A 54,788-nucleotide genomic window follows, 5' to 3' on the forward strand; every position below is an offset into this window, starting at 1 on the left:
GGCGCCGTCACTCCGTACGGCGACCGGCCGCAACCCCCTCGCAACCTTCCCCGTGCTGCACTCGCTGACCATGCCCGAAGAATCCGCACTCCCCGCATACGACGAGGCTTCCCGCGTCGAACTCACCCCCGCGGCGGCCGACCTGCTGCGCCGGCTGCGCGAGACGCACGGTCCGCTGATGTTCCACCAGTCCGGCGGCTGCTGCGACGGCAGCGCCCCCATGTGCTTCCCGGCCGGCGAGTTCCGCACCGGCGGCTCGGACGTACTGCTCGCGGAGCTGGACGTGGCCGGGGTCGAGGAGCCGGTGACGTTCTGGATGTCGCGGAGCCAGTACGAGGCGTGGCGCCACACTCGGCTGATCGTGGACGTCGTCGAGGGCCGGGGCAGCGGGTTCTCGCTGGAGGCGCCCGAGGGGGTGCGTTTCCTCACCCGTTCGCGGGTCGTCGGCGCATAGCAACCCGTGCGGCCGTCTTCGTCTGGTGCGCTGCCCTTGAATCCTTGGACGAGCGTGGGACCGGCGATCGCGAAGGGTCACCGAACGGGCCGCTCCGTGCAGCACGGCCATCCACGAGGTGACGACCACCCCTCCGGCGGCGCGGAACGGCCCGTTCCGAACGGGATCGGGATCTTCGCGACCCCGTGCCGTTCACGGTCTGAGGGTGGCGAAGATGTCCGCCGTCGCCATCAGGCCACTGTTGATGCTGGGGGCGATGTTCGTGCCGGCCAGACAGAAGCCGAGCAGCAGGCACACCAGCGCGTGAGGGAACTTCAGAGCGCCACTCCGCAGGAAGATCACCGCCAGGATCGCAAAGAGCAGCACCAAAGAGATGGAAATCGCCATCGTCAGCCTCCTCCACCACACCGCCATGTCCGGTTCACGACGTTCGGCCGCAAGTGTGGCGTAGCGGAGGCTCCGTCCGGGCAGCTGACCTGTCCCCCGAACGTGTGACATCTGTATTTACCGGTGGGCGTCCAGATTTACCGGTGGGCGTCCAGGAAGGCTTCCAGCCCGGCGAGGTCGTCGGTGTTGAGGTAGTCGACGTCGGCGGCGAGCAGTTCGGCCCACAGCGCGTCCCGGGCGGGGCCGGCCACGTCCGGGGTGGCCCAGAACCGGACCCTCTGCCCGCGCGCGTGCGCCGTCCGCACGATGGACCGCAGCTTCTGCCGTTCGGCGTCCGGGAAGGCGCCGACGCCCGGCCAGGTGAAGTTGAGCGTCCAGTTGTCGCTGATCAGCGGGACGAAGGAGGCGGGCGCCGAGGTGCCGAGGTCGGCGAGCCGGCCGTCGTAGAAGGCGCGCCGGACTGTCTGCGCCTCCATGGGCGTACGGGCGGCACGGTCGCCGGAGACAACGGCGGTGACCGGGCCGGGCCGGACGCGGCCGTGGACGTACCTCGTGAAGAGGTGCTTGTAGCGGCTCAGATGCCGGTCGAGTTCGAGGTACGTCGAGGAGCCCTCGGTCTTGATGTCGATGAGCAGTTGCAGGGGCCGCCGGTAGCCCCTGTACACAGAACCGTGGTTGGCCCTGATGCGGGCGGCGAGGGGGTCGAGGTAGAGGGATTCGAGGGTGCGGGCCGGGTCGAGGTCGACCGGGTCGTGGGCGACGAGGAGTTGGTCGCCGACGAGGTAGATGTCGGCCTCGACGCTGCCGAAACGGTGGTCGAGGGCGTCGAGGAGGGGATGCGGGTGCTCGTAGTCGTTGTGGGCATGGGCGCGCCACAACGGCCGTGGGCCGTGCTTCTGTTCGCCGGCCAGCGCGCTGGTGGCGGGCAGGGCGACCGTGCCCGCGAGGGCGGCGCCGAGGGTGGTGAGGGCTCTGCGGCGGGTGGTGAGGGGCATGCTCTGCCTCCCTGGTAGGCCTTACGGGACCGCAGAGAGTATGCGTTCCGAGAGGGCCCAAGGAGCAGAGCTGGAACAGGAGTTGGCCGGACTGCCGCTGTTCGTTCACTTCGTCGCGGCGGGGCACACCAAGAAGCCCGCCCCAGGTGGGGCGGGCTTCTCGTCGGCTTCTTCCGGTGAACGTCAGGGAGCCTGGAGGGCGACGAGTTCGGCCACCGCCTCCCGGTGCGCGCCCGCGGTCCCGTACGCGATCGAGTCGGCCTTCGAGCGCTTCAGGTACAGGTGGGCCGGGTGCTCCCAGGTCATCCCGATACCGCCGTGCAACTGGACGGCTTCCTCCGCCGCGCGCACGGCGACGGAGGCCGCGTACGCCTGCGCGACGGCGACCGCCACGTCCGCGTCCTCGCCAGTCGCGAGCGCGTCCGCCGCGTTGCGTGCGGCGGCACGCAGGTTGACGACCTCCAGCCACAGCTGGGCGAGCCGGTGCTTGAGTGCCTGGAACCCACCAACGGGCCGGTTGAACTGCTTGCGGTCCTTGAGATAGCGGACCGTCTCGGTCAACGACCACTCCGCGAGCCCGAGTTGTTCGGAGGCGAGCAGCCCGGCTCCGGCCCGCAGGGCCCGTCGCAGGGCGGGTTCGGCGTCCCCGATGCGACGGGCGGAAGCCCCGTCGAGGGTGACGGTCGCGAGCGGCCGGGTCAGGTCCAGCGACACCTGCGGGGTGATGGTCACGGCATCCGCGTCGACCGCGTACAGCCCGCCGTCCTCGGCGGGGACCAGCAGCACATCGGCCGCCGCCGCGTCCGCGATGCCGGTCAACTCCCCGTGCAGGGTCCCGTCTTCCAGCCGTACGGTCTTGAAGGCGCCGCCCGGAGCCACGTTCAGGGCGACGGCGAGGGCGCCGATGCGCCGGCCGGACGCCAGGTCGGCGAGCAGCTCGCCGGCCTCGCAGGCCAGCAGTGCCTCGGTGGCGACGACGGCACTGGTGAGGTAGGGCACGGGGGCGACGGCCCGACCCAACTCCTCCAGAACGACAGCTGTTTCGCGGTGCGTGGCGCCCTGGCCGCCCTGCGCCTCGGGCACCAGGAGCCCGGCCAGGCCCATGCCGTCGGCGAGCGACTTCCACAGCGAGCGGTCGTGCGGCGCGTCGGACTCGGTGCGCGCGATCACGCCCGCCGCGTCGCAGTGGTCCGTGAGCAGGTCGCGGACGGCGGCGCGCAGCGCCTCTTCCTCCTCCGAGTAGAGCAGATCGGTCATCGGGCCAGGTCCTTCCAGGCGACGTCCTTGTCGGTGCGCGGCTCGGTGGGCAGGCCCAGGACGCGCTCGGCGACGATGTTCAGCAGGACCTCGGTGGTCCCGCCCTCGATGCTGTTGCCCTTGGAACGGAGGTAGCGGTAGCCGGCGTCGCGGCCGGTGAAGTCGACCAGTTCCGGCCGGCGCATGGTCCAGTCGTCGTACAACAGGCCCTCCTCGCCGAGGAGTTCGACCTCCAGGCCACTGATCTCCTGGTTGAGGCGGGCGAACGCGAGCTTCATGCCGGAGCCCTCCGGGCCGGGCTGGCCGGCCACGAGCTGCTGGCGCAGCCGCTCGCCGGTGAGGCGGGCGACCTCGGCCTCCACCCACAGCTTGAGCAGACGCTGATGGAGGTCGTGGGTGCGCAGTTCGGGGCGTTCGCGCCAGGTCTTGGCGATCGGGCCGATCATGCCGCCCTCGCGGGGCAGCCGCATGCCGCCGATGGCGACCCGCTCGTTGTTCAGCGTGGTCTGCGCGACCCTCCAGCCGTCACCGACCTCGCCGAGGCGGCGGGAGTCGGGAATGCGGACGTCGGTGAGGAAGACCTCGTTGAACTCGGCCTCGCCGGTGATCTGGCGCAGCGGCCGGACCTCGACGCCCGGGTCGGTCATGTCGCAGATGAAGTAGGTGATGCCCCGGTGCTTGGGCGCGTCCGGGTCGGTGCGGGCGATGAGGATGGCCCAGCGGGCGACGTGGGCACTGGAGGTCCACACCTTCTGCCCGTTGACGACCCAGGTGTCACCTTCCCGGACGGCCCGCGTGCCGAGCGCGGCCAGGTCGGATCCGGCGCCGGGCTCGCTGAACAGCTGGCACCAGACCTCCTCGCCCGTCCACAGCGGCTTCAGGTACCGCAGCTTCTGTTCCTCGGTGCCGAACTGCAGGATCGTCGGCGCGGCCATCCCGAGTCCGATGCCGATGCGCCGCGGGTCGTTGTCGGGGGCGCCCGCCGCCTCCAACTCGGTGTCCACCGCGGCCTGGAGGGAGCGCGGAGCACCGAGGCCGCCGAGGCCCTCGGGGTAGTGCACCCAGGCGAGTCCGGCGTCGAACCGGGCCTTGAGGAACTCGAGGCGGTCGGTGGTGGCGGGTGGGTACGCGTCCAGCAACTGTGCGGTACGGCGCCCGAGTTCGGCTGCTTCGGTCATGCCGCGCCTCCTTCGGTGAGGCCGGGGACGAGGACGACCCGGCCGGTGGTGACACCGTCGGCGACCCGCTGCACGGCCGCCGCTGCCCCGCCCAGCGGCACGCGCTCGCTCACCAGCGGCTTGATCGCGCCCCGGGCGGCCAGCTCGGTGAGCTGTTCGTGGCAGTGCTGGACCAGCTTGGGGTTCTTGGTGTTGTACAGGCCCCAGTGCAGACCGAGTACCGAGTAGTTCTTCACCAGGGCGTGGTTGAGCGACGGGCTGGGAATAGTGCCGCTCGCGAAGCCGACGACGACGATCCGCCCCTCGAAGGCGACGACCTTGGCGGACTGGGTGTAGGCCTCGCCGCCGACCGGGTCGTAGATCACGTCGACGCCCCGGCCGTCGGTAGCCTCCTTCACGGCGGCGACGACGTCCTCGCTCCGCCGGTCGATGACCACGTCGCAGCCCAACTTCCGGGCGACCTCGGTCTTTTCGGCACCGCCGACGACACCGATCACGGTCGCGCCGGCCGCCTTGCCGAGCTGCACGGCCGCGCTGCCGACCCCTCCGGCGGCAGCGTGGACGAGCAGCGTCTCGCCGGCTTCCAGGTGCGCCCGTCGGTGCAGACCGAACCAGCCCGTCTGGTAGCCGATGTGCAGGGCGGCGGCCTCGGCGTCGTCCAGCGAGTCGGGTGCGGGCAGCAGAGCGGCGGCGTCCGCGAGGGCGTACTCGGCGAAACCGCCGTGCGGCAGCGCGGGGTTGGCGATGACCCGCCGCCCGTCCTCGGTCTCGCCGCAGATCTCCACACCCGGCGTGAACGGCAGCGGCGGCCTGACCTGGTAGTGGCCGCGAACCATGAGGACGTCCGGGAAGTTGATGTTCGCGGCACGCACCCTCAGCAGGACCTGGCCGTCACCGGGCGTGGGCGGCGCCACGTCCGTCGGGCGCATCACCTCGCCCGGCTCGCCGTTCTCGTGCACTTGCCATGCCTGCATGCGGGGCCTCCACGGGACTGCGTCTTACCGGAGTCAATGACCGGGGTCCTTCGCATACTAAGCGGTCGCTTGCCGATCAGGGAACAGTCAGATGCGTCACGAAGAGGCGTCACGACCGCTTGGGCCGAGCCCGCACGTGCATCCGCTCACCCTGCGGCCCGAACAGGCTGAGGAACTCGACCGGCCCCTCCCCCGTCGACCCGAACCAGTGCGGCACGCGGGTGTCGAACTCGACGGCCTCCCCCGTGGTCAGCACGATGTCGTGATCGCCCAGCACCATCCTCAGCCGCCCCGACATCACATACAGCCACTCGTAGCCCTCGTGGGTCCGAGGCTCGGGTTCCTCGTTCACTTGCGGCACCAGCACCTTGAAGGCCTGGAGTCCGCCGGGCTGCCGGGTCAGCGGCCAGTACGTGCGCCCGTGCCGCACGATCGGCTCGGCACGCACCCGCGGATCCCGCACCGAGGGGGCGCCCACCAGCTCGTCCAGGACCACCTCGTGGGCCCGCGCGATCGGCAGCAGCAGCTCCAGGCTGGGCTTGCGCAGGCCCGACTCCAGCCGGGAGAGGGTGCTCACCGAGATGCCGGTCGCCTCGGACAGCCCGGCCAGTGTGGCCCCCCGTTCCTTCCGGATCCGCCGCAGCCTCGGCCCGACCTCGGCGAGGACCTCGTCCATGTCGTCGTCGCTCATGACGCCCATTGCAGTTTCGGCAAACACATTTGTCAATGCGGCAGGCGGAGAGCGACTGTCTCGGTGGAGGTGGTCACCAATGACCGAGAACTACGAAGTGGTCGTCATCGGCGGCGGCGCGGCCGGGCTGTCCGCCGCGCTGGTCCTGGGCCGCGCCCGGCGCCACACACTGGTCGTCGACGCGGGCGAGCCGCGCAACGCTCCCGCCGCGCACATGCAGGGCTACCTGTCCCGGGACGGCATGTCCCCGGCCGACTTCCTGGCCGTCGGCCGGGAGGAGATCGCGCGGTACGGCGTCGAGCTGGTCCGGGACCGGGTGGTGGACGTCAGGAAGGGCTTCGCCGTGGACCTGGCCGGCGGGCGCACCGTGCACGCCCGGCGCCTGGTGATCGCGACCGGCCTCAAGGACGAGCTGCCCGAGGTCGCGGGCCTCCCCGAGCGCTTCGGGCGGGATGTGCTGCACTGCCCGTACTGCCACGGCTGGGAGGTGCGCGACCGGGCCTTCGGCGTGCTCGCCACCACCCCGATGAGCGTGCACCAGGCGTTGATCGTGTCCCAGTGGTCGAAGGACGTGACCTTCTTCCTGCACACCGTCGCCGAGGAGGAGTTGTCGGACGACGACCTGCGCAGGCTGGCGGCGGCAGGAGTGAAGGTGGTGCCCGGCGAGGTCGCGGAGGTGATGGTGGACGACGATCGGCTCACCGGTGTCCGCCTCGCGGACGGCACCGCGCACGACCGCGAGGTGCTGTTCGTGGCACCCCGGGCCGTCCCGCAGACCGATCTGCTCCGGCGCCTCGGCGCGGAACTGCGGGAGACCCCGTTCGGCGCGTACCCCGTGGTCGACGAGACGGGCCTGACGACCGTGCCCGGCGTGTGGTCGGCGGGCAACGCGACGGGCTTCGCGGAGCAGGTCGTGAACGCGGCGGCGGGCGGCTACCGAGCGGCCGCCACGATCAACGGCGAGCTGTTGATGACGGACCTGGACGCGGCCGTCGCGGCCGTCCGGGTGTAGAGCGCCCGCGGCCGTCCGGGTGTAGAGCGCCCGCCTCCGGTGCACCATGGCTGCATGCTGCTGACCCGGCTGGTCCAGGTGTCCCAGGAGGTGGCCGCGACCTCCGCGCGCTCCCGGAAGATCGCGCTTCTCGCCGAGCTCTTCCGGGACGCCGAGGCGGCGGACGTGCCGATCGTCATCCCGTATCTGGCGGGACGTCTGCCGCAGGGCCGGCTCGGCGTCGGCTGGAAGGTGCTGAGCCGCCCGGTCGCCCCGGCCGCCGAGCCGACCCTGACCGTGCGCGAGGTGGACGCCCTGCTGAGCGCGCTCGGCAAGGTCTCGGGCGCCGGTTCGCAGGCCGAGCGGGCCCGGCTGGTCGGCGAGCTGATGGGCGCGGCCACGGCGGACGAGCAGCGGTTCCTGCTCGGGCTGATCAGTGGCGAGGTGCGGCAGGGCGCGCTGGACGCGGTGGCGATCGAGGGGCTCGCCGAGGCGACTCAGGCACCGTCGGCGGACGTCCGGCGGGCCGTGATGCTCGCGGGCTCGCTCCAGACGGTGGCCGAGGCCCTGCTCACGGAGGGACCCGCCGCCCTGGACCGCTTCCGGCTGACCGTCGGCCGTCCGGTCCTGCCGATGCTGGCGCACAGCGCCTCCTCGGTGGCCGAGGCGGTCGAGAAGCTGGGCGCCTGCGCGGTCGAGGAGAAGCTGGACGGCATCCGCGTCCAGATCCACCGCGACGGCGACGCCGTACGGCTGTACACCCGCACCCTCGACGACATCACCGACCGTTTGCCTGAACTGACGGCGGCGGCAATGGAATTGAGGGGCGAGCGCTTCATCCTGGACGGCGAGGTCATCGCCTTCGACGCGGACGGCCGCCCCCGCTCCTTCCAGGAGACCGCGGGCCGTGTCGGCTCCCGCGTGGACGTGACGACCGCGGCCGAGGCCGTCCCCGTCTCCCCCGTCTTCTTCGACGCCCTGTCCGTCGGCGATCGCGACCTGCTCGACCTGCCGTTCGCCGAACGGCACACGGAACTGGCCCGGCTGGTACCCGAGCCGATGCGGGTGCGCCGGACGCTGGTGTCGGGCCCCAAGGACGTGCCCGCGGCCGAGGAGTTCCTCGCCGAGACCCTGGAGCGCGGCCACGAGGGTGTCGTCGTGAAGTCCCTCGACGCCCCCTACAGCGCGGGCCGGCGCGGCGCGTCCTGGCTGAAGGTCAAGCCCGTCCACACCCTCGACCTGGTCGTCCTGGCCGCCGAGTGGGGCCACGGCCGCCGCACCGGCAAGCTCTCCAACCTGCACCTCGGCGCCCGTACCGCGGACGGCTCCTTCGCGATGCTCGGCAAGACCTTCAAGGGCATGACCGACGCGATGCTCACCTGGCAGACCGAGCGGCTCCAGGAGCTGGCCGTGGACACCAACGGCCACGTGGTGACCGTACGTCCCGAACTCGTCGTCGAGATCGCCTACGACGGCCTGCAGAAGTCCACCCGCTACCCGGCCGGCGTCACCCTCCGCTTCGCCCGCGTGGTCCGCTACCGCGAGGACAAGCGCCCTCAGGACGCCGACACGGTGGAAACGCTGCTCGCGGCCCATCCGGAGGTGCGGCCGTGAAGCGCAGCGCGGGCCTGCTGCTGTTCCGACACACCGATCACGGGACGGAGGTGTTGCTCGGCCACATGGGCGGCCCCTTCTTCGCGCGGCGCGACGCCGGGGCGTGGACCGTACCGAAGGGCGAGTACGACTCCGACGAGCCCGCCTGGGAGGCGGCCCGCCGTGAGTTCCAGGAGGAGCTGGGGCTGCCCCCGCCCGACGGCGAGGCCGTACCGCTCGGCGAGATCCGGCAGACGGGCGGCAAGGTCGTCACCGCGTGGGCGGTCGAGGCGGACCTCGATCCTGCGGCGGTCACCCCGGGCACCTTCCGGATGGAGTGGCCGCCCAAGTCCGGGCAGATCCAGGAGTTCCCCGAGGTGGACCGCGTGGAGTGGTTCGACCTGGACCGCGCCCGGGCCGTGATCGTCACGGCACAGGCCGCGTTTCTCGACCGGCTGGCGGAGCACTCGGCCTGAGCAGATGCGTACGCGTTGCGGTCCCCACCGCGACGCGGGAAGGTCGAAGCACACCAGCTTTCCAGGAGGTCGGTCATGCCCATCGCAACGGTCAACCCGGCGAACGGCGAGACGCTCAAGACGTACGAGGCCATGGGCGAGGAGGAGATCGAGCGCCGGCTCCAGCTCGCGCAGGCCACGTTCCGCACGTACCGGACGACGTCCTTCGCCGAGCGCGCCCGTCTCCTGCACCGGGCCGCCGACCTCCTCGGCGAGGACCAGCAGGACATCGGCCGCATGATGACCACCGAGATGGGCAAGCCGGTCAAGCAGGCCCGCGCGGAGGCCGCGAAGTGCGCGAAGGCGATGCACTGGTACGCCGACCACGCGGAGGAACTCCTCGCCGACGAGGAGCCCGCCGCCTTGGACGTCAAGGACTCCGGCGCCTCCCGCGCCCTGGTCCGCTACCGGCCGATGGGCCCGGTCCTCGCGGTGATGCCGTGGAACTTCCCGCTGTGGCAGGTGGTCCGCTTCGCGGCCCCGGCCCTGATGGCGGGCAACGTGGGCCTGCTCAAGCACGCCTCCAACGTCCCGCAGACCGCCCTCTACCTCGAAGACCTCTTCCACCGGGCGGGCTTCACCGAGGGCTGCTTCCAGACCCTGCTCATCGGCTCCGCCGCGGTCGACGACATCCTGCGCGACGAACGCGTCAGGGCGGCCACCCTCACCGGCAGCGAGCCCGCGGGACGGGCCGTGGCGTCCACCGCCGGGGAGATGGTCAAGAAGACGGTGCTGGAGCTGGGCGGCAGCGACCCGTACGTCGTGATGCCGTCAGCGGACATCGACCGCGCCGCCCGGATCGCGGTGACCGCGCGCGTGCAGAACAACGGGCAGTCGTGCATCGCCGCGAAGCGGTTCATCGTGCACACGGACGTGTACGACGCGTTCGCCGAGCGGTTCGTCGACGGCATGAAGGCACTGAAGATCGGCGACCCGCTGGAGGAGGAGACGGAGGTCGGGCCGCTGGCGAGTGAGCGGGGTCGGGCCGACCTGGAGGAGCTGGTCGACGACGCGAAGCGCAGCGGCGCGAGCGTGCTGTGCGGCGGACAGCGGCCCGACGGGCCCGGCTGGTACTACCCGCCGACCGTCCTGGCCGGCATCGACCGCGAGATGCGCATCCACCGCGAGGAGGCGTTCGGGCCGGTCGCCACGCTGTACCGGGCCGCCGACCTGGACGAGGCCGTGCTGATCGCCAACGACTCGCCGTTCGGACTGAGTTCCAATGTGTGGACGCGGGACGAGACCGAGGTCGATCGTTTTGTACGGGACCTGGAGGCGGGTGGTGTGTACGTGAACGGGATGACCGCCTCCCACCCGGCGTTCCCGTTCGGCGGGGTCAAGCGGTCCGGCTACGGGCGTGAGCTGTCCGGGCACGGAATCCGGGAGTTCTGCAACATCACGACCGTATGGCACGGAGCGTGACGCTTCCGCGGCTACGATCCCCTTTGTGAACCGCGAAGTGACTCTGCCTCTGATCGTCGACGACCGCGGGACCTTGCAGGTGGCTGCCGCCGATGTCAGCAAGTTGTTGCGGACGGTGGGCGGCCGGTGGCTGCATCTTGTCGAGGCCGGGGAGGACGGGCTCGACGAGGACACGGTGGCGGCGCTGACGATCGAGCTCGCGAAGCTCGCCGACCGGATCGATGTGGCGTGCATCGCGCACAGCAGCGGACAGACCGGATAGCGATCGCCTCCCCGCAACGCCTCGAAGTCGCCGATACGGAGTAACCCCGCGCGAGATCGTCGCCGCCTCGGGTGATCGTGGACTGGACCAGTCTCCGAGGCGAAAGCAGACACGGTTCATGACCGAAGAGACGATCACCGAGACCCTGCCGCCGATCCGGCACTGGCCCGCGCTCGACCTGAGGGGCGTGGACTTCGACCCGGTGCTGACCGAGCTGATGCGCGAGGGCCCGGTCACCCGCATCCAGCTGCCCGACGGCGAGGGTTGGGCCTGGCTGGTCACCCGGTACGAGGACGTCCGCATGGTGACCGACGATCCGCGGTTCAGCCGCGAGGCCGTCATGGACCGCGAGGTCACCCGGCTCGCCCCGCACTTCATCCAGGCCCCGGCCGCGCTCGGCTTCCTGGACCCGCCGGACCACACCCGGCTGCGTCGCTCGGTAGCCGCCGCCTTCACCGCGAAGGGTCTGGAGCGGATCCGCGAGAAGTCCCGCCGAATGCTGTACGAACTGGTCGACGAGCTGCTCCAGGACGGCCCCCCGGCCGACCTCACGGCGACCGTCCTCACTCCCTTCCCCATCGCCGTGATCTGCGAGTTGACGGGCGTCCCGGCGGCCGACCGGCACAGCATGCACACCTGGACCCAGCTGATCCTGTCCTCCTCGCACGGCGCCCAGGCCAGCGAGAAGGCCAGGAACGAGATGGGCGCCTACTTCGGTGACCTCATCGCCCTGCGCGAAGGCAGCACCGGCGAGGACGTCACCTCACTGCTGGGCGCCGCCGTGGGCCGTGGCGAGGTCACCCTGGAGGAGGCGGTCGGGCTCGCGGTGCTGCTCCAGATCGGCGGCGAGGCCATCACCCGCAACAGCGGCCAGCTGTTCTACATCCTGCTGACCCGCCCCGACCTGGCCGAACGACTGCGCTCCGAGCCGGAGATCCGCCCGCAGGCCATCGACGAACTGCTGCGCTACATCCCGCACCGCAACGCGGTCGGGCTGTCCCGGATCGCCACGGAGGACGTGGGGATCAGAGGCGTACGGATCCGGGCGGGCGACGCGATCTACGTGTCGTACCTTGCCGCGAACCGTGATCCGGACGTGTTCCCCTACCCGGAGACGATCGACTTCTCCCGGAGCCCGAACCCGCACGTGTCCTTCGGCTCCGGCCCTCACCACTGCCCCGGCGACCTGCTCGCCCGGCTGGAGTGCGAGCTGCTGGTCGACGCCCTGCTGGACCACGTGCCGGGACTGAAGCTGGCCGTGCCGCCGAACGAAGTCCCCTTCAAGAAAGGCGCGTTGATCCGCGGGCCGGAGGCGCTCCCGGTCACGTGGTGAGCGGCCGATGACGGCGAGCGAGGGCCTGCTGGTGCCGCCGGGTCACGGCCGGGTCGTCCGAGCGACTCACACCTCTCAAACACCGGTGAGCATGCCCACCCAGGGGCGCGGGGCTGTATCAATCCGCGGCTCCGCCGCGTGGGCGCGACCAGCCACAACGCACCCGCAGACCGCACCGCGCGGCACCGCCTACGGCGCTACCGGATCGGCATCCCCGACAGGGTCCGGGCAATCACCAACCGCTGGATCTCGCTCGTCCCCTCGAAGATCGTGTAGATCGCCGCATCCCGATGCATCCGCTCCACCGGGTACTCCCGCGTGTAGCCGTTCCCACCCAGAATCTGCACCGCCTGCGCCGTCACCGTCTTCGCCGTCTCACTCGCGAACAGCTTCGACATCGACCCCTCTGCCGCCGTGAACTGCTTGCCGTTGACCGCCATCCAGGACGCCCGCCAGACCAGCAGCCGCGCCGCGTCGATGGACGTGCGCATGTCCGCGAGCTGGAAGGCAACGCCCTGGTTGTCGATGATGGGCCGGCCGAACTGCTCGCGCGTCTTGGCGTAGTCGAGGGCCACCTCGTACGCGGCACGGGCCGTGCCGACGGCCATCGCACCGACCGCCGGACGCGAGGCCTCGAACGTGGCCATCGCCGCGTTCTTCACGCGCTCCCCGCCGGCCTTGGCGCGCTCCCGGGCGCGGGCCAGCCGCTCGTCCAGCTTCGCCTTGCCGCCCAGGAGGCAGGAGCCGGGCACCCGGGCGTTGTCCAGGACGACCTCGGCGGTGTGCGAGGCGCGGATGCCGTGCTTCTTGAACTTCTGCCCCTGGGAGAGACCGGGCGTGTTCGGCGGGACGATGAAGGAGGCGTGTCCCTTGGAGCCGAGCTCCGGGTCCACGACGGCGACGACCACGTGGACGTTGGCGATGCCGCCGTTGGTCGCCCAGGTCTTCGTGCCGTTGAGCACCCACTCGTCCTTGGCCTCGTCGTACACCGCGCGGGTGCGCATCGAGGCGACGTCGGAGCCGGCGTCGGGCTCGGAGGAGCAGAACGCGGCGACCTTGACATCGTTGGCGTCGCCGTACATCTGGGGGATCCAGGTGCCGATCTGCTCCTCGGTGCCGTTGGCGAGGACGCCGACGGCGGCGAGACCGGTGCCGACGATGGAGAGGGCGATGCCGGCGTCGCCCCAGAACAGCTCCTCCATGGCCATCGGGATGCCGAGGCCGGAGGGGTCGAAGTACTGCTGGGCGTAGAAGTCGAGGGAGTAGATGCCGACCTTGGCGGCCTCCTGGATGACCGGCCAGGGAGTCTCCTCACGCTCGTCCCATTCGGCGGCCGCGGGGCGGATGACCTCGGCGGAAAAGCCGTGCAGCCAGTCCCGGACCTCCTTCTGTTCGTCGTTGAGCTCCATGGTGAACTCGGCCATGTCCCCTCCAGCGGCGACGCACGTGCATGTTACTTGCGGTAACTAGAGTCTGTTACCCGTGGGTAGGAAAAGTCAACTCCCGATGACCGCTCGGCAGCCCGTTCGATGCCCAGGGCATCCTGGGTGTTAGTTTGCGCAGGCGTTACCTAAACAGCACGGGTGGGGAGAGCTCATGGACACCACACAGCGGACCGATCAGCAACGGTCCGCCGACCGCCGCCGACGCGAGTTGCTGGAGGCCGCGGACAGAGTGGTGCTGCGCGACGGCCCACAGGCCTCCATGAACGCCATCGCCGCGGAGGCCGGCATCACCAAGCCGATCCTTTATCGCCACTTCGGCGACAAGGGCGGGCTTTACGCAGCTTTGGCCAAGCGGCACACGGACGCGCTGCTCGATTCGCTCCGTGCGGCGCTGGACGCGCCGGCGGATCGGCGGGAGCGGGTCGAGGCGACGCTGGACACGTATCTGGCGGCCATCGAGGCGCGGCCTCAGGTGTACCGCTTCCTGATGCATCCGGCGGACGGGGGGCAGGTCGGCGACCCGGGGTTCGACGTCGGCAAGCACAGCGTGCCGCTGCTTCGCAGGATGGGCGAGGAGCTGGCGCAGGTCATCGAGGACCGGGTGGATCTCGGGCCGGGCAGTCAGCAGTTGGCCCGGGTGTGGGGGCACGGGATCGTCGGGATGATGCACGCGGCCGGGGACTGGTGGCTGGGGGAACGGCCTTGTTCCCGAGCCGAGTTGGTGCGCAGTCTTGCCGACCTCTTGTGGGGGCGGCTTGCTGCGGTGGGGGACAAGGTCGGCGGTCCGGGGTTCTGACGGTCGTATCTCGTCTGCGGGGCGGTGGGGGCTGGTCGCGCCCACGCGGCGGAGCCGCACCCTGACACAGCCCCGCGCCCCTGAGGCATGTCCACTCACCGGTGCCATGAAGCTCGCCCTGCCTGTCGCATCAGGCGTCTGTGGCGCCAGCCCTTCAAGTGGTCCGCGTAGACGCGGCCGTCCAAGTGGTCGTACTCGTGTTGCAGGCATCTCGCGAAGAAGCCCGTGCCGTGGATGGTGATCGGCTCGCCCTTCACCGTGTACCCCTCGATCACCGTGTGGTCGTAGCGTTCCGTTCCCGCCTCCAGGCCCGGCAGGGACAGGCAGCCCTCGGGGCCGCGGAGGAGCACGCCGTCCTTTTCGACGAGCGTGGGGTTCACGACGTGGCCCAGGTGGCGCACCTCTTCGTCGTCCGGGCAGTCGTAGACGAACACCCGTAGCCGCTCGCCGATCTGGTTGGCGGCCAGGCCGACGCCCTGCGCGGCGTACATGGTCGCGAACAAGTCCTCCACGAGTGCCGCCAGTTCGGGGCCGAAGTCGGTGACTTCCTCGCAGGGGGCGTGCAGGACGTCGTCGCCGAGCAGCATGAGGGGCCGGACGCGCCCGTGGGCGCCCGGGATCGGGCCGTGTCGCATGGCGGCAAGGGTACGGTCCTTCCTGTCACGCGACTGTCGCGCGGGCGCCGCGATTCGGGAGTGCGAATGGATCTCGATAGGCTGAGGTCCACACCACGTGGCCGGAGGCTGAGGCGCGGCGCGTACGCAAGGAGGATCGAGAACTGATGGCAGGCAACTCGGACCCGCTCTCGCCGCGGGCCAAGATCGCCGTAACCGCGGGCAAGGCGGTCGCGGCGGCATCCCGCGCCGCGGGGCGCGGCAGCGGTTCGGTGATCGGCGGCCGCGTGGCACTCAAGCTCGACCCCGACCTTCTCGCCCGGCTCGCCCAGAACCTGGACGTCGTCCTCGTCTCGGCCACCAACGGCAAGACCACGACCACCCGGCTGATCGCGGAGGCGCTGCAGGCCGCGGGCCCGGTCGTCTCCAACGCGCTCGGCGCCAACATGCCGGCCGGCATCACCTCCGCGCTCGCGGGCAGGTCCGAGGCCCGGTACGGCGTCATCGAGGTCGACGAGAAGTACCTCGCGGGCGTCGCCCGGGACACCGACCCGAAGTGCATCGCCCTGCTCAATCTCTCCCGCGACCAGCTCGACCGTGCCGCCGAGACCCGCATGCTCGCCGAGAACTGGCGCGAGGGCCTGGCAGGTTCCAAGGCCGTCATCGTCGCCAACGCGGACGACCCGCTGGTGGTGTGGGCCGCGTCCTCCTCCCCCAACGTGATCTGGGTCGCCGCCGGGCAGATGTGGAAGGACGACGCCTGGTCCTGCCCGTCCTGCGGTGGGGTGATGCAGCGCCCGGGCGACGACTGGTTCTGCGGCGAGTGCGGCTTCCGCCGGCCGACGCCGAGCTGGGCGCTGTCCGGTGACCACGTGCTCGACCCGCACGGCTCCGCCTGGCCGATCCACCTCCAGTTGCCGGGCCGCGCCAACAAGGCCAACGCCGCTTCCTCGGCCGCCGTCGCCGCCGTGTTCGGCGTGCCGCCGCAGGTCGCCCTGGAACGCATGTACCAGGTGCAGGCGGTGGCCGGGCGGTACGACGTCGTGCAGTTCATGCAGCGCGACCTCAGACTCCTGCTCGCGAAGAACCCCGCCGGCTGGCTCGAAACGTTCAGCCTGATCGATCCGCCGCCGACCCCCGTGATCCTCTCGGTGAACGCGCGCGGCGCCGACGGCACCGACACCTCCTGGCTGTGGGACGTCGACTACACGCGGCTGACCGGTCACCCGATCTGCGTCGTGGGCGACCGCAAGCTGGACCTCGCAGTGCGTCTGGAGGTGGCCAACCAGCACTTCCAGGTCTGCGAGGACCTCGACCAGGCCGTGCAGCTCAGCCCGCCGGGCCGCATCGAGGTCATCGCCAACTACACCGCCTTCCAGGACCTGCGCCGCCGCGTCGGCAACTGACACACTCAGGGGATTTTTGTGAGCGACAACAGCCTGCGGATCGTCTGGATCTATCCCGACCTGCTCAGCACGTACGGCGACCAGGGCAACGTCCTCGTCGTGGAGCGCCGGGCCCGGCAGCGCGGGCTCGACGTGGCCCGGCTCGACGTACGCAGCGACCAGCCGATCCCGACGTCCGGCGACATCTACCTGATCGGCGGCGGCGAGGACCGGCCGCAGCGGCTCGCGTCCGAGCGGCTGCGCCGGGACGGCGGTCTGCACCGGGCCGTCGAGAACGGCGCGATCGTCTTCTCGGTGTGCGCGGGCTACCAGATCCTCGGCCACGAGTTCATCAACGACCTCGGCCAGCGCGAGCCCGGCCTCGGTCTGCTCGACGTGGTCTCCACGCGTGGCGAGGGCGACCGGTGCGTCGGTGACGTGCTCGCCGACATCGACCCGCGCCTGGGCATGCCCCCGCTGACCGGCTTCGAGAACCACCAGGGCGTCACCCACCTCGGTCCCACGGCCCGCCCGTTCGCCCAGGTGCGCCTCGGCAACGGAAACGGGACCGGGGACGGCACGGAGGGGGCGTACAACGACACGGTCTTCGGCACGTACATGCACGGTCCCGTGCTCGCGCGCAATCCGCTGATCGCCGACCTGCTGCTGAAGCTGGCGCTCGACGTCAACGCGCTGCCGCCGACCGACGACCGGTGGTACGAGGCGCTCCGCAACGAGCGCATCGCGGCTGCGCAGCAGCCTGCGTGAGCACAGCTGCGCAGCAGCCTGCGTGAGCACAGCTGCGCAGCCACCTGCCTGACATCTGGGCTCCAGCCCGCTGTAACCAGCCCGTCTGACGGCCCTTCCGCACAGGTGAGCGGGGTCGTCCAGCAGGCGGACGCACGGTGCGGCCCCGCCCCCTCCTGCCGCTAGGGTGGCGGGGATCGAGCCGGACGATGTGGTCCGGATCCGGCCCACATCGAGAAGGTATTTCGGGCTATGCGCATTGGTGTCCTCACGTCCGGCGGCGACTGCCCCGGCCTGAACGCCGTCATCCGGTCCGTCGTGCACCGCGCCGTCGTCGACCACGGCGACGAGGTCATCGGTTTCCGGGACGGCTGGAAGGGCCTCCTGGAGTGCGACTACCTCAAGCTCGACCTGGACGCGGTCAGCGGCATCCTGGCCCGCGGCGGCACGATCCTCGGTTCCTCCCGGGTCCAGCCCTCCCATCTGCGTGACGGTGTGGAACGCGCCCGTGGTCACGTCGAGGAGCTCGGCCTGGACGCGATCATCCCCATCGGCGGCGAGGGCACGCTCAAGGCGGCCCGGCTGATGTCGGACAACGGTCTGCCCATCGTGGGCGTGCCGAAGACCATCGACAACGACATCGCGGTCACCGACGTGACGTTCGGCTTCGACACGGCCGTCGGCGTCGCGACGGAGGCGCTGGACCGGCTGAAGACCACCGCCGAGTCCCACCAGCGGGTGCTGGTCGTCGAGGTCATGGGGCGCCACACCGGCTGGATAGCGCTGCACTCCGGCATGGCGGCGGGCGCGCACGCCATCGTCGTACCGGAACGGCCCTTCGACATCGAGGAGTTGACCGCGAAGGTCGGCGGGCGGTTCGAGGCGGGGAAGCGGTTCGCGATCGTGGTGGCGGCGGAGGGTGCCAAGCCGCGGCCCGGCAGCATGAGCTTCGACGAGGGCGCCAAGGACATCTACGGGCATGAGCGGTTCGCCGGGATTGCGCGGCAGCTGTCCATCGAGCTGGAGCAGCGGCTCGGGAAGGAAGCGCGGCCGGTGATACTCGGGCATGTGCAGCGGGGTGGGACACCCACCGCGTACGACCGGGTGCTGGCGACCCGGTTCGGGTGGCATGCGGTGGAGGCCGTGCACCGGGGGGAGTTCGGTCGGATGACCGCGCTTCGAGGGACGGACATCGTGATGGTGTCACTCGCCGACGCTGTGGAGACGTTGAAGACGGTTCCTGCGGAGCGGTACGAAGAGGCTGAGTGCGTGCTCTGATCGAGGGCGGCGCCGTAAGACTGCAGGTCGCATGCCCGGTGCGGGTCGTGTGTGGCTTGTCGCGCCCACGCGGCGGAGCCGCATATCGATACAGCCCCGCGCCTTTGAGGGCGTTGCACTGCCCCCGGTCGCAAAGGCGGCCGGGGGCAGTTCTAGTCTGGGGGCGGACAGACGCGTACAACCCCCACGAATCAGGAGCTGTTGGATGGATCACAGCGGGCACGGCATGATCATGGATCTGCCGCCGTTCACGCTGGGGCGCGGTCTTCAGTGGTCGGCGGACCCGTTCTTCCTGGTGGCCTGTGTGGTGGGGCTCGCGCTGTACGGGTGGGGGGTCGTTCGGCTGCGGCGGCGTGGGGACGCGTGGTCGGTGGGGCGGACGATCGCGTTTGTCGTGGGTGTGCTGTCCATCGGGCTCGTGATGTGCACCAGGCTGAACGACTACGGGATGGTCATGTTCAGCGTGCACATGGTGCAGCACATGATGATCAGCATGCTGTCGCCGATCCTGCTGCTGCTCGGCGCCCCCGTCACGCTGGCGCTGCGTGCGCTGCCGCCCGCGGCCAGGGGCCGCAAGGGGCCGCGCGAGGTACTGCTGATGTTCCTGCACAGCCGGTACATGCGGATCATCACGCACCCGGCGTTCACCATCCCGTTGTTCATCGCGAGCCTCTACGCGCTGTACTTCACGCCGATCTTCGACTTCCTGATGGGCTCCAAGACCGGGCACATCGCGATGATGGTGCACTTCCTCGCCGTCGGTGTGGTGTTCTTCTGGCCCATCATGGGTGTGGATCCGGGCCCCAGCCGGCCGGGCTATCTGATGCGGATGCTGGAGCTGTTCGCGGGCATGCCGTTCCACGCGTTCTTCGGCATCGCGCTGATGATGGCGTCCGAACCCATGGTCGAGACGTTCAAGAACCCGCCCGCCTCGCTCGGCATCGACGCGCTCTCCGACCAGAACGCGGCCGGCGGCATCGCGTGGGCGTTCAGTGAGATCCCGTCCGTGCTGGTGCTGATCGCCCTGCTGTTCCAGTGGTACGGCTCCGAGCAGCGACAGGCCAAGCGCCAGGACCGGGCCGCCGACCGGGACGGCGACAAGGAACTCGAGGCGTACAACGCCTATTTGGCCTCATTGAACACACAAGGGCGTTGAAAGGCTTCTCATTCAGTAGCATGAAGCGCTATGGGGGAACCGCCGGGGGGAGCGGTGATGACACTTCGCGCACTTATGCAAAGGGTCGGGAAAAGGATTGCCTGCGGCCTGGTTTTGATTCTCGCGCTGAGCGGCTGCGACAGTAAGACGCCGCTCACCGTGGTGAAGGCGGTCGCCGCGGGCGTGCCTTCGCTCGCGCCGTTCTTCGACGAAGCCGGCGGGCTCGGCCGGGATGCCCAGGTCCGGTCGCAGGCCGTGCACGGCGGCTTGCGGCAGGGGGACACACCTGGTCTGTACGGGGGCTCGAAGCAGCCGACGATCTGTGACGTCGACCGGCTGGAACAGTTCCTCACCGATCCCGCCAATGACCGGAAGGCTCGAGCGTGGGCACGTGTCCTGAAGATATCGCAGAGCGAGATTCCGGATTATCTGGAACGACTCACACCTGTTCTGTTGCGTCACGACACTCTCGTGAAGAACCACGACTACAAAAAGGGAAAGGCCGTCCCCTACGACTCGCTGCTCCAGGCGGGAATCGCGATTCTCGTGGATCAGCAGGGACAGCCGGCCGTGAAGTGCTCGTGCGGAAATCCACTGCGGCCTTTCGCGGGTGACACGAGCCGGATCTCGGTCGAGTTCGAGGACGGCAACGAGAAGTGGCAGGGATACGAGCGTTCCCAGGTGATGGCCGTGCGGCCCGCGCCCCGGGCGCTGGAGCGGATCGCTCTCGTCGACGTCCAGGAACCCGAGCGGGGCATCAACCGGCCGGTCGGCACGACGGGCGAGGACGACTCCGCCTTCGAGACGCGGAAGCGGCGCGCGGTGCCGAGGCTCGCCGGGAGGACGTTCGGGCAGGCGAGCCGGCAGCTGGCGGACTCCGGGCTGGCCGCCGGGTACGACGGGAAGAGGCTGCCACCGGACGGCGCCAGGGTCACGGCGACCGATCCGCCCGCGGGGAGCAAGCTGCGGTTCGGGGAGTACGTGACGTTGAGCGTGGCCGGGGGCGGGTCCGGGGGAACCCCTGCGGGCACGTCCGGGGGCGCGTCGGACGGCACGCCCGGTGGGTCCACTGTTCCCCCGACACCGCCCGGGTCCTCCGGGTCGTCCAGCACTTCGCCACCGTCGAGCAGCGGGCCCGGGGGATCCCCCTCGGCGCCCACATCCGGTACGTCGTCCGGGTCGAGCCCGCCGTCGAGCTCCGAGCCGCCCTCGTCGAGCCCCCCGAGCAGCGCGGCGGCGGACACCGACACCCCGTCCAGTAGGCCGCCCAGCTCCGCGCCGCCCTCGACGAGCTCGCCGCCACCCCCTTCGCCTCCGCCACCCCCTCCCCCGGACCCTCCGCCCAGTTCGCCGCCGCAGGTGACCAGCTCGTCTTCGACCAGTGAGCCGGTCACCAGCAGCGCGCCGCCACCGAGCAGTGGGCCCGTCACCAGCGAACCGGCGAGCAGCCAACCGGTCACGAGCACCCCGGCGGGCGGCGAATCCGCCGGTGCGACCACGTAGCCGCACAACCGGGAGTCACCGGATGCCTTCAGGATCACCGACGTCGGGAGTGGGCCGGGTCATCGCCGGCCGCTATCTGCTGCTGAACCAGCTGGGCAGCGGTGGCATGGGCCATGTGTGGCTCGCCCACGACCAGAGACTGGCCTGCGAGGTCGCGCTCAAGGAGATCGTGTTCCGCGACCCGGTCGAGGCCGGTCACGACCGGGAGGCACGGGTCGCCCGGGCCCGTGCCGAGGCCCGGCACGCGGCGGGGCTGCGCGGCCATCCGCATGTGGTGACGGTGCACGACGTGCTGGAGCACGAGGGGCTGCCGTGGATCGTCATGGAGTACGTGGCGAGCGCGGTCGACCTGCGTGAGCTGGTCGGGACACGGGGGCCGCTCGCCCCGGCCGAGTGCGCCCGAATCGGCCTTGCCGTGCTGGACGCGCTCACCGCCGGGCACCAGCGGGGAGTCATGCACCGGGACGTGAAACCGGCGAACATCCTGCTCGCGCCGGACCGCTCCGGGGCGCCGTACGGTCGGGTCCTGCTCACCGACTACGGCATCTCCGTGCAGCCGGACGCCGGCGAGACGCGCTACACGCTGGCGTCCGTGCTCGTGGGAACCGCCGGGTATCTGGCGCCGGAGCGTGCCACGGGAGGGGCGCCCACCGCGGCCGCCGATCTGTTCTCGCTGGGCTGCACGCTCTACTACGCCGTCGAGGGCCGGGGTCCCTTCGAGCGGGAGTCGAATCTCGCCGAGGTGACCGCGGTGGTCATGGAGGAACCGCGTCCTGCCGTACGGGCGGGGGCGCTGGAGCCCGTACTGGCCGCGCTGCTCGCGAAGGACCCCGGGCAGCGGCTGTCGGCGGCGGAGGCCGAGGCGGCGCTGTCGCGGATCGTCACGCCGCAGGCGGAGGCGTACTCCCGGACCCAGACCGACCTGGGGTCGCAGCCGCCCTGGGCGGGGGTGCCCGCGCTGCCGACGGTGCCGCACGGCGCCGCGTTCGCACCGACGGCGGATCCCCACGGATTCGCGTCCCCGACCGCTGATCCGCAAGCGTTCGGGCCGCCCTGCGCACCCTCGGCGCCGTCCGCGCCCGGCAGGCGGCGGCGAGAACGGTCGCACGCCCTGCGGGCCCTCCTCGCGTGCGGTCTCGGCATGGTCCTGGCCCTGGGGGGCGTCTGGTACGCCCTCGCGGACCGGACCGCCACCGGCGACGGCGAAGGGAGCGGGCCGCCGTACGGAACGAGCATCGGGCTGGTGAAGCCGCTGCGGGAGGGCGACTGTGTGCTTGCCGACTGGGCGGGTGCGGAGCGATTCCAGGGCACGCCCCGGCTGTCGCTGGATCCGACCTGCGGGGCCAAGGCGCCGGACGGTCAGGTGCTGGCGTTCGTCGCGGCCTCGTCGGCGGACGAGGCGCGGCGGCTGGGGCCGGCCCGGTGCGAGGAGCGGACGCAGGAGGTCCGGGACAGGCTCGCGGACGTGCGCAGCCTCGCCGTCGTGCCGACGCCGGAGGGTTTCGAGGCCGCCGGGCGGCGCACCGCCTGTCTGGTGCTGGGCGCGCACGGGCCGGTGTACGGGCCGATCGGCGGCCACCGCAAGGCGGGCTCGGCCTTCGCGGACACGGCGACCATGCAGAGGCGGGACTGTCTGGACGTCCGCTCCAACCGGGACGCCCGGCTGGTGTCCTGCGAGAGGGCGCACGACGAGGAGGTGCTCGGGTTCACCCGGTTGGACGCGGACGTCACGCCGGCCGAGGCGCGCACGGAATCCGACGTGGCGTGCGGGCGGGCGGTGCCGCCGGCCGACTACGGCTTCGACCCGTCGGTGTACACGGCGGGCTCCTGGACGAGCGAGGGTCCCTGGAAGAACGGCACACATTTCGTCGTATGCACCGTGCGGAGGCAGAACGGGGGCACCATGGAGGGGGACGGACCATGAGGAGGGTGTTGCGATGCCCGGTTCCACGGACGGCTCGACCCGGACGATGGGGGTGCTCACCGTCGGCGGACTCGTCGCGGTGACCGCCTATACGGTGGCGCTCGGCAGTAACGGCTGGCTGTGGTTCGGCTGGGTCGTGCTGGGGCTGATCACCCTCGGGATGGTGGCCACCCGGAGCACATGACACGCACCGCCACATGATCCTCAGCCGCCGGTGAGGCGGCCCGCCGAGTGCACCCCCGGCTGGTACTTCGGCAGCCGGGCGGTGATTTTCATGCCCGCGCCGACGGCCGTCTCGATGACCAGGCCGTAGTCGTCCCCGTAGACCTGGCGGAGCCGGTCGTCGACATTGGACAGCCCGATGCCGCCCGAGGGGCTGACCTCGCCCGCGAGGATGCGGCGCAGCAGGGCGGGGTCCATTCCGGCGCCGTCGTCCTCGATCACCACGAGGGCCTCGGCGCCGGCGTCCTGCGCGGTGATGCTGATGTGACTCTTGCCGGCGGGCACCGCCTTGCCTTCCAGGCCGTGCTTGACGGCGTTCTCGACGAGCGGCTGGAGACAGAGGAAGGGCAGCGCGACCGGCAGGACCTCGGGGGCGATCTGCAGGGTGACGGAGAGGCGGTCGCCGAAGCGTGCCCGCACCAGCGCCAGGTAGTGGTCGATGGCGTGCAGTTCGTCGGCGAGGGTGGTGAAGTCGCCGTGTCTGCGGAACGAGTAGCGGGTGAAGTCGGCGAACTCCAGGAGCAGTTCGCGGGCACGCTCGGGGTCGGTACGGACGAACGAGGCGATCACCGCGAGCGAGTTGAAGATGAAGTGCGGGGAGATCTGGGCGCGCAGGGCCTTGATCTCGGCCTCGATGAGGCGGGTGCGGGACTGGTCGAGGTCGGCGAGTTCGAGTTGTACGGAGACCCAGCGGGCGACCTCTCCGGCCGCGCGGACCAGGACGGCGGACTCACGGGGCGCGCAGGCGACGAGGGCGCCGTGGACGCGGTCGTCGACGGTGAGGGGGGCGACGACGGCCCAGCGGACCGGGCAGTCGGGAGCGTCGCACTTCAGGCGGAAGGCCTCGCCGCGGCCGGTCTCCAGTGGACCGGCGAGGCGTTCCATGATCTCGGTGCGGTGGTGGTCGCCGACGCCGTCCCAGACCAGGACCTGTTCCTGGTCCGTGAGGCACAGCGCGTCCGTGCCGAGCAGGGTGCGCAGTCGGCGGGCCGACTTGCGGGCCGTCTCCTCCGTGAGGCCGGCCCGGAGCGGGGGCGCGGCGAGGGAGGCGGTGTGCAGGGTCTGAAAGGTGGCGTGTTCGACGGGGGTGCCGAGTCCGCCGAGGTTCTGGGGGCGTGCGGTGCGCCTGCCGAGCCAGAATCCGGCGGCCAGGAGGGGCAGGATCGCCACGCACAGCCCGGCGAGGAATCCGCTCACGCCTTCACCTCCTCGCGCAGTTCCTCCCGCAGTTCCTCCGGCAGATGGAAGCGGGCCAGGATCGCCGCCGTCCCCGCGGGTACGCGCCCCGCCGTCGCCAGGGACACCAGCACCATGGTGAGGAAGCCCAGCGGCACCGACCAGAGGGCGGGCCAGGCGAGCAGGGCGTGCAGCGGACCGGTGCCCGGGAAGCCCGCCATGGTCGCGGCCACGGCCACGAAGGCGGAGCCGCCGCCCACCAGCATCCCGGCGGCCGCGCCCGGCGGGGTCAGCCGCCGCCACCAGATGCCGAGGACGAGCAGCGGGCAGAAGGACGACGCCGAGACGGCGAAGGCCAGCCCCACCGCGTCGGCGACCGGCAGTCCGCCGACCAGCATGCTCGCCGCGAGAGGTACGGCCATGGCGAGGGCCGTGCCGAGTCTGAAGTGCCGTACGCCGCGTGAGGGCAGGACGTCCTGGGTGAGCACGCCGGCCACGGCCATGGTCAGTCCCGAGGCCGTGGACAGGAAGGCCGCGAAGGCCCCGCCGGCGAGCAGCGCGCCGAGCAGGTCGCCGCCGAGGCCTCCGATCATGCGGTCGGGCAGCAGCAGGACGGCGGCGTCCGCGTCGCCGGTGATGGTGAGTTCGGGGGCGTAGAGCCGGCCGAGGGCGCCGTACAAGGGCGGCAGCAGGTAGAAGGCGCCGATCAGACCGAGGACGGCCACGGTGGTGCGGCGGGCGGCGACTCCGTGCGGGCTGGTGTAGAAGCGGACGACGACGTGCGGCAGGCCCATGGTGCCGAGGAAGGTGGCGAGGATCAGTCCGTACGTGGAGTACAGCGGGCGTTCCTCGCGGCTCGCGGCCAGGGAGGTCGACATGCCGCCGTTGCTGCCGCGGTCGGCGGCCGGGACGGTGGTGCCCTCGGCGAAGGTCAGCCGGGTGCCCTGTTCGATGCGGTGGGTACCGACGGGCAGTTGGAGTTGCTGGTCCTCGTGCGGGCGGCCGTCGACCGTGCCGCTCACCGTGACGGTCAGGGGCGCGTCCAGCTTGAGGTCGAGGCTCGCGTCGACACGGACGACCCGCTGCTCGCGGAAGGTGGCCGGTTCCTCGAAGGCGTGGCGGGGTGCTCCGTCGCCCTGCCAGGCGAGGACCAGGAAGAGGGCGGGGACGAGCAGGGCGGTGAGCTTGAGCCAGTACTGGAAGGCCTGCACGAAGGTGATGCTGCGCATGCCGCCGGCCGCCACGGTGGCGACCACGACGGCCGCGACGATCACTCCCCCGAGCCAGCCGGGCGCGCCCGTCAGTACTGTCAATGTGAGTCCCGCGCCCTGAAGTTGGGGCAGCAGGTACAGCCAGCCGACCCCGACGACGAAGGCGCCCGCGAGCCGTCGTACGGCCTGGGAGGCGAGCCGGGCCTCGGCGAAGTCGGGAAGTGTGTAGGCGCCGGAGCGGCGCAGCGGGGCGGCGACGAACAGGAGCAGGACCAGATAGCCGGCTGTGTAGCCGACCGGGTACCAGAGCATGTCCGGGCCCTGGACGAGGACCAGGCCGGCGATGCCGAGGAAGGACGCGGCGGACAGGTACTCGCCGCTGATGGCGGCCGCGTTGAGGCGGGGGCCGACGGTGCGGGAGGCGACGTAGAAGTCGGAGGTGGTGCGGGATATGCGCAGGCCGAAGGCACCGACGAGGACGGTCGCCACCACGACCAGGGCGACGGCGGGGACAGCGTAGTTCGAGTTCATGGTCGGCGGTTCAGCGGTCTTCGACGAGGCGCACGAAGTCCCGTTCGTTGCGCTCGGCGCGCCGCACGTACCAGCGGGCGAGCAGGACCAGCGGGACGTAGAGGCCGAAGCCGAGGACCGCCCATTCGAGGCGGCGGGCGTCCGGCAGCGCCGCGAACAGCAGGGGCAGCGGGCCGATGAGCAGGCCGAGGAACGCGAACACGGCGAGGGCGGCGCGCAGTTGGGTGCGCATCAGGGAGCGGACGTAGGTGTGGCCGAGGGTGGTCTGTTCGTCGATCTCGGTGCGGGGGCGGTAGTAGCCGGAGGCGTGGGGGTACCGCCCGCGCGAGCGAAGCCGAGCATGCGGGAGGGTGCGTCGGGGCGGGCCGGTGACGACGACTCGGCGGTCGGCGGGGTCCTGGGGCACGTCACGGCCTCCTCATCAGCAGGTCCCGCAGCTCACGGGCGTGGCGGCGGCTGACCTGGAGTTCCTCGGAACCGACCATGACGCTCACCGTGCCCGCGTCCAGGCGGAGTTCGCCGACATGGCGCAGGGCGACCAGGTGGCGGCGGTGGATCCGGACGAAGCCGCGGGAGCGCCAGCGCTCCTCCAGGGTGGACAGCGGGATCCGTACGAGGTGGCTGCCCTTGTCGGTGTGCAACCGGGCGTAGTCGCCCTGCGCCTCGACGTGCGTGATGTCGTCGACGGCGACGAAGCGGGTCACGCCGCCGAGTTCGACCGGTATCTGGTCGGGGTCGGGTTCGTGCACGGGTATCCGGGCGGCGGAGTCGCTGCGCTCGGCGGCGCGCCGGACGGCCTCAGCGAGGCGTTCCTTGCGGACGGGTTTGAGCACGTAGTCGACGGCCTTGAGGTCGAAGGCCTGCACGGCGAAGTCCTCGTGGGCGGTGACGAACACGACGAGCGGCGGCTTGGCGAAGCCGGTCAGCAGCCTGGCGAGATCCAGCCCGTCGAGGCCGGGCATGTTGATGTCGAGGAAGACGACGTCGATCGCCTCCGGTCCGTCGGGTCCGGACTCCAGGGCGCGGTTGATGCGGCGCAGCGCCTCGGTCGCGTCACCGGCGCCCTCCGCGCTGCCGATGCGGGGATCGGCGTTCAGGAGGTAGAGCAGTTCCTCCAGCGAGGGGCGTTCGTCGTCGACAGCCAGGGCGCGCAGCATGAACCCGGAGTGTAGGAGTTATTCGTACGCGTGCACACGTGGAGTGGCGTCGCGGGGGCGGTCAGGACCTTTCCGCTGGATACAGTGCCCGCATGAACAGCAGGCCCGCGCCGTTCGACGAGCTCGACCGGAAGATCGTCACCGCGTTGATGGCGAACGCCAGGACCAGTTTCGCCGAGATCGGCGCGGCTGTCGGGCTGTCCTCGACGGCGGTCAAGCGGCGCGTGGACCGGATGCGGGACACCGGCGTGATCACCGGGTTCACGGCGACGGTGAAGCCGTCGGCGCTGGGCTGGCGTACGGAGGCGTACGTCGAGGTGTACTGCGAGGGCGCGGCCCCGCCCAGGCGGCTCGCGGAGGTCGTCCGCAACCACCCCGAGATCACCGCGGCGATGACCGTGACCGGCGGCGCGGACGCGCTGCTGCACGTGCGGGCGCGGGATGTCGAGCACTTCGAGGAGGTGCTGGAGCGGATCCGCATCGAGCCGTTCATCCGCAAGACGATCAGTGTGATGGTGCTGTCCCACCTCATTCCGGAGAGCCCGGAGGCCGGGGCCAGCCAGCCCGCACCGGAGGAAACCACAGGGGGCGCAACAGACGTGCGCTGATCCGGTCGAAGACGCAGCATTCCTGCGCCGACACGCAAGTCTGATTCCTTGTCGGCCGTGGCGGTCCCTTCCTACCTTGGTGTCAACCCTCAGTCGACACCGCAGGAAGCGGAGGAACCCCTCTGTGACCGATACCCGTGTGCCGCGCCGGCGGCGCTTCCTCGTCTGCGAACCCAGACACTTCGCCGTGCAGTACGCGATCAACCCCTGGATGCATCCCGACACCCGAGTCGACGTCGATCTGGCCCACGAGCAGTGGCAGGCGCTGATCAGCGCCTACCGCACCCACGGCCACGACGTCGACACCGTGGATCCGGTCCCCGGACTCCCGGACATGGTCTTCGCCGCGAACTCGGCGGTCGTCGTCGACGGCCGCGTCTTCGGCTCCCTCTTCCACGCCCCCCAGCGCCGCCCGGAATCCACGCACTACGACACGTGGTTCAAGGCAGCGGGCTACGACGTCCACCGCCCGGAGTCCGTCTGCGAGGGCGAGGGGGACCTGGTGTGGACCGGCCGGTACGTGCTGGCCGGCACCGGGTTCCGGACCACCCGGGAGGCGCACCGCGAGGTGCAGGAGTTCTTCGGCCATCCGGTGATCAGCCTGACGCTGGTGGACCCGTACTTCTACCACCTGGACACCGCGTTGTTCGTCCTCGACGACGACAACATCGTGTACTACCCGGAGGCGTTCTCGCCGGGCAGCCGCGAGGTGCTGGCCCGCCTGTACCCGGACGCGGTGCTCGCCGGCCGGGACGACGCGATGGCCTTCGGCCTCAACTCCGTGTCCGACGGCCGGCACGTCTTCATCGCGCCACGGGCCGAGGCGCTCGCCTCCCGCCTCTGTGACCACGGCTATGTCCCCGTCGCCGTCGACCTCTCCGAGTTCCAGAAGGCCGGCGGCGGCATCAAGTGCTGCACCCAGGAGATCCGCTCATGACAGCTCCCACCCGTGCCCCTGTCCGTACGCGTACCTCCGCCGACCTGATCCGCGCCGAGGAGCCGGTCCTCGCGCACAACTACCACCCGCTGCCCGTGGTCGTCGCCCGCGCCGAGGGCACCTGGGTGGAGGACGTCGAGGGCCGCCGCTACCTCGACATGCTGGCCGGCTACTCGGCCCTCAACTTCGGCCACCGCCACCCCGCCCTGATCGAGGCGGCTCACACGCAGCTCGACCGCCTCACCCTCACCTCGCGCGCCTTTCACAACGACCGCCTCGCCGAATTCGCCGAGCGCCTCGCGGAGTTGACGGGCCTGGACATGGTGCTGCCGATGAACACGGGCGCGGAGGCGGTCGAGAGCGGCATCAAGGTGGCACGCAAGTGGGCGTACGAGGTGAAGGGCGTCCCGGCCGACCGGGCGACGATCGTGGTCGCCGCGGACAACTTCCACGGCCGTACGACGACGATCGTGTCGTTCTCCACGGACGAGACGGCACGGAAGGGCTTCGGCCCCTTCACACCGGGCTTCCGTGTCGTGCCGTACAACGACCTGGCCGCGCTGGAGGCGGCCGTCGACGAGACGACGGCGGCGGTGCTGATCGAGCCGATCCAGGGCGAGGCGGGGGTCGTCATCCCCGATGAGGGTTATCTGACCGGCGTACGTGAACTCACCCGGCGCACGGGCTGCCTCTTCATCGCCGACGAGATCCAGTCGGGCCTCGGCCGCACGGGGCGGACACTCGCCGTCGAGCACGAGGGGGTCGTCCCGGACCTGCTCCTGCTGGGCAAGGCGCTCGGCGGCGGCATCGTGCCGGTGTCGGCTGTGGTCGGCCGCCGGGACGTCCTCGGAGTACTCCGGCCGGGCGAGCACGGCTCGACGTTCGGCGGCAACCCGCTCGCCGCGGCGGTCGGCACGGCGGTCGTCGAGCTGCTGGAGACGGGTGAGTTCCAGGGCCGGGCGGCCGACCTCGGCACGGTCCTCCGCGACGGACTCGCCGACCTGGTCGGCCAGGGCGTCGTCGGCTTCCGGGCCCGCGGCCTGTGGGCGGGCGTCGACATCGACCCGGCGATCGGCACCGGGCGCGAGGTGAGTCACCGCCTCATGCAGGAGGGTGTCCTCGTCAAGGACACTCACGGCTCGACCATTCGGCTGGCGCCGCCGCTGACGATCACGGAGACGGAACTCGTCTCGGCACTCGGGGCGCTGGGGAGGGTGCTGGGGCGGGACTGAGCCGCGGGGTCGGTGCGGGGCGGGCGGGTGCCCGGCGGGTGGGTATCGCTCGCCGCGCTGCCGGGTGCCGCTGCGCCCGCCCTCCACCCATCGAGCCAGCGGCACGACTGCCGGCAGCTACGGCGCTCCAGCCCGGCCATGCGCCGTCGCGCGGTGCGCTCACGTCGTCGAGGGGCAAGATTGGGTCAAGAGGTGGTAGACCACTCTCAGCGACAGAGAGGTCGGCCGTGGGCGCATCCGAGGAGCACGAGGTTGCCCGCCGTCGGTTCGACGTGGCGGACGCGGCGCCGCTGCTGCTCGATGCGGCGGGGGTGGTGACGAGCTGGAGCGCCGGCGCTGAGCGGCTGCTGGCGTACCCGGCGGCCGAAGTGGTGGGCACGAGCCTGGCCGACCTGGTGACGGCCGAGGACGCCGGGCGGATGCCGCGCCTGATGGAGCAGTGGCGCAGGGACGGCGGCTGGGCGGGGCTGCTGTCGGTGCGCCACGGGGGCGGGCGGCCGGTCAGGGTCATGGTGCGGATCGCCTCCGCCGAGGAGGCCCGGGGGCCCTCGCGGTGGCTGGTGCTGCTGTCGGAGATGACCGGGGCCCCCGGCTGGGACATGCACCGCACCGTGCTGGAGCAGATGGTCGCCCGGTCGCCGGTCGGTATCGCCATCGTCGACACCGACCTGCGGTATGTCTGGTCGAACGCCGCCCTGGCACAGTTCGGCGGCGGACCGCCCGTGCGGCGGCTCGGGCTGCGGCTGGCGGACATACAGCCGGGTCTGGACTCCGATGCCGTCGAGGCGCAGATGCGGCACGTGCTGGCGACCGGGGAGCCGGTCGTCGGATACGAGCTCGTCGGCAGCGTGCGGTCCGCGCCGCTCCGGGAGACCGCGCACATGCTGTCGTTCACCCGGCTGGAGGACGAGCGGGGTCATCCGATGGGCGTGTACTACACCGTCGTCGACATCACCGAGCACCACCGCGCCCGGCAGCGGCTGGCCCTCCTCGACCGGGCCGGCGCGTACATCGGCCGCAGTCTGGACGTCGTCCGGACGGCACAGGAACTGGCCGACGTGGCCGTACCGGCGCTGGCCGACCTGGTCGTCGTAGACCTGCTGGAGTCGGTGCTGCGGGGAGCTGAACCGGCGTCCGGGCCGCTGGAGGGGACGGATCCGGTACGGCTGCGGCGGGCGGGGCGGACGTCGGCCGAAGAGGGCGAGGAGGGTGAGGAGGGTGCCGCGCGCACCACGGCCCGTGCCGACGGCGCCGCCGCCCCCACCGTCGGCATCGGCGACCCCGCCACCTATCCACCCGGATCACCGCCGGTGCGCTGCCTCGTCACCGGCCGGTCCTGGCGGGAGGAGCGGCTCGACCCGCTCGCCCGGGAGTGGGGCACCGACACCCCCGGCGGCCCCGCGGCGACCTTCCATGACCTCGGGCTGCACAGCGCGATGGTCGTGCCGGTCCGGGCCCGGGGCGTCACCCTGGGCGTGACCATGTTCTTCCGGCGGCACCGTCAGGAGCCCTTCGCCGAGGACGACCTGAGCCTGGCCGAGGATCTGGTGTCGCGGGCGGCCGTGTGCGTCGACAACGCCCGGCGCTACACCCGCGAGCGGGACGCGGCGCTGGCGCTGCAGCGCAACCTGCTCCCGCACCGGCTGCCCGACCAGAACGCGGTGGAGGTGGCCGCCTGTTACCGCCCGGCGAACGAGCTGACCGGCCTCGGCGGCGACTGGTACGACCTGATCCCGCTCTCCGGCGCACGGGTGGCCCTCGTCGTGGGCGAGGTGCCCGGGCACGGCATCGACGCCGCGGCGGCCATGGGGCGGCTGCGGACCGCCGTACGGACGCTCGCGGCGCTGGATCTGCCGCCGCACGAGGTCCTGGCCCACCTCGACGACCTGGTCGGGCGCACGGCGCAGGAGGATAGCGCGGCACCGGACGAGGAAGAGGGGGGCGACAGCACGCAGGGCGTGGGCTCCGGGTGTCTGTACGTCGTCCACGACCCGGTCGACGGCCGGTGTTCGATGGCCGCCGCCGGGCATCCCGCGCCCGCGGTCGTCCATCCCGAAGGCACCGTCACGTTCGTCGAGTTGCCGCCGGGACCGCCGCTGGGGGCGGGAGGGCCGCCGTTCGAGTCGGTCGAGCTGGCCCTGCCGGAGGGCAGCACGCTCGCGCTGTACACCGACGGTCTGCTGGCCCATGGCGAGGAGTGGCCCGCGGAGGCGAACCGGGAGCGGCTGCGGCAGGCCCTGGAGCGGTCGGCGCCCTCGCTCGACCAGCGCTGTCGTACCGTCGTGGACGCCCTGGCCCCGGCCCGTCCGCACGACGACGTGGCCCTGCTGATGGCCCGTACCAGACGCCTGGGCGCCGACCAGGTCGCGTCCTGGGAGCTGCCCGCCGACCCGGCCGTCGTCGCCGACGCCCGCAAGGCGGCCAGCCGCCGGCTGTCGGACTGGGGCCTGGACGAGCTGGCCTTCACCACGGAACTCGTCGTCAGTGAACTGGTCACCAACGCCATCCGGCACGCCATCGGCTCCATCCGGCTCCGGCTGATCATGGACCGGACGCTGATCTGCGAGGTCTTCGACGGCGGCGCCACCGCACCCCATCTGCGCCACCCCCGCACCACGGACGAGGGCGGGCGCGGACTGCTGCTGGTCTCCCAGTTCGCCCAGCGGTGGGGGACCCGTTTCCTGCCGGAGGGCAAGGTCATCTGGGCGGAGCAGTCACTGACGTACCCTCCCATATAACCCTGGAACGTCTGATAGGGCATGAGACGGAACATACGTGGGAAACTGGGTGATCCCGGTGGTGAGAGCGAAGCCATGAACGATTCGGCGATCGACTACGCGGCGGCGTTCCAGGCCCTGCCCGGAATGGTGGCGCTGCTCACGCCCGATCTGGTCATCGCGGACGCCAACGAGGAGTTCCTCCGCTCGGCCGGCCGCAAGCGCGAGCAGGTCGTCGGCCGCCGGATGTTCGACGTCTTCCCGGACAACCCCAACGACCCCGGGGCGACGGGCACGCGCAACCTGGAGGCCTCGCTGCGGCGCGTGATGGCCACCGGCGAGCGCGACGCGATGGCCCTGCAGCGGTACGACGTCGAGGACCCCGAGCGGCCCGGGCACTGGCACGAGCGGTACTGGAGCCCGTGCAACGCGCCCGTGTTCGGCCCGGACGGGGACGTGGTGCTGCTGGTGCACCGGGTCGAGGAGGTCACCGAGCTGATCCGGACCCGCGGCGGGCGGAGCACCGGCCGGGCCCAGGTGCTGGAGGCCGAGCTGTACACCCGCGCCCGCGAGCTGCAGGAGCTCAACGAACGGCTGCGGCGGGCGCACGCCCGCGAGCGCGAGGTGGCCCTGGCCCTGCAGGAGGCGATGCTGCCGGCCCGGCAGGCGAGCAACCGCCGGGCGGCCGTCCGCTACCGGCCCGCCGTCGGCGCGCTGAACGTGTGCGGCGACTGGTACGACCTGGTCGACCTGGTGGGCGGTCACCGCCTCGGCGTCTCCGTGGGCGACGTGGTCGGTCACGGACTGGCGGCCGCCGGGGTCATGGGCCAGCTGCGCAGCGCGCTCAGCGCCACCTCCCGGGTCGCCGAGGGACCGGCCCAGGCGCTGGACGCCCTCGGGCGGTACGCCCATGTGGTCGACGGCGCCGAATCGGCCACCGCGGTCACCACGTTCATCGACTTCGACCGGCAGACGATCACCTACAGCAGCGCCGGCCACCCGCCGCCCGTCCTGGTCCACCCCGACGGCCGGGTGGAGTTCCTCGACCGTGCCACCGACACCCCGCTGGACGCCCGCCCCGACCCGATCCCGAGACCCGAGGCCCGCACCGTCTTCACCAGCGGCGCCACTCTCGCCCTGTACACCGACGGCCTGGTGGAGCGCCGCCGCGAGGACATCGACACCGGTCTGGCCCGACTGGCCGACTCCCTGCGCCGCCACCGGGCCGCCGACCCCGAGACCCTCGCCGACGCCGTCCTGATGGAGCTGCTGCCACCCGGCGGCGCCACCGACGACACGGCCCTGATCATCGTCCGGCTGTGAGCACGGCGGTGAGTCGGAGGTGAGTCGGAGGTGAGTACGGCCATGGACACCCCTGTGAATGCCACCGTGACCGCCGCCGCCGACCCGTCGATGATCGGCCAACACCCCACCCGAGCCCGCCCGGTCCGGTTCCGGCAGCCTCGGCCTGCCCCTACACTGGCACCCTCACGACGTGCCGGTTGACCTGCTTTGACGCGGCGGTTGAGCCGACCGCCGGAGTGAGGAGCGCCCCCACTTGTTCTACTACCTGCTCAAATACGTGTTCCTGGGGCCGTTGCTGAGACTTGTCTTCCGCCCACGCATCGAAGGCCTGGAGCACGTTCCGGCGTCCGGCGCGGCCATCATCGCGGGCAACCACCTCTCCTTCTCGGACCACTTCCTGATGCCCGCTGTGCTGAAGCGGCGCATCACCTTCCTCGCGAAGGCCGAGTACTTCACGGGACCCGGCATCAGGGGCCGACTGGTCGCGACCTTCTTCCGCAGCGCCGGACAGATCCCCGTGGACCGCTCCGGCAAGGAGGCCGGCCAGGCCGCGATCCGCGAAGGACTCGGCGTCCTACGCAAGGACGAGCTGCTCGGCATCTACCCGGAGGGCACCCGTTCCCACGACGGCCGGCTCTACAAGGGCAAGGTCGGCGTCGCCGTGATGGCGCTCAGGGCCCAAGTGCCCGTCATCCCCTGCGCGATGATCGGCACCTTCGAGGCGCAGCCGCCGGGCAAGCTCATCCCCAACATCCACCCCGTGGTGATCCGCTTCGGCAAGCCCCTCGACTTCTCCCGGTACGCCGGCATGGAGAACGAGAAGGCGATTCTTCGCGCGATCACCGACGAGATCATGTACGCGATCCTGACGCTGTCCGAGCAGGAGTACGTCGACCAGTACGCGGCCGTCGCCAAGGCCGAGGACGCGGCGGCGCGCTCGGAAAAGGAGCGCAGGTTCCGCCGGATGCCGCTGAGCTGACCTCTGCTGTCGGCAGAGCACCTGCAGCCGCGCCGGGCCGGGGCGTACGGTCGCCGCATGAGACGTGCTGTGGTGGTCGGAGCGACGGGACAGATCGGGCGGGCGGCCGTGGGTGTGCTGGCCCGGGACGGCTGGCAGGTGACGGCCGTCTCGCGCGGCGGCGGACGGGACGAGGGCTGGCCCGACGAGGTACGCGAGATGGGCGCGGACCGGGAGGACGACGCGGCCCTGGCCGCCGCGGTGGGGCCCGACTGCGACGTCCTGGTCGACATGGTGGCCTACGGGCCGCAGCACGCACGGCAGTTGACCGCGCTGGGCGCTCGCGTGGGCTCGGCCGTGGTGGTCTCCAGCGTGTCGGTGTACGAGGACGACAAGGGCCGGGGCTTCGACACCCAGCAGGAGCCGGACGGCTTCCCCGAGTACCCGGTACCGATCACCGAGGCCCAGCGGACCGTCCGGCCGGGCGACACCTCGTACAGCACCCGCAAGGCGGGGCTGGAGCGCGAACTCCTTGCGGCGGGGCAGCGGTTGCCGACCACGCTGCTGCGCGCCGGTGCGATCCACGGGCCGCACTGCCGCACGCCGCGCGAACTGTACTTCGTCAAGCGCAACCTGGACGGCCGGTCACGGCGCGTTCTGCCCTACGGGGGCGAGAGCCGGTTCCATCCGGCGAGCGTCCACAACATCGCGGAGCTGATCCGGCTGGCCGCCGCGCGGCCGGGCACCAGGGTCCTCAACGCCGTGGACCCGGACGCTCCGACGGTCGCGGAAATCGCCCGCGCGATCGACGCCGTCATGGGCGTCGAGAGCGAGAGCGTCCTCGTGGCCGGGCCGCCGCCGGCGCCCACGGTGGGTGACACGCCGTGGTCGGTGCCGGTGCCCGTGGTGTGCGACATGTCCGCGGCGGAACGGGAGTTGGGCTACCGACCGGTCGTGCGGTACGAGCAGACGCTGCCGGACACGGTCGCGTGGATCGAGGGGCACCTCGCCGGGCGGGACTGGCGGGAGGCGTACCCGAAGATGTTCCAGACGTACGGCGACCTCTTCGACTACGCGGCGGAGGACGCGTTTCTCGACACGCTCGACACGCTCGACACGTGAAAGGGGGGCGGCCGTCGGCGACGGCCGCCCCCCTCTCCGCGTACCGGTTACGGCTTCGGCGTCGCGTGCGGTCCGCACGTCGCGTCGGCGGCGTCCAGCTTGCCGGAGAGCAGGTAGGCGTCCACCCGCTCGTTGATGCACGGGTTGACCAGGCTGGTCACGCCGTGCGAGCCCGCGTCCTTCTCGGTGATCAGGCGGGAGCCCTTGAAACGCTGGTGCAGTTCGACGGCGCCCTCGTACGGGGTGGCCGCGTCACGCTCGGACTGCACGATCAGCACGCCCGGCAGTCCCCTGCCGGTCTTCACGTTCACCGGCGTCTGCTGCTTGACCGGCCAGGTCGCGCAGGGCAGGTTCATCCAGGCGTTGGACCAGGTCAGGAACGGGTAGTTCTGGTGGAGCTTCGTGTTGTCCCGGTCCCACTTCTTCCAACTGGTCGGCCACTTGGCGTCGGTGCACTCGACGGCCGTGTAGACGGCGTTGCCGTTCTCCGAGGCGATGTTGCCCGCGGTGTCCGACAGGTCGGGGGCGGCCGCGTCGACGAGCGCCTGCGTGTCGCCGGCGAAGTACTTGCTGAACACGGTGGCGACCGGAATCCACGAGGAGTCGTAGTACGGGGCTCCCGTGAAGAAGCTCAGCAGCTCGGCCGGGCCGACGACCCCGCCGATCGGGCTCTTCTTGGCGGCGGCCCGCAACTGAAGCCACTTGGCCTGGACTTCGGCGCGCGTGGCACCGAGGTGGAAGACGGCGTCGTTGGCGGCGACCCAGTCCTGCCAGTCCTTCCAGCGGCCCTCGAAGGCGATGTCCTGGTCGAGGTTGGCCTCGTACCAGATCTTCTCCCGCGACGGGTTGACGACGCTGTCGACGACCATGCGCCGGACGTGGCCCGGGAACAGGGTGCCGTAGACCGCGCCGAGGTAGGTGCCGTAGGAGACGCCGAGGTAGTTGAGCTTCTTCTCGCCGAGCGCGGCGCGGATGACGTCCAGGTCGCGCGCGGTGTTCGGGGTGGTCATGTGCGGCAGCATCTCGCCGCTGCGCTCGTAGCAACCCTCCGCGTACTCGCGGGCGAGCCCCCGCTGGGCGAGCTTGTCGGCCTCGGAGTCGGGCACCGGGTCCATCTTGGGCGCCTTCACGAACTCCTGCGGGTCGGCGCAGGAGATGGGCGCCGAGTGGCCGACGCCGCGCGGGTCGAAGCCCACGAAGTCGTACGCCTTGGCCGTGTTGGCCCAGACGGGCGCCTTGGTGATGACCCGGCGCGGGAAGCGCAGGCCGGAGCCGCCGGGGCCGCCCGGGTTGTAGATGAGGGCGCCCTGGCGCTCCTCCTTGGTGCCGGTGTTGCCGATGCGGTCGACGGCAAGCTTGATCTGCTTGCCGAACGGCTTGGCGTAGTCGAGCGGCACAGTGACATAGCCGCACTGGATCGGCTTCTCCAGGCCCCAGTCGGCCGGGCAGTCCTGCCAGTCGATCCCGGCCTTCTCGGCCTTGGCTGCGGCGATCGCCGCGCCGCGGGCTTCGCGGTCCTGGCCGTGGCGGCTGTCCGCACTCGCGGTGGGCACCGCGACGGCTCCGGCTATCAGGGTCGCTGTGACGAGCACTCCGGCGGAACCGAACGCGGCCACCCGCCTGGTCGCTCTCTTGTCCCTCAAGTGGGCCCTCCCCGTACGTGGTTGTGATCGGTACGGGGATCCTCGCGGCTGTGAGCTGCCTGAGGACAGGGGTTGTTGACCTTCTTTGCCAATCCGATAACCGGACTGAGACGTTCGCTCGGCGGTTCCCGGCCCGCCGACTCAACCGAGGGACGTCAGCGCCTCGTCCAGGATCCGCCGAAGCTTCAGCGCGTCCGGCGCCACTGCGGTCACCAGCGCGGCGGGCCCGGCGAGCGGAACGACCGCGGCGCCCTCCCCCAGAACCCGTGCCGCCACCGGCTCGTCCGTGAACTCCGGCCGTACGACGACGACCTGGCCGACGGCTCGATGCCCCGCGAGCACGGCGGGCCCGTCCCAGCCGCCCGGCGCCCCGGGTCCGCAGGACAGCTCCTGGTCGAGCACGGTACGCCCCGCGATCCGTACGGCAAGACGACTGCTGAGCCGCCCCGGTTCCTCACCGGCCCGCCCGAGCACCTGCTCCTCGCGCAGCACGAGCCGGGCCGTCGTACCGAGTTCGACGCGCGTCGTGACGTACAGGTCGCTGCCGTGTGCGGAGATCAACTGCTCGGGCAGCCAGCGCAGTTCGCCGCCGTCGGCGACGGTGAGCCGGACGTCGTAGCGGGCCTCGCCCTTGGCCTGGCCCGGCAGGGCGATGGTGGCGGCGGCCGACCCGACGCGCAGCCGGGCTCCGGTCTCCACCCCGGCCTCCACCGTGAAGTGGTCGCCGCCGAGCGGGCCGCTCATCGCGCCGACGAGCATGACGTGCGCCTCGCCGCCGTTGCCCCGGGTCCGCCGCAGCGCCAGCGGTCCGTCACCCTTCAGGACGGGCAGGGACGTACCGCCGCGGCCGTCGTCGCGCGCGAGCATCCGCGCGGTGGCCCGCACCCCTGTCACGGCCGCGGCCCTGCCGTCCACGCGGCGAGCTGCGCCCGCACCCAGGCGGCGACGTCCCGCACGCCGGCCTCGGTCCTGAGTGACTGGAAGACGACCGGCAGCTCGGCCCGCTGCGCCTTGGCGTCGGCCGCCATCCGCGCCAGGTCGGAGCCGACGTACGGGGCGAGGTCGGTCTTGTTGACGACGAGCAGGTCGGCGGTGGTGACGCCCGGGCCGCCCTTGCGCGGAATGTCGTCCCCGCCGGCCACGTCGATCACGAAGACCTGCGCGTCGACGAGCCCCTTGGAGAAGGTGGCTGTCAGGTTGTCCCCGCCGGACTCGACGAGGATCAGGTCCAGCGGCCCGACCTCGTCCTCCAGATCCTCCACCGCCTCCAGATTGGCGGAGATGTCGTCCCGGATCGCGGTGTGCGGGCAGGCCCCCGTCTCCACGGCGGTGATCCGCTCGGGCGGCAGCACGGCCTCCCGCAACAGGAACTCGGCGTCCTCGCGGGTATAGATGTCATTGGTGACGACAGCGAGGGACAACTCGTCACGCAACGCCCGGCAGAGCGCGGCGACAGTGGCGGTCTTCCCGGACCCGACGGGCCCCCCGAGCCCGATCCGAAGAGCACGGTGCGAGCCGTCGGGACGGTGAGCGTCGGCGCTGACGGCGGCGGGGCCGTCGTGGGAGTGGTCGAGGTGCATGGGGCGACTCCTATTACACGTTTACACGTGGGTCAGCGCTATTCGGCCAGCCCGTCCGGCGTTTGAGGACGAGGCCGTTCAGGCCGATACGGGGGTCTGGGGGCGGCGCCCCCAAGGACGGGACGGGAAGGGGCGGCGGGGGCGACCCGACTAGGACGCGAACAACCGGACGGCCCAAGCGGCATGCACCTCCGCGCTGATCTCCAACAACGGAGCCGACGCCGCAGGCAACGCATCGACACCTTCGTCGACGACCTTCCGCGCCGCCTCCACCGCCTGATCCGCGACCCGGTCCAGCTCCGGCGCCAACCGGGCCAGCACCGCCGTGGCGTCGAAGGGGTCCAGGCTCAGCAGCCGCACCGTGGCCGAAGCCGGGCCACTGACACTCTCGTACGCCGCACAGTAGGCGGCATCAAGGGCCCCCAGCCCCGCTGCCCGCCCCGCGACCCCGAGCACCACCGGCTGATGCGCCCCCTTGGGAAACTCCCGCGCCAGGGCGTCGAGTTCCCCGGACGGCCAGGCCGCCCGCGCGGCCCGCATCAACTGACGGCCCAGCTTCCGCGCGGCGACCCGCAGTGCGGGGGACGGGGTGCGCGCGTCGGCGGCCGCGTCCAACTCCACGGGATTCACGCCGAGTACGGCCGCCGCGGCCAGCGAGGCGGAGACCCGCCCGGCCGTGTGCAGCCGCCCCCGGCAGAAGGACTCCAGGCTCTCGCCCCCGGTGACGCGCCCGGCCTTGACGGCCGCCTCGGCGCCGCCGGAGTGCGCGTGCCCTCCGGCCGGGAAGCGGCCGTCGGCGAGGACAAGAAGTGCGGCCCTGGACATCAGAAGAGGAAGTAGCGCTGGGCCATGGGCAGTTCGGCGGCCGGAGTCGCCTCGACGAGCTCCCCGTCGATGTGCACGGCGAAGCTGTCGGGATCGACCTGGACGCGGGGCCGCGCGTCGTTCTCCCGCATGTCGGCCTTGGTGACCTGACGCGTCGACTCGATGGCCACGAACTTCTTGCCGAGCTGGAGCCGCTCCGGGAGGCCGTCCTCGATGGCGAGCGGCGCCACGAAGTTGACGGAGTTCGAGGCGGGCGCCCGCCCGATCGCACCGAACATCGGACGCGGGAGGATCGGCTGCGGGGTCGGGATGGAGGCGTTGGCGTCGCCCATCTGCGCGTACGCGATCTGCCCGCCCTTGACGACGAGGTGCGGCTTGACCCCGAAGAACGCGGGCTCCCACAGCACCAGGTCGGCGAGCTTGCCGGTCTCGACCGAGCCGACCTGGTGGGCGAGGCCCTGCGCGACGGCCGGGTTGATCGTGTACTTGGCGACATAGCGACGTACCCGATGGTTGTCCGCGCGTCCGTCGCCCGGCAGCGCGCCCCGCCGCCGCTTCATCACATGGGCCGTCTGCCAGGTCCGCATGATGACCTCGCCGACCCGGCCCATGGCCTGCGCGTCGGAGGAGATGATCGAGATGGCGCCCAGGTCGTGGAGGATGTCCTCAGCGCCGATCGTGGAGGGCCGGATCCGGGACTCGGCGAAGGCGAGGTCCTCCGGGACGGCCGGGTTGAGGTGGTGGCACACCATCAGCATGTCGAGGTGTTCCTCGGCGGTGTTGACGGTGAAGGGCCGGGTCGGGTTCGTCGAACTCGGCAGTACGTGCGGCTCGGACACCACGGTCATGATGTCCGGCGCGTGCCCGCCGCCCGCACCCTCGGTGTGGTAGGCGTGGATGCCGCGTCCGGCGATCGCCGCGAGGGTGTCGCCGACGAATCCGGCCTCGTTCAGCGTGTCCGTGTGGATGGCGATCTGGATGCCGGTGTGGTCGGCGACGGTCAGCGAGGCGTCGATGACGGCCGGGGTCGAGCCCCAGTCCTCGTGCAGCTTGAGGCCGAGGGCGCCGCCACGGATCTGGGACAGCATCGCCTCGTGGGAGACGGTGTTGCCCTTGCCGAGGAGTCCGAAGTTGACGGGGTACCCCTCCATCGCCTCCAGCATCCGGGCCAGGTGCCAGGGGCCGGGCGTCACGGTCGTCGCCTTCGAGCCCTCCGCCGGGCCGGTGCCACCGCCGATCAGCGTCGTGACGCCCGAGGACAGCGCCTCGTCGGCGATCTGCGGGCAGATGAAGTGGACGTGCGCGTCGATGGCGCCGGCGGTCAGGATCCGCCCGTTGCCGGCGATGATCTCGGTCTCCGGGCCGATCACCAGGTCGGGGTGGACGCCGTCCATGGTGTCGGGGTTGCCGGCCTTGCCGATGCCGGTGATCCGGCCGTCGCGGATGCCGACGTCGGCCTTGACGATCCCCCAGTGGTCGATGATCACGACGCCGGTGATGACCGTGTCCGGGGTGCCGTCTGCGCGCGTGGCACGGGACTGGCCCATGGACTCGCGGATGACCTTGCCGCCGCCGAAGACGGCCTCGTCACCAGCGAGCCCGGGACCGCCGGAACGATCCTCCTCGATCTCGACGAGCAGGTCGGTGTCGGCGAGCCGGATGCGGTCGCCGGTGGTGGGGCCGAACAGGTCGGCGTACGCGGCACGCGAGATCTCAGGCATCGAGGGCACCTCCGGTCTCCCCGCGCAGTCCGGGCACCACACGGGCGCCGGCGAGCGGGACGAGTTCGACGTCGACGGGGATCCCGGGCTCGAAGCGCACGGCCGTTCCGGCGGCGATGTTGAGCCGCTTGCCGCGTGCTGCGGCGCGGTCGAAGTCCAGGCCGGGGTTGGCCTCGGCGAAGTGGTAGTGGGAGCCGACCTGGACGGGCCGGTCGGCGGCGTTGAGGACGGTCAGCGAGGTGACCTCGCGGCCCTCGTTGTAGACGATCGGGTCGTCCGCGAACAGGAACTCGCCGGGAATCATCGAGGCCCCTCAGACGATCGGGTCGTGGACGGTGACGAGCTTGGTGCCGTCCGGGAAGGTCGCCTCGACCTGGACGTCGTGGATCATCTCGGGGATGCCCTCCATGACGTCGTCCCTGGTCAGCAGCGTGCGCCCGGAGGACATGAGCTCGGCGACCGTACGGCCGTCACGCGCGCCCTCGAGGATGTGCGACGTGATGAGCGCGACCGCCTCGGGGTGGTTGAGCTTCAGCCCGCGGGCCCGGCGCTTCTCGGCCACGTCGGCCGCCACGTGGATCAGCAGCCTCTCTTGCTCGTGCGGGGTCAGTTGCACGTCCCACCTCACAGTCCTCGCTCCGGACCGTGCGGGGTCCGGCTGCCGCAGCCCCCGGGCAAAGTCCCTGGTGGCGTGGATCGGCAGGCTAGTTGGACGGGGTTTCAAGCAAGTTAACCGAGCTGTGATCCGTTCAGGCTTCGTTCCGCGGAGCCGACATGCTCATCAACGCGCGTAGCACGCTCCGGCGGCCGAGGGGGGTGCTGATTCGCGGCTGCCTCGAAGGCCTCACGGACTCCTCCGAGCACCTAGCCGACGATCGCTGCGATCGGCTCCCCCTTGCCGCTGAAGCAGCGGTACACCGCTCAGGCCGAGCGGTCGACCTCCTTCAGCACCTCCTGCGTGGACGTGGCGTGGAAGCCGCTGCGGACGAAGCTGAGCGCGGCGGCCAAGAAGGAATGTTCGTTCCACGTTGGCTTCCGCCCACCGCAGGATCGTGGTCGTCGTCCTCGTCCCCCTGCTCGCGGCGCTCGCCCTGTGGACCTTCGCCTGGCCCGTGGCCCGCTCCGCGCCACGCGATCTGCCGCTCGGCGTCGCCGGACCCGTCACCGCGACGGCTCAGCTGGAGAAGCGGCTCGCGCGGGCAGGAAGGCGCCTTCAAGATCCACCCTTACGGCCGACGAGGCCGCCGCCCGGGACGCCGTCGAGGACCGGACCGTATACGGCACGGTCGTGGCCACCTCCCCGGGCACCGAACTGTGCTGACCGCCTCCGCGGCGAGTCCCTTCGTCGCCCAGCTGCTCCAGCAGGCCGTGCCCGAGCGGGCCGCCGCCTCGGGCACGCAGGTCAGGACGGTCGACATGGTGGCCGCCCCCGAGGCGGACCCGCGGGGCGCGGCGCTGAACGCGAGCGTGCTGCCGCTCGCCCTGACCGGCATCGCGGCGGGGTCTGCGGTCGCCCTGCCCGGACTGCGCGGCCTCCGTGCGCCTTTTCGTTCGTCCCGCGACCCCGGGGACGCGCCGTGCCGCTAGGAGGCGCCGTGCCCCCGGTGGTGCGCCGCGATGCCGAAGCGCTGCTGTTCGCGGGGAGCGGACGCGACCTCGCGAACGGTGGAGACCGCGCTGATCACCTGCTCCTCCGCGGGCTCCTGGAGTTCCTCCAGCCGTTCGAGGTCAGCGGCGGAAACCAGGGCGACGAGGGGTTTGCCGTGCCGCGTCACGACCACCCGCTCACCGCCGTACACCACCCGGTTGATCAGGTCGGCGAGTTCAGCCCTGGCTTGCGTCACCGGAATCTCGTAGGCCATACGCCCATCATAACGTCACGTACGTCCTGTACATTTTTTACAGACGCCGAAGGAGGGGCAGCCATGACCCGACCATCCGCCCGCCACGTCCTGCCCGAGTTCACCGAACGCACGAGCTCCGGGCACAAGACGATGGATCCGTACTCGAAGCTGCTGGAGGAGCGGATCGTCTTCCTGGGGACGCCGATCGACGACGTCTCGGCGAACGACGTGATGGCTCAGTTCATGTACCTGGAGTACAAGGACCCGGACCGCGACATCGTGCTGTACATCAACTCCCCCGGGGGCTCGTTCAGTTCGATGACGGCGATCTACGACACGATGCAGTACGTCAGCTGTGACGTGGAGACGACGTGCCTGGGGCAGGCCGGCTCGTCGGCCGCGGTGCTGCTGGCCGCGGGCACGCCCGGGAAGCGGAGCCTGCTGCCGGGCGCCCGCGTGGTGATCCACCAGCCCGCGCTGTCCGAGCCGGTTCAGGGGCAGGCGAGCGACCTGGCCATCCAGGCCGGCGAGTTGACGCGCGTGCGGACCCGCCTGGAGGAGATGCTCGTGCGGCACACCGGGCGCAGTCCGGAGCAGGTGAACACCGACATCGAGCGGGACAAGATCTTCACCGCGCAGGAGGCGCTGGAGTACGGGCTGGCGGACCGCGTCATCCCGAGCCGCAAGGGCTCGCGCCCCACTCGCGCCGAGGGGTGAGCCGTCGATGTTGCCCGACCTGCCACCGTTGCCGGCCCTGACGCGCGCCGAGGGCGAACTGATCGACCGTTACCTCGACGTGGTGGACCTGCTCGGCCGGATCAACCCGGCCCGCCACGGCGACACGTACCGCGGACTGCGGGCCGCGCAGGCGCTGGTCACCAAGGCGGCCGAGCTGCGGGACGCACTGGCGCTGATGCACCGTCGGGGCGAGACCGAGGTGCACGCCGACACGCTGGCGCGTGCGCTGCGCGTGCTGGACGGGGAGCGCCGCACGGCCCGCGTCACGCTGCCGCCGCCCACCGACAGTTGACGCACCCACAGCCGGTCCGGTCCGCCTCCTGATGGAGCGTCCGGACCGGCGCCGAAACGGACCAAACGGTGTACCACCTCTTGGCGTAGTCGCGCGTCCATTTTCAGGCCCGCTCAAGTTGCGCAACGCGCGTAGGCCCAGGGCGGAATGAGTCGTTCCGGTGCTGGTCGGGGGGCCCTCGGGCCCCTGGACGCCCTCTCGAACACGGGGGTGTCCACCCGAACGGGTGAGTGGTGAGTAACAACACAAACCATCGGTTCCGTTGGGATTTTCGGACATCCCTGAGCCAAGATCCCTGTCTGACGACAAGACCCCGTCACAACGGCGGGGCGATCCGGGCGGACGCCGAGTCCTGCCGCTGCCCGGATGACAGGTCGACAGAAGTGGATCGGCAGGAGTGGAGGACCCAAGCACGACGGGTCGCCGGAACGGTCACGCCATGACCGCGCCGAGCTGCCCTTGGGGTGAAGCCGCAGCAGCGGCCGGGCAACTTCGCCAGCCCGAATCCGACAGGTCATCCTTCACAGGCGGCTGACGAAGGGTTGCGCATGACTGCGCTCAATCGTGTCCCGTCGCTCATGGTCCGGGCCGGTACGGCCTCGGCCCTCACCCTCGCCGCGGTGGGCGGCTCCGTCGTGGTCCCGGGTGTCGCCTCCGACGCCGCGGCCGCCACGCCGGCGACGAAGGCACTTCAGATCGCCGCGTCCAAGAAGGGCTCCCCGTACAGGTACGGCGCCACCGGACCACGCCGGTTCGACTGCTCAGGGCTCACGCTGTACTCGTTCAAGAAGGCGGGCAAGAAGCTGCCTCGTACGGCGGCCCAGCAGTACAACAAGACGCACCACATCTCCTCGAAGAGCCGCAAGGCGGGAGACCTGGTGTTCTTCCACTCGGGGTCGAGCGTCTACCACGTCGGCATCTACGCCGGGAAGGGGAAGATCTGGCACGCCCCGAAGACCGGGGACGTGGTGCGACTGCAGAAGCTCTGGACCAAGAGCGTCTGGTACGGCCGGGTCAAGTGACCCACCCACCCTCGGGGGCGGCGGCGACCTGACCCGCCGCCGTCCCCTGTTGGGGCCCCGCGGGACGCGTGACACGGGCTGAGATGGTTACTCGTTCATCCATGGCCGACCACCGTCCCTGCACCGCACGCAACGAGACCCCGCTGGAGCGCGCCGACCGCAATTTCGGCGAACTGCTCCAGGAACTGCGCGTCACCCAGACCGGGGTGCAGATCCTCTTCGCGTTCCTGCTGACCCTCGCCTTCACGCCGCGCTTCCCGTCGCTCGACACGGTCCAGCGCACGACGTACGTCGTCACGCTGCTGCTGGCGGTCCTCGCGGCGGCGCTGTTCACCGCGCCCGCCGCCCTGCATCGCTCGCTCTTCCAGAAGGGCGCCAAGCCCCGCATAGTCCAGGTCTCCTCGCGGCTCGCCACCCTCGGCATGGGGGTGCTGGTGTTCGCGTTCACCGGGTCGGTGCTGCTCGTGGTGGACGTGACGACCGGCCGGGCCGGAGGGCTGGCCGCGGGCGGGGCGACCCTGCTGGTGTGCCTGGGCCTGTGGTGGCTGCTTCCCCGGCTGGTACGGCGGGCCGTACGGGCCGACGCGCACCGGACGGCCGTCAGGCCGCAGCCCACGGCGGTCCGAGGAGGAGTACCCCACCGAGACCTCTCGGCGCGCCGCCGGTGACCTCCTGACGCCCCTGGGGAGCACGCGGCCGGCGCCGTGAGCGCTACGGCTCCTGCTGGCCCGCCGCCGGCACCGGCTGGGCCGGCACCGTCCACGGCAGCTCGATGAAGACGGTCTTGCCCCCCTCGCGGGTGGGCCGGACTCTGAGCTTGCCGCCGCACTCCGCGGTCAGCCAGCGGATGATCACCATGCCGCGGCCGTTGTCCTGCTGGACGGCGGCGGGCAGTCGTTTCGGGAAGCGCGGGTGGCTGTCGGTGACACCGATGCGCAGGTGCTCGTCACGGTCGAGCGCGATGTCCACCGTGAAGGTGGGTGACTGCCCGAGGGTGTGCTGTACGGCGTTGGTGGCGAGTTCGGAGACGATGAGGCGGATGGTCTCGGCTACGTCCGTGTCCGCCGGCAGACCCCATTCCGCCAGAGCTGTGAGCACGTAGGAGCGGGCGGCGGAGACCGAGGCGGGAACGCTCGGCAGAGTGACGGATGATTCCAGGTGGTCTGCCATGACGACGTCGTCCCTTCCCCGCGGTACCGCAGTCCGACGCGAAGGCGGAGGTTCGAGTACGGTCCCGGACTGGTGCTTCGCGGCCAGAGTGCCATTACCGGGGCGGTCACGGGTGGCGATCCACCAAGATGTGCATATATCTGTCGCTCGAAGCGGTGAACTCTGCGACGGCAGACCGTATTTGGGTGCCTTGGTTGGAGTAAGGAGTAGCCCCATGCAGCACGGTCCCGCGGTGCGCCGCCGGAAGCTGGGCGCCGAACTGCGTGCGCTGCGCACCGGTGCGGGGCTCACGAGTGGTGAGGCGGCCCTGCTGGTGGGCTGGCACCAGTCGAAAGTGAGCCGGATCGAGACCGGCGCGAGCGGGGTGAAACCGGCCGATGTGCGGTTACTGCTCGACGCCTACGGGGTGCACGACTCCCAACTGCGCGAGCTGCTCCTGATGTTGGCGGGCTCCGGCGAGGGTGGCGGCCGCCACCACTGGTGGCAGGCGTACCGAGGTGTGCTGCCGCCGACCTACCGGGATTTCATCAGCCTGGAGTCGCAGGCCAGCGCGATGCGCACGCTGGAGACCTCGGTGGTGCCCGGCCTGCTGCAGACGGCGGAGTACGCCCGGGCGGTGACGAAGGCCGCGGTGGACGGGCTGGACGACGAGCGTCTCGACGCCCTGGTCGAAGTGCGCCTGGCCCGGCAGGACGTGCTGCGTTCGCATCCGCCGCTGGAGTTGAGCGCCGTTCTGGACGAGGCCGTGCTGCGGCGGGAGGTCGGCGGCCCCGACATCATGGCGCGGCAGCTGGCACGACTGGTCGAGGCGGTGCGGCTGCCCCAAGTGCGCCTGCAGGTACTGCCGTTCGCGGCCGGCGCGCACATCGGTGTCACCGGGCCTTTCGTTATCTTCTCATTTTCGCGCACATCTGATCTGGATGTGGTTGTTCTCGACCACTTGACGAGTAGCCTCTACCTCGAACGGAAAGAAGACCTCCAGGCTTACACCGAGGCCTTCAACGCCCTTCGGTTCCACGCCCTTTCGCCCGAGGACTCGTTGGACTACATCGCCGCTATAGGTGACGGCGCGTAAGGAGGCACCATGTCTGCCCTGCCTCGGCACGTACCTTCCAGTACCGATCTGCCCGGCCCGCGGTGGCTGCGCAGCAGTTACAGCACGGGAGCGAACAACTGCGTCGAGACCGCCCGGCTCGTGGCCGGACGCCCGGCCGGACTGCTCGCCGTGCGCGACTCGAAGAACCCGGCCGGACCCGCGCTGCTCTTCTCCCCCGAGAGCTGGGCGGGCTTCACGGCCGCGGTGCACCACATCTGACCGGTTCCGCCGTCGCGCGACGCACGGCCGTGGCACCCGCGAGAGAGCCTGAGGATGCGCGCCGTCCCGCGACTCACGGTCGCGTCTCGCCGATCACCCGTACAGCACGTTCGATCTGCCCGTCGGAGAGGTCCGCGCGGGCGGTCAGCCTCAGCCGGGAGACGCCGTCGGGCACGGAAGGAGGACGGAAGCAGCCCACGGCCAGCCCCTGCGCACGGCAGTCGGCCGCCCAGCGCACGGCCCCCTCCGGGGACGGTGCGCGCACGGAGACGACCGCGGCGTCCGGACGTACCGCCTCCAGACCCGCGGCGCTCAGGCGTGCGTACAGGTCGGCGGCGACCGCGCGCGCTCGCGCCGCCCGCTCCGGCTCGCGGCGCAGCAGGCCCAGGGCGGCCAGGGCCGCGCCCGCCGCCGCGGGGGCGAGGCCGGTGTCGAAGATGAACGTCCGGGCCGCGTTGACCAGGTGGTCGATCACCCGGGCGGGGCCGAGCACGGCACCGCCCTGGCTGCCGAGCGACTTGGACAGCGTGACCGTCACGACGACGTCGGCGGCGCCCGCGAGTCCCGCCGCGTGCGGGGCGCCGCGGCCGCCGTCGCCGAGGACGCCGAGACCGTGGGCGTCGTCGACCACCAGCCCCGCGCCGCGCTCCCGGCACGCCTCGGCGAGCCCGGCCAGCGGTGCCGCGTCGCCGTCGACCGAGAAGACCGTGTCGGACACGACGACGGCGGGGCCCTCGTGCGTCTGGAGCGCCTTGCGCACGGCGCCCGGGTCGGCGTGCGCGACGACCTGCGTGGTGCCGCGGGCCAGCCGGCAGCCGTCGATGAGCGAGGCGTGGTTGCCCGCGTCGGAGACGATCAGCGAGCCGTGCGGTGCCAGCGCGGTCACCGCCGCGAGGTTGGCGGCGTAGCCCGAGGAGAAGACGAGCGCCGCCTCGAAGCCGCAGAAGTCGGCCAGCTCGCGTTCCAGCTCCTGGTGGAGCTCCGTGGTGCCGGTGACGAGCCGGGAACCGGTCGAGCCGCCGCCCCAGGTCCGAGCGGCCCGCGCCGCGCCCTCGGTGACCACCCGGTGCCGGGCCAGCCCCAGGTAGTCGTTGCTCGCCAGGTCCAGGAGCGGGGAGTCGGAGGGGCGGGGGCGCAGCGTCCGTACGAGTCCGGCGCGGCGGCGCAGCTCGGCCTGCTCGTCGATCCAGGCGAACGCCATCGGCCCTCCAGGGATGTGTAGGCAGTGCCTGCGATTTGTAGGCAGTCCACAGACACTAGCGGGACTGCCGGGCACCCATGATGTGGCGATACCCACACGTCGAAGCGTCTCTGTTGTGTGAACTCTCCTTGGCCGAAAGCGCCTGCGTAGGACAGGATCGGCTCTCATGGACCTGCTGAACACGCTGGTGGACAAGGGGCTTCGGCGCGAGCTGCCGACCCGCGAGGAGGCGCTGGCCGTCCTCGCCACTTCCGACGACGACCTGCTCGATGTGGTGGCCGCGGCCGGCAAGGTACGCCGGCACTGGTTCGGCCGACGGGTGAAACTCAACTACCTGGTCAACCTCAAGTCGGGCCTGTGCCCGGAGGACTGCTCCTACTGCTCGCAGCGGCTCGGCTCCACCGCCGGTATCCTCAAGTACACCTGGCTCAAGCCCGATGACGCCTCGAAGGCCGCGGCGGCCGGGTTGGCGGGAGGCGCCAAACGGGTGTGCCTGGTGGCCAGCGGGCGCGGTCCGACCGACCGGGACGTGGACCGGGTCTCCGACACGATCAAGGCGATCAAGGACCAGAACGAGGGCGTCGAGGTGTGCGCCTGCCTCGGTCTGCTCTCCGACGGCCAGGCCGAGCGGCTCCGCGCGGCGGGCGCCGACGCCTACAACCACAACCTCAACACGTCCGAGGAGACGTACGGGGACATCACGACCACGCACACGTACGCCGATCGGGTGGACACCGTACAAAAGGCGCACGCGGCCGGACTGTCCGCCTGCTCCGGGCTGATCGCCGGCATGGGCGAGCGCGACGAGGACCTGATCGACGTCGTCTTCTCGCTGCGCGAGCTGGACGCGGACTCGGTGCCGGTCAACTTCCTGATCCCGTTCGGGGGCACCCCGCTGGCCAAGGAGTGGAACCTCACCCCGCAGCGGTGCCTGAGGATCCTGGCGATGGTCCGGTTCGTCTGCCCGGACGTCGAGGTGCGCATCGCGGGCGGCCGCGAGGTCCATCTGCGCAGCATGCAGCCACTGGCGCTGCACCTGGCCAACTCGATCTTCCTGGGCGACTACCTGACCAGCGAGGGCCAGGCGGGCAAGGTCGACCTCGACATGATCGCGGACGCCGGGTTCGAGGTGGAGGGCACCGACCAGGTGACGCTGCCGGAGCACCGGGTGACGGCCGGGGGCGGGTGCGGGTCGCACGAGGGCGGCGGGTGCGGGTCGCACGAGGACGCCGGCGGATGCGGATCGCACGAGGACCGCGGCGCGTGCGGGTCCGCTCCGGCCGCCGTGCCCGCGGGGGAGGCTCGTACGGACCTGGTCGCCGTACGCCGTCGAGGCGCCGGAACGGACCTCGCGCCCAATGCCTGACCTGACCGGCCTGACTGTCGCCGAGCTGCTGGAGCTGGACCGGCGGCACGTCTGGCATCCGTACGGTCCCATGCCGGGCCGGCAGGAGCCGCTCGTCGTGGAGTCGGCGAACGGGGTACGGCTGAAGATGGCCGACGGCTCGGGCGAGCTGGTCGACGGCATGTCGTCCTGGTGGTCGGCGATCCACGGCTACAACCACCCGGTGCTGAACGAGGCCGCGCGCGAGCAGCTCGGGCGGATGAGCCACGTGATGTTCGGCGGGCTCACCCACGAGCCCGCCGTACGCCTCGCGAAGCTCCTTGTCGACATGTCGCCGGACGGCCTGGAGCATGTCTTCCTCGCCGACTCCGGGTCGGTGTCGGTCGAGGTCGCGGTCAAGATGTGTCTGCAGTACTGGCGCTCGCTCGGCCGCCCTTCGAAGCAACGCCTGTTGACCTGGCGCGGCGGGTACCACGGGGACACCTGGCAGCCGATGTCGGTGTGCGACCCCGAGGGCGGGATGCACGAGCTGTGGGCCGGGGTGCTCCAGCGCCAGGTGTTCGCGGACCCGCCGCCGGTGGAGTACGAGGAGGCGTACGCCGACCGGCTGCGCGCGCTGATCGAGCGGCACGCCGACGAGCTGGCCGCGGTGATCGTCGAGCCGGTGGTGCAGGGCGCGGGCGGGATGCGGTTCCACTCCCCCGCCTATCTGCGGGTGCTGCGCGAGGCGTGCGACGCGCATGGCGTGCTGCTGGTGTTCGACGAGATCGCGACGGGGTTCGGACGTACGGGCGCGCTGTTCGCGGCGGAGCACGCGGCGGTGACCCCGGACGTGATGTGCGTGGGCAAGGCGCTGACCGGCGGCTATATGACCATGGCGGCAACGCTGTGCACCGCGCGCGTGGCCGACGGCATCTCGCGGGGCGAGGTCCCGGTCCTCGCCCACGGCCCGACCTTCATGGGCAATCCGCTCGCGGCTTCGGTCGCCTGCGCCTCGATCGAGCTGCTGCTGGGCCAGGACTGGCTCGCGGAGGTCAAGCGGATCGAGGCGGGGCTGCGGGAGGCGCTGGCGCCTGCTCTTGGGATCCCGGGCGTGAAGGACGTCCGCGTCCTCGGCGCCATCGGTGTCGTGCAGCTCGACCACGCCGTGGACATGAAGGCGGCGACGGAAGCCTCCGTGCGCGAGGGCGTGTGGCTGCGGCCGTTCCGCGACCTCGTCTACACGATGCCGCCGTACGTCACGGGCGACGCGGACGTGGCACGGATCGCCCGCGCGGTCTGCGCGGCGGCGCGGGAGGGATGACATGGCGGTACTGGTGATCACGGGCACCGGCACGGAGGTCGGCAAGACGGTCACGACCGCGGCCGTCGCCGCCGCCGCGCTCGCGGCCGGACGGTCGGTGGCCGTGCTGAAGGCCGCACAGACGGGCGTACGGCCGGACGAGCCCGGGGACGCCGACGAGGTGGCGCGGCTCGCGGGTGGCGTGACGGCGGCCGAACTCGCCCGGTATCCCGAGCCCTTGGCGCCGGCCACGGCCGCGCGGCGGGCCGGGCGGGCGCCGGTGCGTCCGCGGGAGGTCGCCGAGGCCGCCGCCAAGCTGGCCACCGAGCACGACCTGGTGCTGGTCGAGGGGGCGGGCGGACTGCTCGTCCGCTTCGACGCGGCGGGCGGGACACTCGCCGACGTGGCCGGGCTGCTGGCGGCGCCGGTGCTGCTGGTGGCGTCGGCGGGCCTGGGCACCCTGAACACCACGGAGCTGACGGCCCGTGAACTCCGGGGCCGCGCGCTCGAATTGGCGGGGATCTTGATCGGCAGCTGGCCCGAAGCGCCCGATCTCGCCTCGCGTTGCAACCTGGCGGACCTGCCGGACGTGTCCGGGGCCCCGCTGCTGGGAGCCCTGCCCGCCGGCGCCGGGACCCTCGAACCCGCCGCCTTCCGCGCCGCGGCGCCGGACTGGCTGGCGCCGCGGCTGGACGGCACGTGGGACGCGGAGGCGTTCCGGAGGCGGGAGGCTCCCTGATCACCGGTTTGGTCTCGGTGGTCACCGGTTTCGTCCCGGTGGACTGCGGCGGCCGGGTGTCTCGGCCGGCCGCGTGTCGTACACCGGCATGTACGACGACCACACCGTCTGCGAGCAGGTGCGCGACTTCGTCGCGTGACCGGACCGCGGGGGGGGGTGCGAGGGGCCCGTACGGGGGACAATCCTGGTGAGGTCCGCCTGCCAGGGAGGTTGCCATGCCGCTGCGGTCCGCCCGATCCGGCAAGGTGTCCCGCGATGCCGTCCACCACCCGCTGTTCGCCCGGTACTACGCCCGGATCAGTGTGAACGCCGAGACCAGGATGGGCATGGGCGGCGTGCGCGAGCGGCTGCTGGCCGGGCTGTCCGGGCGGGTCATCGAGATCGGCGCGGGCAACGGCCTGAACTTCGCGCACTACCCGGGCACCGTCTCGGAGGTCGTGGCCATCGAACCGGAGCGCCGGCTGCGGCAGTTGGCCCTGGAGGCCGCCCTGCGCTCCGGGGTGCCGGTCGACGTGGCGCCGGGCGCGGCGGAGGCGCTGCCGGTCAAGAGCGAGGCCTTCGACGCGGCGGTGGTCTCCCTGGTGCTGTGCAGCGTGCGGGACGTGCCGCGGGCCCTCGGCGAAATACGGCGAGTGCTGCGGCCCGGTGGCGAGGTGCGGTTCTTCGAGCACGGCAGGGGTGGCGGCCGGGCGATGTCCCTCACCCAGCGCGCACTGGATCGCACGCTGTGGCCGCCGCTGAACGGCGGCTGCCATCTGGCCCGGGACCCGATCGGCGCACTGCGGCACGCCGGGTTCGAACTGGGCCCCTACCGGCGGGTTCTGATGCCGGAGAAGGGACCGAGACTGCCCACGTCCTACTGCGTGCTCGGCACCGCGTGGCGCCCCGCGGCCCAGGAGCCCTGATCACAGGCTCCACCGGCGCAGCTCCTGCGCGATGTCGTACACGGACGCCTCACCGTTCTTGACCAGGCGGGCCAGTTCACGCACCTGCTCGGGCGAGGTGACGACCTTGAGGCCGCTGGCGACGAGATACGCGTAGGCGACGGCGCACGCGAAGAGAGCGTTGGAGCGCTCCAACGCCGGTACGTGGATGAGGATCTGGAGCAGCGCGGCGGCACGCGCGTGCGGGCTGTCGTAGACGGGGGCGTCGAATATCTCGGCCTGGTGGCGCGCGACAGCGGCGACGAGGGCGCCCCAGTCGGTGACCTGGGGGTCTGAGGGGGTCCTCTGTTCGGCGAGCATCAGGAGCCAGGCGAGGTCGATTCTGATGTTGTTCAACGGATCAGCGGCGACCTTCGCCGGCCTCGTCGGCGAACACCTTCTCGTACTGCTTCATGAAGTCGGCGGCCGCCTCCACGAAGGTGTGCCCCACCTCGCCGGTGTCCTGTCGGACCAGTTCCTCGATGTAGCGGTTGACGCTCATGCCCCGGGCCAGAGCACGCTCGCGGGCCGCGCGGGCCGTGCCCTCGTCGACGCGTACGTTCAGCTGGGTCTTCGCCATGCTTCGAAGCTAGCGCCGGATTGCTAGCACCCGCAAGGGGCCCTGGACGCCGATACGAGCACGGAAGGTGCCCCTTACACCCGTACCGGGGACCCGACCTGGGGCGGAGAGCGACTCGACCCCACGAGGGATACCCGGTGTGGGCCCGGTCACATTACCCTCGGGCAGGACCAGGAGTGCGCGACAGCCACGAGCGAGGAGACAGCCTTGTCCACACCCGCTGCTCAGCACGTGCCGGGCCAGGCATCGGCCGACGGGATCGCCGCCCGCGCCCGCGGTCTGACCAAGGCGTACGGCTCGGGCGAGACGACCGTGCTGGCCCTGGACTCGGTCGACGTGGACATCGCGCGCGGCCGGTTCACCGCGGTCATGGGGCCGTCCGGCTCCGGGAAGTCCACGATGATGCACTGCCTGGCGGGCCTCGACACCGTCTCGGCGGGGCAGGTGTGGCTCGGCGACACCGAGATCACGGGGCTGAAGGACCGCGAGCTG

Annotated in this window: 57 protein-coding genes, 1 pseudogene and 1 riboswitch (1 of these 59 cut by a window edge); of the genes and pseudogenes, 34 read left to right on the plus strand and 24 right to left on the minus strand. The window is 71.4% G+C overall.

What is annotated here, in order from left to right:
• Positions 1-70 precede the first annotated feature (70 nt).
• Positions 71-454: a DUF779 domain-containing protein gene (locus tag ACFYO2_RS07750; RefSeq protein ID WP_388345531.1), complete on the plus strand. Its 384-nt coding sequence runs from the start codon at positions 71-73 to the stop codon at positions 452-454.
• A gap of 192 nt (positions 455-646) precedes the next feature.
• On the opposite strand, the gene ACFYO2_RS07755 is transcribed toward ACFYO2_RS07750, so the two are convergent.
• From ACFYO2_RS07755 to ACFYO2_RS07780, 6 genes are all read right to left on the minus strand, one after another.
• Positions 647-841 (minus strand): hypothetical protein, encoded by a 195-nt coding sequence (locus tag ACFYO2_RS07755; protein WP_388345534.1) that lies wholly within the window; start codon positions 839-841, stop codon positions 647-649.
• A 137-nt stretch (positions 842-978) separates the two neighbouring features.
• Complete coding sequence (locus ACFYO2_RS07760) at positions 979-1,836, minus strand: phosphatidylinositol-specific phospholipase C/glycerophosphodiester phosphodiesterase family protein (protein WP_388345536.1); 858 nt, start codon at positions 1,834-1,836, stop codon at positions 979-981.
• A gap of 183 nt (positions 1,837-2,019) precedes the next feature.
• Complete coding sequence (locus ACFYO2_RS07765; protein WP_388345539.1) at positions 2,020-3,093, minus strand: acyl-CoA dehydrogenase family protein; 1,074 nt, start codon at positions 3,091-3,093, stop codon at positions 2,020-2,022.
• Positions 3,090-4,271 (minus strand): acyl-CoA dehydrogenase family protein, encoded by a 1,182-nt coding sequence (locus ACFYO2_RS07770; protein WP_388345542.1) that lies wholly within the window; start codon positions 4,269-4,271, stop codon positions 3,090-3,092. The genes ACFYO2_RS07765 and ACFYO2_RS07770 overlap by 4 nt, the downstream gene beginning before the upstream one ends.
• A complete protein-coding gene (locus ACFYO2_RS07775; protein ID WP_388345545.1) occupies positions 4,268-5,245 on the minus strand; it encodes an NADPH:quinone oxidoreductase family protein in 978 nt (325 codons plus the stop codon). Before ACFYO2_RS07775 ends, ACFYO2_RS07770 begins: the two co-directional genes overlap by 4 nt.
• A 109-nt stretch (positions 5,246-5,354) precedes the next feature.
• Positions 5,355-5,945, minus strand: a complete 591-nt coding sequence (locus tag ACFYO2_RS07780) for a helix-turn-helix domain-containing protein (protein WP_388345547.1) — start codon at positions 5,943-5,945, stop codon at positions 5,355-5,357.
• Between the two features lie 70 nt (positions 5,946-6,015).
• On the opposite strand from ACFYO2_RS07780, the gene ACFYO2_RS07785 reads away from it, so the two are divergent.
• The 6 genes from ACFYO2_RS07785 (at position 6,016) to ACFYO2_RS07810 (ending at position 12,052) form a co-directional block, all read left to right on the plus strand.
• Positions 6,016-6,948, plus strand: a complete 933-nt coding sequence (locus ACFYO2_RS07785; protein ID WP_388345550.1) for an NAD(P)/FAD-dependent oxidoreductase — start codon at positions 6,016-6,018, stop codon at positions 6,946-6,948.
• A gap of 54 nt (positions 6,949-7,002) precedes the next feature.
• A complete protein-coding gene (locus ACFYO2_RS07790; RefSeq protein ID WP_388345553.1) occupies positions 7,003-8,541 on the plus strand; it encodes an ATP-dependent DNA ligase in 1,539 nt (512 codons plus the stop codon).
• The gene (locus ACFYO2_RS07795) at positions 8,538-8,996 is read left to right on the plus strand and encodes an NUDIX domain-containing protein (RefSeq protein ID WP_388345555.1); all 459 of its coding nucleotides are present in this window, start codon (positions 8,538-8,540) and stop codon (positions 8,994-8,996) included. The genes ACFYO2_RS07790 and ACFYO2_RS07795 overlap by 4 nt, the downstream gene beginning before the upstream one ends.
• A gap of 75 nt (positions 8,997-9,071) precedes the next feature.
• Positions 9,072-10,457 carry an NADP-dependent succinic semialdehyde dehydrogenase gene (locus ACFYO2_RS07800; protein WP_388345558.1) on the plus strand — a complete coding sequence of 462 codons (1,386 nt, stop codon included), beginning with the start codon at positions 9,072-9,074 and terminating at the stop codon, positions 10,455-10,457.
• A gap of 25 nt (positions 10,458-10,482) precedes the next feature.
• On the plus strand, positions 10,483-10,719 hold the full coding sequence (locus tag ACFYO2_RS07805; protein WP_053751099.1) for a DUF6213 family protein: 237 nt from the start codon (positions 10,483-10,485) through the stop codon (positions 10,717-10,719).
• 118 nt (positions 10,720-10,837) lie between these two features.
• Complete coding sequence (locus ACFYO2_RS07810) at positions 10,838-12,052, plus strand: cytochrome P450 (RefSeq protein ID WP_388345560.1); 1,215 nt, start codon at positions 10,838-10,840, stop codon at positions 12,050-12,052.
• 197 nt (positions 12,053-12,249) lie between these two features.
• Here ACFYO2_RS07810 and ACFYO2_RS07815 read toward each other — a convergent pair whose 3' ends face one another.
• Complete coding sequence (locus ACFYO2_RS07815; protein ID WP_388345562.1) at positions 12,250-13,476, minus strand: acyl-CoA dehydrogenase family protein; 1,227 nt, start codon at positions 13,474-13,476, stop codon at positions 12,250-12,252.
• Positions 13,477-13,648: 172 nt separating this feature from the next.
• On the opposite strand from ACFYO2_RS07815, the gene ACFYO2_RS07820 reads away from it, so the two are divergent.
• Entirely contained in the window at positions 13,649-14,293 is a 645-nt protein-coding gene (locus ACFYO2_RS07820; RefSeq protein WP_388345565.1) for a TetR family transcriptional regulator, read from the plus strand.
• Positions 14,294-14,388: 95 nt separating this feature from the next.
• Here the strand turns inward: ACFYO2_RS07820 and def are convergent, their stop codons facing one another.
• Positions 14,389-14,928, minus strand: coding sequence for a peptide deformylase (gene def / locus ACFYO2_RS07825; RefSeq protein ID WP_388345567.1), 540 nt, complete (start codon positions 14,926-14,928; stop codon positions 14,389-14,391).
• 146 nt (positions 14,929-15,074) lie between these two features.
• On the opposite strand from def, the gene ACFYO2_RS07830 reads away from it, so the two are divergent.
• The 7 genes from ACFYO2_RS07830 to ACFYO2_RS07860 all read left to right on the plus strand — a co-directional run bounded on the left by ACFYO2_RS07830 (position 15,075) and on the right by ACFYO2_RS07860 (position 23,084).
• On the plus strand, positions 15,075-16,313 hold the full coding sequence (locus ACFYO2_RS07830; RefSeq protein ID WP_388345570.1) for a MurT ligase domain-containing protein: 1,239 nt from the start codon (positions 15,075-15,077) through the stop codon (positions 16,311-16,313).
• An 18-nt stretch (positions 16,314-16,331) separates the two neighbouring features.
• On the plus strand, positions 16,332-17,060 hold the full coding sequence (locus ACFYO2_RS07835) for a type 1 glutamine amidotransferase (protein WP_388345573.1): 729 nt from the start codon (positions 16,332-16,334) through the stop codon (positions 17,058-17,060).
• Between the two features lie 231 nt (positions 17,061-17,291).
• Positions 17,292-18,317, plus strand: a complete 1,026-nt coding sequence (locus tag ACFYO2_RS07840; RefSeq protein ID WP_388345576.1) for a 6-phosphofructokinase — start codon at positions 17,292-17,294, stop codon at positions 18,315-18,317.
• A 205-nt stretch (positions 18,318-18,522) separates the two neighbouring features.
• Positions 18,523-19,473 (plus strand): cytochrome c oxidase assembly protein, encoded by a 951-nt coding sequence (locus ACFYO2_RS07845; RefSeq protein ID WP_388345579.1) that lies wholly within the window; start codon positions 18,523-18,525, stop codon positions 19,471-19,473.
• Between the two features lie 75 nt (positions 19,474-19,548).
• Positions 19,549-20,976: a DUF6777 domain-containing protein gene (locus ACFYO2_RS07850; protein ID WP_388346082.1), complete on the plus strand. Its 1,428-nt coding sequence runs from the start codon at positions 19,549-19,551 to the stop codon at positions 20,974-20,976.
• A gap of 22 nt (positions 20,977-20,998) precedes the next feature.
• Positions 20,999-22,900, plus strand: a complete 1,902-nt coding sequence (locus ACFYO2_RS07855) for a protein kinase (RefSeq protein WP_388345582.1) — start codon at positions 20,999-21,001, stop codon at positions 22,898-22,900.
• Between the two features lie 13 nt (positions 22,901-22,913).
• Positions 22,914-23,084 (plus strand): membrane protein, encoded by a 171-nt coding sequence (locus ACFYO2_RS07860; protein ID WP_030041537.1) that lies wholly within the window; start codon positions 22,914-22,916, stop codon positions 23,082-23,084.
• A 20-nt stretch (positions 23,085-23,104) separates the two neighbouring features.
• Here the strand turns inward: ACFYO2_RS07860 and ACFYO2_RS07865 are convergent, their stop codons facing one another.
• The 4 genes from ACFYO2_RS07865 to ACFYO2_RS07880 are packed head-to-tail and all read right to left on the minus strand — an operon-like array spanning position 23,105 to position 27,197.
• Positions 23,105-24,319: a sensor histidine kinase gene (locus tag ACFYO2_RS07865; RefSeq protein ID WP_388345585.1), complete on the minus strand. Its 1,215-nt coding sequence runs from the start codon at positions 24,317-24,319 to the stop codon at positions 23,105-23,107.
• Positions 24,316-26,040: a cation acetate symporter gene (locus tag ACFYO2_RS07870; RefSeq protein ID WP_388345588.1), complete on the minus strand. Its 1,725-nt coding sequence runs from the start codon at positions 26,038-26,040 to the stop codon at positions 24,316-24,318. The genes ACFYO2_RS07865 and ACFYO2_RS07870 overlap by 4 nt, the downstream gene beginning before the upstream one ends.
• Positions 26,041-26,050: 10 nt before the next feature.
• Positions 26,051-26,446, minus strand: a complete 396-nt coding sequence (locus ACFYO2_RS07875) for a hypothetical protein (RefSeq protein ID WP_388345591.1) — start codon at positions 26,444-26,446, stop codon at positions 26,051-26,053.
• Between the two features lies 1 nt (position 26,447).
• Entirely contained in the window at positions 26,448-27,197 is a 750-nt protein-coding gene (locus tag ACFYO2_RS07880) for a LytR/AlgR family response regulator transcription factor (RefSeq protein ID WP_388345594.1), read from the minus strand.
• A 92-nt stretch (positions 27,198-27,289) separates the two neighbouring features.
• On the opposite strand from ACFYO2_RS07880, the gene ACFYO2_RS07885 reads away from it, so the two are divergent.
• The 7 genes from ACFYO2_RS07885 (at position 27,290) to ACFYO2_RS07915 (ending at position 36,076) form a co-directional block, all read left to right on the plus strand.
• A complete protein-coding gene (locus ACFYO2_RS07885; RefSeq protein WP_388345597.1) occupies positions 27,290-27,805 on the plus strand; it encodes an Lrp/AsnC family transcriptional regulator in 516 nt (171 codons plus the stop codon).
• A 124-nt stretch (positions 27,806-27,929) separates the two neighbouring features.
• Entirely contained in the window at positions 27,930-28,742 is an 813-nt protein-coding gene (ddaH, locus tag ACFYO2_RS07890) for a dimethylargininase (protein ID WP_388345600.1), read from the plus strand.
• Complete coding sequence (gene rocD / locus ACFYO2_RS07895; protein WP_388345603.1) at positions 28,739-29,974, plus strand: ornithine--oxo-acid transaminase; 1,236 nt, start codon at positions 28,739-28,741, stop codon at positions 29,972-29,974. The genes ddaH and rocD overlap by 4 nt, the downstream gene beginning before the upstream one ends.
• Before the next feature lie 227 nt (positions 29,975-30,201).
• On the plus strand, positions 30,202-32,712 hold the full coding sequence (locus tag ACFYO2_RS07900; protein WP_388345605.1) for a SpoIIE family protein phosphatase: 2,511 nt from the start codon (positions 30,202-30,204) through the stop codon (positions 32,710-32,712).
• 75 nt (positions 32,713-32,787) lie between these two features.
• Positions 32,788-34,014 carry a PP2C family protein-serine/threonine phosphatase gene (locus ACFYO2_RS07905; protein ID WP_388345608.1) on the plus strand — a complete coding sequence of 409 codons (1,227 nt, stop codon included), beginning with the start codon at positions 32,788-32,790 and terminating at the stop codon, positions 34,012-34,014.
• 235 nt (positions 34,015-34,249) lie between these two features.
• Positions 34,250-34,975, plus strand: coding sequence for a lysophospholipid acyltransferase family protein (locus ACFYO2_RS07910; RefSeq protein ID WP_388345610.1), 726 nt, complete (start codon positions 34,250-34,252; stop codon positions 34,973-34,975).
• A gap of 69 nt (positions 34,976-35,044) precedes the next feature.
• Entirely contained in the window at positions 35,045-36,076 is a 1,032-nt protein-coding gene (locus ACFYO2_RS07915; protein WP_388346085.1) for an NAD-dependent epimerase/dehydratase family protein, read from the plus strand.
• Positions 36,077-36,123: 47 nt separating this feature from the next.
• Here the strand turns inward: ACFYO2_RS07915 and ACFYO2_RS07920 are convergent, their stop codons facing one another.
• From ACFYO2_RS07920 to ACFYO2_RS07950, 7 genes are all read right to left on the minus strand, one after another.
• Positions 36,124-37,719: an alpha/beta hydrolase gene (locus tag ACFYO2_RS07920; protein WP_388345612.1), complete on the minus strand. Its 1,596-nt coding sequence runs from the start codon at positions 37,717-37,719 to the stop codon at positions 36,124-36,126.
• 141 nt (positions 37,720-37,860) lie between these two features.
• Positions 37,861-38,586 carry an urease accessory protein UreD gene (locus ACFYO2_RS07925; protein ID WP_388346088.1) on the minus strand — a complete coding sequence of 242 codons (726 nt, stop codon included), beginning with the start codon at positions 38,584-38,586 and terminating at the stop codon, positions 37,861-37,863.
• Positions 38,587-38,609: 23 nt separating this feature from the next.
• Entirely contained in the window at positions 38,610-39,299 is a 690-nt protein-coding gene (gene ureG, locus ACFYO2_RS07930) for an urease accessory protein UreG (RefSeq protein WP_388345615.1), read from the minus strand.
• 150 nt (positions 39,300-39,449) lie between these two features.
• Complete coding sequence (locus ACFYO2_RS07935; RefSeq protein WP_388345617.1) at positions 39,450-40,124, minus strand: urease accessory protein UreF; 675 nt, start codon at positions 40,122-40,124, stop codon at positions 39,450-39,452.
• Positions 40,124-41,845 (minus strand): urease subunit alpha, encoded by a 1,722-nt coding sequence (locus ACFYO2_RS07940; RefSeq protein WP_388345620.1) that lies wholly within the window; start codon positions 41,843-41,845, stop codon positions 40,124-40,126. The genes ACFYO2_RS07935 and ACFYO2_RS07940 overlap by 1 nt, the downstream gene beginning before the upstream one ends.
• Positions 41,838-42,149: an urease subunit beta gene (locus ACFYO2_RS07945; RefSeq protein WP_388345623.1), complete on the minus strand. Its 312-nt coding sequence runs from the start codon at positions 42,147-42,149 to the stop codon at positions 41,838-41,840. Before ACFYO2_RS07945 ends, ACFYO2_RS07940 begins: the two co-directional genes overlap by 8 nt.
• Positions 42,150-42,158: 9 nt before the next feature.
• Positions 42,159-42,461 carry an urease subunit gamma gene (locus ACFYO2_RS07950; RefSeq protein WP_388345626.1) on the minus strand — a complete coding sequence of 101 codons (303 nt, stop codon included), beginning with the start codon at positions 42,459-42,461 and terminating at the stop codon, positions 42,159-42,161.
• A 412-nt stretch (positions 42,462-42,873) separates the two neighbouring features.
• Here ACFYO2_RS07950 and ACFYO2_RS07955 point away from each other — a divergent pair.
• Positions 42,874-43,387, plus strand: a pseudogene (locus ACFYO2_RS07955) (ABC transporter permease); the annotation flags it as partial.
• 41 nt (positions 43,388-43,428) lie between these two features.
• On the opposite strand, the gene ACFYO2_RS07960 reads toward ACFYO2_RS07955, so the two are convergent.
• Positions 43,429-43,707, minus strand: a complete 279-nt coding sequence (locus ACFYO2_RS07960) for a type II toxin-antitoxin system Phd/YefM family antitoxin (RefSeq protein ID WP_388345629.1) — start codon at positions 43,705-43,707, stop codon at positions 43,429-43,431.
• A 63-nt stretch (positions 43,708-43,770) separates the two neighbouring features.
• Here ACFYO2_RS07960 and ACFYO2_RS07965 point away from each other — a divergent pair, with 63 nt between their 5' ends.
• The 4 genes from ACFYO2_RS07965 to ACFYO2_RS07980 all read left to right on the plus strand — a co-directional run bounded on the left by ACFYO2_RS07965 (position 43,771) and on the right by ACFYO2_RS07980 (position 46,409).
• Positions 43,771-44,406, plus strand: coding sequence for an ATP-dependent Clp protease proteolytic subunit (locus ACFYO2_RS07965; RefSeq protein WP_388345632.1), 636 nt, complete (start codon positions 43,771-43,773; stop codon positions 44,404-44,406).
• Between the two features lie 7 nt (positions 44,407-44,413).
• Positions 44,414-44,719, plus strand: a complete 306-nt coding sequence (locus ACFYO2_RS07970; protein ID WP_388345634.1) for a hypothetical protein — start codon at positions 44,414-44,416, stop codon at positions 44,717-44,719.
• Positions 44,720-45,062: 343 nt separating this feature from the next.
• A riboswitch (cyclic di-AMP (ydaO/yuaA leader) is annotated at positions 45,063-45,264 on the plus strand.
• A 3-nt stretch (positions 45,265-45,267) separates the two neighbouring features.
• Positions 45,268-45,741: a C40 family peptidase gene (locus ACFYO2_RS07975; RefSeq protein WP_388345636.1), complete on the plus strand. Its 474-nt coding sequence runs from the start codon at positions 45,268-45,270 to the stop codon at positions 45,739-45,741.
• A gap of 101 nt (positions 45,742-45,842) precedes the next feature.
• On the plus strand, positions 45,843-46,409 hold the full coding sequence (locus tag ACFYO2_RS07980; protein WP_388345639.1) for a DUF6328 family protein: 567 nt from the start codon (positions 45,843-45,845) through the stop codon (positions 46,407-46,409).
• Positions 46,410-46,452: 43 nt separating this feature from the next.
• Here ACFYO2_RS07980 and ACFYO2_RS07985 read toward each other — a convergent pair whose 3' ends face one another.
• Complete coding sequence (locus ACFYO2_RS07985) at positions 46,453-46,911, minus strand: ATP-binding protein (RefSeq protein WP_388345642.1); 459 nt, start codon at positions 46,909-46,911, stop codon at positions 46,453-46,455.
• A 214-nt stretch (positions 46,912-47,125) separates the two neighbouring features.
• Here ACFYO2_RS07985 and ACFYO2_RS07990 point away from each other — a divergent pair, with 214 nt between their 5' ends.
• The gene (locus ACFYO2_RS07990) at positions 47,126-47,986 is read left to right on the plus strand and encodes a helix-turn-helix domain-containing protein (protein WP_388345645.1); all 861 of its coding nucleotides are present in this window, start codon (positions 47,126-47,128) and stop codon (positions 47,984-47,986) included.
• A 9-nt stretch (positions 47,987-47,995) separates the two neighbouring features.
• Positions 47,996-48,226 carry a DUF397 domain-containing protein gene (locus ACFYO2_RS07995; protein WP_388345648.1) on the plus strand — a complete coding sequence of 77 codons (231 nt, stop codon included), beginning with the start codon at positions 47,996-47,998 and terminating at the stop codon, positions 48,224-48,226.
• 73 nt (positions 48,227-48,299) lie between these two features.
• On the opposite strand, the gene ACFYO2_RS08000 is transcribed toward ACFYO2_RS07995, so the two are convergent.
• Positions 48,300-49,427, minus strand: coding sequence for an 8-amino-7-oxononanoate synthase (locus tag ACFYO2_RS08000; protein WP_388345650.1), 1,128 nt, complete (start codon positions 49,425-49,427; stop codon positions 48,300-48,302).
• A 166-nt stretch (positions 49,428-49,593) separates the two neighbouring features.
• On the opposite strand from ACFYO2_RS08000, the gene bioB reads away from it, so the two are divergent.
• The 4 genes from bioB to ACFYO2_RS08020 all read left to right on the plus strand — a co-directional run bounded on the left by bioB (position 49,594) and on the right by ACFYO2_RS08020 (position 53,698).
• Positions 49,594-50,793 (plus strand): biotin synthase BioB, encoded by a 1,200-nt coding sequence (gene bioB / locus ACFYO2_RS08005; protein ID WP_388345652.1) that lies wholly within the window; start codon positions 49,594-49,596, stop codon positions 50,791-50,793.
• The gene (locus ACFYO2_RS08010) at positions 50,786-52,075 is read left to right on the plus strand and encodes an adenosylmethionine--8-amino-7-oxononanoate transaminase (protein WP_388345655.1); all 1,290 of its coding nucleotides are present in this window, start codon (positions 50,786-50,788) and stop codon (positions 52,073-52,075) included. The genes bioB and ACFYO2_RS08010 overlap by 8 nt, the downstream gene beginning before the upstream one ends.
• Position 52,076: 1 nt before the next feature.
• Positions 52,077-52,793 (plus strand): dethiobiotin synthase, encoded by a 717-nt coding sequence (gene bioD / locus ACFYO2_RS08015; protein ID WP_388345658.1) that lies wholly within the window; start codon positions 52,077-52,079, stop codon positions 52,791-52,793.
• A gap of 215 nt (positions 52,794-53,008) precedes the next feature.
• Complete coding sequence (locus ACFYO2_RS08020; protein ID WP_388345661.1) at positions 53,009-53,698, plus strand: class I SAM-dependent methyltransferase; 690 nt, start codon at positions 53,009-53,011, stop codon at positions 53,696-53,698.
• Here the strand turns inward: ACFYO2_RS08020 and ACFYO2_RS08025 are convergent, their stop codons facing one another.
• Together ACFYO2_RS08025 and ACFYO2_RS08030 are read right to left on the minus strand one after the other, a co-directional pair.
• Positions 53,699-54,073, minus strand: coding sequence for a fic family toxin-antitoxin system, toxin component (locus tag ACFYO2_RS08025; RefSeq protein WP_388345663.1), 375 nt, complete (start codon positions 54,071-54,073; stop codon positions 53,699-53,701).
• A gap of 4 nt (positions 54,074-54,077) precedes the next feature.
• Positions 54,078-54,296 carry a toxin-antitoxin system HicB family antitoxin gene (locus tag ACFYO2_RS08030; protein WP_388345665.1) on the minus strand — a complete coding sequence of 73 codons (219 nt, stop codon included), beginning with the start codon at positions 54,294-54,296 and terminating at the stop codon, positions 54,078-54,080.
• A 207-nt stretch (positions 54,297-54,503) separates the two neighbouring features.
• Here ACFYO2_RS08030 and ACFYO2_RS08035 point away from each other — a divergent pair, with 207 nt between their 5' ends.
• On the plus strand, positions 54,504-54,788 hold the beginning of the coding sequence (locus ACFYO2_RS08035) for an ABC transporter ATP-binding protein (RefSeq protein ID WP_388345668.1). Its footprint extends 549 nt past the window's final position; only the first 285 of its 834 coding nucleotides appear in the window; it begins with the start codon at positions 54,504-54,506; its stop codon lies off the right edge, out of view.

This window comes from Streptomyces sp. NPDC006602 (assembly GCF_042870385.1).
Lineage (GTDB): Bacteria > Actinomycetota > Actinomycetes > Streptomycetales > Streptomycetaceae > Streptomyces.

Bases quoted from the DNA above. Each gene is read 5' to 3' on its own strand.
- ACFYO2_RS07810 (WP_388345560.1), top strand. From the start codon at position 10,838: ATGACCGAAGAGACGATCACCGAGACCCTGCCGCCGATCCGGCACTGG.
- ACFYO2_RS07845 (WP_388345579.1), top strand. From the start codon at position 18,523: ATGGATCACAGCGGGCACGGCATGATCATGGATCTGCCGCCGTTCACG.
- ACFYO2_RS07885 (WP_388345597.1), top strand. From the start codon at position 27,290: ATGAACAGCAGGCCCGCGCCGTTCGACGAGCTCGACCGGAAGATCGTC.
- ACFYO2_RS07775 (WP_388345545.1), bottom strand. From the start codon at position 5,245: ATGCAGGCATGGCAAGTGCACGAGAACGGCGAGCCGGGCGAGGTGATG.
- ACFYO2_RS07960 (WP_388345629.1), bottom strand. From the start codon at position 43,707: ATGGCCTACGAGATTCCGGTGACGCAAGCCAGGGCTGAACTCGCCGAC.
- ACFYO2_RS07855 (WP_388345582.1), top strand. From the start codon at position 20,999: ATGCCTTCAGGATCACCGACGTCGGGAGTGGGCCGGGTCATCGCCGGC.
- ACFYO2_RS07780 (WP_388345547.1), bottom strand. From the start codon at position 5,945: ATGGGCGTCATGAGCGACGACGACATGGACGAGGTCCTCGCCGAGGTC.
- ACFYO2_RS07940 (WP_388345620.1), bottom strand. From the start codon at position 41,845: ATGCCTGAGATCTCGCGTGCCGCGTACGCCGACCTGTTCGGCCCCACC.
- ACFYO2_RS07750 (WP_388345531.1), top strand. From the start codon at position 71: ATGCCCGAAGAATCCGCACTCCCCGCATACGACGAGGCTTCCCGCGTC.
- rocD (WP_388345603.1), top strand. From the start codon at position 28,739: ATGACAGCTCCCACCCGTGCCCCTGTCCGTACGCGTACCTCCGCCGAC.
- ACFYO2_RS07995 (WP_388345648.1), top strand. From the start codon at position 47,996: ATGTCTGCCCTGCCTCGGCACGTACCTTCCAGTACCGATCTGCCCGGC.
- ACFYO2_RS07850 (WP_388346082.1), top strand. From the start codon at position 19,549: ATGCAAAGGGTCGGGAAAAGGATTGCCTGCGGCCTGGTTTTGATTCTC.
- ACFYO2_RS07770 (WP_388345542.1), bottom strand. From the start codon at position 4,271: ATGACCGAAGCAGCCGAACTCGGGCGCCGTACCGCACAGTTGCTGGAC.
- ACFYO2_RS07840 (WP_388345576.1), top strand. From the start codon at position 17,292: ATGCGCATTGGTGTCCTCACGTCCGGCGGCGACTGCCCCGGCCTGAAC.
- ACFYO2_RS07860 (WP_030041537.1), top strand. From the start codon at position 22,914: ATGCCCGGTTCCACGGACGGCTCGACCCGGACGATGGGGGTGCTCACC.
- ACFYO2_RS07965 (WP_388345632.1), top strand. From the start codon at position 43,771: ATGACCCGACCATCCGCCCGCCACGTCCTGCCCGAGTTCACCGAACGC.
- ACFYO2_RS07925 (WP_388346088.1), bottom strand. From the start codon at position 38,586: ATGCTCGCGCGCGACGACGGCCGCGGCGGTACGTCCCTGCCCGTCCTG.
- ACFYO2_RS07830 (WP_388345570.1), top strand. From the start codon at position 15,075: ATGGCAGGCAACTCGGACCCGCTCTCGCCGCGGGCCAAGATCGCCGTA.
- ACFYO2_RS07815 (WP_388345562.1), bottom strand. From the start codon at position 13,476: ATGGCCGAGTTCACCATGGAGCTCAACGACGAACAGAAGGAGGTCCGG.
- ACFYO2_RS07880 (WP_388345594.1), bottom strand. From the start codon at position 27,197: ATGCTGCGCGCCCTGGCTGTCGACGACGAACGCCCCTCGCTGGAGGAA.
- ACFYO2_RS08010 (WP_388345655.1), top strand. From the start codon at position 50,786: ATGCCTGACCTGACCGGCCTGACTGTCGCCGAGCTGCTGGAGCTGGAC.
- ACFYO2_RS07790 (WP_388345553.1), top strand. From the start codon at position 7,003: ATGCTGCTGACCCGGCTGGTCCAGGTGTCCCAGGAGGTGGCCGCGACC.
- ACFYO2_RS07975 (WP_388345636.1), top strand. From the start codon at position 45,268: ATGACTGCGCTCAATCGTGTCCCGTCGCTCATGGTCCGGGCCGGTACG.
- ACFYO2_RS07800 (WP_388345558.1), top strand. From the start codon at position 9,072: ATGCCCATCGCAACGGTCAACCCGGCGAACGGCGAGACGCTCAAGACG.
- ACFYO2_RS07755 (WP_388345534.1), bottom strand. From the start codon at position 841: ATGGCGATTTCCATCTCTTTGGTGCTGCTCTTTGCGATCCTGGCGGTG.
- ACFYO2_RS07945 (WP_388345623.1), bottom strand. From the start codon at position 42,149: ATGATTCCCGGCGAGTTCCTGTTCGCGGACGACCCGATCGTCTACAAC.
- ureG (WP_388345615.1), bottom strand. From the start codon at position 39,299: ATGCACCTCGACCACTCCCACGACGGCCCCGCCGCCGTCAGCGCCGAC.
- ACFYO2_RS07820 (WP_388345565.1), top strand. From the start codon at position 13,649: ATGGACACCACACAGCGGACCGATCAGCAACGGTCCGCCGACCGCCGC.
- bioD (WP_388345658.1), top strand. From the start codon at position 52,077: ATGGCGGTACTGGTGATCACGGGCACCGGCACGGAGGTCGGCAAGACG.
- ACFYO2_RS08030 (WP_388345665.1), bottom strand. From the start codon at position 54,296: ATGGCGAAGACCCAGCTGAACGTACGCGTCGACGAGGGCACGGCCCGC.
- ACFYO2_RS07970 (WP_388345634.1), top strand. From the start codon at position 44,414: ATGTTGCCCGACCTGCCACCGTTGCCGGCCCTGACGCGCGCCGAGGGC.
- ACFYO2_RS07870 (WP_388345588.1), bottom strand. From the start codon at position 26,040: ATGAACTCGAACTACGCTGTCCCCGCCGTCGCCCTGGTCGTGGTGGCG.
- ACFYO2_RS07985 (WP_388345642.1), bottom strand. From the start codon at position 46,911: ATGGCAGACCACCTGGAATCATCCGTCACTCTGCCGAGCGTTCCCGCC.
- def (WP_388345567.1), bottom strand. From the start codon at position 14,928: ATGCGACACGGCCCGATCCCGGGCGCCCACGGGCGCGTCCGGCCCCTC.
- ACFYO2_RS07990 (WP_388345645.1), top strand. From the start codon at position 47,126: ATGCAGCACGGTCCCGCGGTGCGCCGCCGGAAGCTGGGCGCCGAACTG.
- ACFYO2_RS08000 (WP_388345650.1), bottom strand. From the start codon at position 49,427: ATGGCGTTCGCCTGGATCGACGAGCAGGCCGAGCTGCGCCGCCGCGCC.
- bioB (WP_388345652.1), top strand. From the start codon at position 49,594: ATGGACCTGCTGAACACGCTGGTGGACAAGGGGCTTCGGCGCGAGCTG.
- ACFYO2_RS07785 (WP_388345550.1), top strand. From the start codon at position 6,016: ATGACCGAGAACTACGAAGTGGTCGTCATCGGCGGCGGCGCGGCCGGG.
- ACFYO2_RS07935 (WP_388345617.1), bottom strand. From the start codon at position 40,124: ATGTCCAGGGCCGCACTTCTTGTCCTCGCCGACGGCCGCTTCCCGGCC.
- ACFYO2_RS07905 (WP_388345608.1), top strand. From the start codon at position 32,788: ATGAACGATTCGGCGATCGACTACGCGGCGGCGTTCCAGGCCCTGCCC.
- ACFYO2_RS07765 (WP_388345539.1), bottom strand. From the start codon at position 3,093: ATGACCGATCTGCTCTACTCGGAGGAGGAAGAGGCGCTGCGCGCCGCC.
- ACFYO2_RS08020 (WP_388345661.1), top strand. From the start codon at position 53,009: ATGCCGCTGCGGTCCGCCCGATCCGGCAAGGTGTCCCGCGATGCCGTC.
- ACFYO2_RS07980 (WP_388345639.1), top strand. From the start codon at position 45,843: ATGGCCGACCACCGTCCCTGCACCGCACGCAACGAGACCCCGCTGGAG.
- ACFYO2_RS07760 (WP_388345536.1), bottom strand. From the start codon at position 1,836: ATGCCCCTCACCACCCGCCGCAGAGCCCTCACCACCCTCGGCGCCGCC.